49 protein-coding genes (2 of these 49 cut by a window edge) are annotated in these 57,671 nt (G+C 41.9%); 26 read left to right on the top strand and 23 right to left on the bottom strand.

The features are described 5' to 3' along the window. From rarD to pheA, 4 genes are all read right to left on the bottom strand, one after another. On the bottom strand, window positions 1-516 hold the 5' portion of the coding sequence (rarD, locus tag AC0J5Y_RS06145; RefSeq protein ID WP_475132014.1) for an EamA family transporter RarD. Its footprint begins 444 nt before the window's first position; the window shows 516 of its 960 coding nt (coding positions 1-516); its start codon is at window positions 514-516; the stop codon falls past the left edge of the window. Between the two features lie 240 nt (window positions 517-756). Continuing rightward, the gene (locus tag AC0J5Y_RS06140) at window positions 757-3,096 is read right to left on the bottom strand and encodes a bifunctional prephenate dehydrogenase/3-phosphoshikimate 1-carboxyvinyltransferase (RefSeq protein WP_475132013.1); all 2,340 of its coding nucleotides are present in this window, start codon (window positions 3,094-3,096) and stop codon (window positions 757-759) included. Between the two features lie 49 nt (window positions 3,097-3,145). Further along, the gene (hisC, locus tag AC0J5Y_RS06135) at window positions 3,146-4,288 is read right to left on the bottom strand and encodes a histidinol-phosphate transaminase (protein WP_475132012.1); all 1,143 of its coding nucleotides are present in this window, start codon (window positions 4,286-4,288) and stop codon (window positions 3,146-3,148) included. Window positions 4,289-4,428: 140 nt separating this feature from the next. Further along, window positions 4,429-5,610, bottom strand: a complete 1,182-nt coding sequence (gene pheA / locus AC0J5Y_RS06130) for a prephenate dehydratase (protein ID WP_475132011.1) — start codon at window positions 5,608-5,610, stop codon at window positions 4,429-4,431. A 454-nt stretch (window positions 5,611-6,064) separates the two neighbouring features. Here pheA and AC0J5Y_RS06125 point away from each other — a divergent pair, with 454 nt between their 5' ends. Together AC0J5Y_RS06125 and AC0J5Y_RS06120 are read left to right on the top strand one after the other, a co-directional pair. After that, on the top strand, window positions 6,065-7,006 hold the full coding sequence (locus AC0J5Y_RS06125; RefSeq protein WP_475132010.1) for a transaldolase: 942 nt from the start codon (window positions 6,065-6,067) through the stop codon (window positions 7,004-7,006). A 185-nt stretch (window positions 7,007-7,191) separates the two neighbouring features. Then, the gene (locus AC0J5Y_RS06120) at window positions 7,192-7,644 is read left to right on the top strand and encodes a hypothetical protein (RefSeq protein ID WP_475132009.1); all 453 of its coding nucleotides are present in this window, start codon (window positions 7,192-7,194) and stop codon (window positions 7,642-7,644) included. A gap of 274 nt (window positions 7,645-7,918) precedes the next feature. Here AC0J5Y_RS06120 and AC0J5Y_RS06115 read toward each other — a convergent pair whose 3' ends face one another. Beyond that, a complete protein-coding gene (locus AC0J5Y_RS06115; protein WP_475132008.1) occupies window positions 7,919-8,488 on the bottom strand; it encodes an adenine phosphoribosyltransferase in 570 nt (189 codons plus the stop codon). Between the two features lie 338 nt (window positions 8,489-8,826). On the opposite strand from AC0J5Y_RS06115, the gene AC0J5Y_RS06110 reads away from it, so the two are divergent. Beyond that, window positions 8,827-8,991 carry a rubredoxin gene (locus tag AC0J5Y_RS06110; RefSeq protein WP_413520566.1) on the top strand — a complete coding sequence of 55 codons (165 nt, stop codon included), beginning with the start codon at window positions 8,827-8,829 and terminating at the stop codon, window positions 8,989-8,991. A gap of 30 nt (window positions 8,992-9,021) precedes the next feature. After that, window positions 9,022-10,059 carry an alpha/beta fold hydrolase gene (locus AC0J5Y_RS06105; protein WP_475132007.1) on the top strand — a complete coding sequence of 346 codons (1,038 nt, stop codon included), beginning with the start codon at window positions 9,022-9,024 and terminating at the stop codon, window positions 10,057-10,059. A gap of 108 nt (window positions 10,060-10,167) precedes the next feature. Here AC0J5Y_RS06105 and AC0J5Y_RS06100 read toward each other — a convergent pair whose 3' ends face one another. Further along, window positions 10,168-11,310 (bottom strand): WG repeat-containing protein, encoded by a 1,143-nt coding sequence (locus AC0J5Y_RS06100; RefSeq protein ID WP_475132006.1) that lies wholly within the window; start codon window positions 11,308-11,310, stop codon window positions 10,168-10,170. Window positions 11,311-11,673: 363 nt separating this feature from the next. Between AC0J5Y_RS06100 and AC0J5Y_RS06095 the strand changes: the two genes are divergently transcribed. Then, on the top strand, window positions 11,674-12,606 hold the full coding sequence (locus tag AC0J5Y_RS06095; RefSeq protein WP_475132005.1) for a DMT family transporter: 933 nt from the start codon (window positions 11,674-11,676) through the stop codon (window positions 12,604-12,606). Window positions 12,607-12,861: 255 nt separating this feature from the next. On the opposite strand, the gene AC0J5Y_RS06090 is transcribed toward AC0J5Y_RS06095, so the two are convergent. After that, window positions 12,862-14,295, bottom strand: a complete 1,434-nt coding sequence (locus AC0J5Y_RS06090) for a solute carrier family 23 protein (RefSeq protein WP_475132004.1) — start codon at window positions 14,293-14,295, stop codon at window positions 12,862-12,864. A gap of 565 nt (window positions 14,296-14,860) precedes the next feature. Here AC0J5Y_RS06090 and AC0J5Y_RS06085 point away from each other — a divergent pair. Further along, window positions 14,861-16,294 carry an L-serine ammonia-lyase gene (locus tag AC0J5Y_RS06085; RefSeq protein WP_475132003.1) on the top strand — a complete coding sequence of 478 codons (1,434 nt, stop codon included), beginning with the start codon at window positions 14,861-14,863 and terminating at the stop codon, window positions 16,292-16,294. 119 nt (window positions 16,295-16,413) lie between these two features. Here the strand turns inward: AC0J5Y_RS06085 and AC0J5Y_RS06080 are convergent, their stop codons facing one another. The 3 genes from AC0J5Y_RS06080 to xthA all read right to left on the bottom strand — a co-directional run bounded on the left by AC0J5Y_RS06080 (window position 16,414) and on the right by xthA (window position 19,180). Then, window positions 16,414-16,812 carry a DUF4377 domain-containing protein gene (locus tag AC0J5Y_RS06080; RefSeq protein ID WP_475132002.1) on the bottom strand — a complete coding sequence of 133 codons (399 nt, stop codon included), beginning with the start codon at window positions 16,810-16,812 and terminating at the stop codon, window positions 16,414-16,416. Window positions 16,813-17,065: 253 nt separating this feature from the next. Next, the gene (gene argJ, locus AC0J5Y_RS06075; RefSeq protein ID WP_475132001.1) at window positions 17,066-18,289 is read right to left on the bottom strand and encodes a bifunctional glutamate N-acetyltransferase/amino-acid acetyltransferase ArgJ; all 1,224 of its coding nucleotides are present in this window, start codon (window positions 18,287-18,289) and stop codon (window positions 17,066-17,068) included. 66 nt (window positions 18,290-18,355) lie between these two features. Beyond that, window positions 18,356-19,180, bottom strand: coding sequence for an exodeoxyribonuclease III (gene xthA, locus AC0J5Y_RS06070; protein WP_475132000.1), 825 nt, complete (start codon window positions 19,178-19,180; stop codon window positions 18,356-18,358). Window positions 19,181-19,539: 359 nt separating this feature from the next. Between xthA and AC0J5Y_RS06065 the strand changes: the two genes are divergently transcribed. The 3 genes from AC0J5Y_RS06065 to AC0J5Y_RS06055 all read left to right on the top strand — a co-directional run bounded on the left by AC0J5Y_RS06065 (window position 19,540) and on the right by AC0J5Y_RS06055 (window position 24,518). Next, window positions 19,540-20,109, top strand: coding sequence for a thioesterase family protein (locus AC0J5Y_RS06065; RefSeq protein WP_475131999.1), 570 nt, complete (start codon window positions 19,540-19,542; stop codon window positions 20,107-20,109). A gap of 447 nt (window positions 20,110-20,556) precedes the next feature. Then, window positions 20,557-22,254, top strand: a complete 1,698-nt coding sequence (locus AC0J5Y_RS06060) for an AMP-binding protein (RefSeq protein ID WP_475131998.1) — start codon at window positions 20,557-20,559, stop codon at window positions 22,252-22,254. Between the two features lie 563 nt (window positions 22,255-22,817). Beyond that, window positions 22,818-24,518, top strand: a complete 1,701-nt coding sequence (locus AC0J5Y_RS06055; protein WP_475131997.1) for an AMP-binding protein — start codon at window positions 22,818-22,820, stop codon at window positions 24,516-24,518. 95 nt (window positions 24,519-24,613) lie between these two features. Here AC0J5Y_RS06055 and AC0J5Y_RS06050 read toward each other — a convergent pair whose 3' ends face one another. The 5 genes from AC0J5Y_RS06050 to sohB all read right to left on the bottom strand — a co-directional run bounded on the left by AC0J5Y_RS06050 (window position 24,614) and on the right by sohB (window position 30,482). Next, complete coding sequence (locus tag AC0J5Y_RS06050; RefSeq protein ID WP_475131996.1) at window positions 24,614-25,483, bottom strand: SDR family oxidoreductase; 870 nt, start codon at window positions 25,481-25,483, stop codon at window positions 24,614-24,616. Window positions 25,484-25,632: 149 nt separating this feature from the next. Continuing rightward, window positions 25,633-26,397, bottom strand: a complete 765-nt coding sequence (locus AC0J5Y_RS06045; RefSeq protein WP_475131995.1) for a histidine phosphatase family protein — start codon at window positions 26,395-26,397, stop codon at window positions 25,633-25,635. 72 nt (window positions 26,398-26,469) lie between these two features. Next, on the bottom strand, window positions 26,470-27,768 hold the full coding sequence (locus AC0J5Y_RS06040; protein WP_475131994.1) for a phosphotransferase family protein: 1,299 nt from the start codon (window positions 27,766-27,768) through the stop codon (window positions 26,470-26,472). Window positions 27,769-27,997: 229 nt separating this feature from the next. After that, entirely contained in the window at window positions 27,998-29,248 is a 1,251-nt protein-coding gene (locus AC0J5Y_RS06035) for an acyl-CoA dehydrogenase family protein (RefSeq protein ID WP_475132107.1), read from the bottom strand. Window positions 29,249-29,507: 259 nt separating this feature from the next. After that, complete coding sequence (gene sohB, locus AC0J5Y_RS06030) at window positions 29,508-30,482, bottom strand: protease SohB (protein WP_475131993.1); 975 nt, start codon at window positions 30,480-30,482, stop codon at window positions 29,508-29,510. A 363-nt stretch (window positions 30,483-30,845) separates the two neighbouring features. Between sohB and aspS the strand changes: the two genes are divergently transcribed. The 7 genes from aspS (at window position 30,846) to AC0J5Y_RS05995 (ending at window position 38,975) form a co-directional block, all read left to right on the top strand. Next, complete coding sequence (aspS, locus tag AC0J5Y_RS06025; RefSeq protein WP_475131992.1) at window positions 30,846-32,672, top strand: aspartate--tRNA ligase; 1,827 nt, start codon at window positions 30,846-30,848, stop codon at window positions 32,670-32,672. A 67-nt stretch (window positions 32,673-32,739) separates the two neighbouring features. Further along, a complete protein-coding gene (locus tag AC0J5Y_RS06020; protein WP_475131991.1) occupies window positions 32,740-33,666 on the top strand; it encodes a lysophospholipid acyltransferase family protein in 927 nt (308 codons plus the stop codon). 250 nt (window positions 33,667-33,916) lie between these two features. Next, window positions 33,917-34,717, top strand: coding sequence for a glycosyltransferase (locus tag AC0J5Y_RS06015; protein WP_475131990.1), 801 nt, complete (start codon window positions 33,917-33,919; stop codon window positions 34,715-34,717). Between the two features lie 41 nt (window positions 34,718-34,758). Then, complete coding sequence (locus AC0J5Y_RS06010) at window positions 34,759-36,333, top strand: glycosyltransferase family 2 protein (protein WP_475132106.1); 1,575 nt, start codon at window positions 34,759-34,761, stop codon at window positions 36,331-36,333. A gap of 4 nt (window positions 36,334-36,337) precedes the next feature. Then, complete coding sequence (locus AC0J5Y_RS06005; protein ID WP_475131989.1) at window positions 36,338-37,105, top strand: glycosyltransferase family 25 protein; 768 nt, start codon at window positions 36,338-36,340, stop codon at window positions 37,103-37,105. A 54-nt stretch (window positions 37,106-37,159) separates the two neighbouring features. Then, complete coding sequence (locus AC0J5Y_RS06000) at window positions 37,160-38,014, top strand: glycosyltransferase (protein ID WP_475131988.1); 855 nt, start codon at window positions 37,160-37,162, stop codon at window positions 38,012-38,014. Continuing rightward, window positions 37,950-38,975, top strand: coding sequence for a capsular polysaccharide synthesis protein (locus AC0J5Y_RS05995; protein ID WP_475131987.1), 1,026 nt, complete (start codon window positions 37,950-37,952; stop codon window positions 38,973-38,975). The genes AC0J5Y_RS06000 and AC0J5Y_RS05995 overlap by 65 nt, the downstream gene beginning before the upstream one ends. Before the next feature lie 35 nt (window positions 38,976-39,010). Here AC0J5Y_RS05995 and AC0J5Y_RS05990 read toward each other — a convergent pair whose 3' ends face one another. From AC0J5Y_RS05990 to glnE, 3 genes are all read right to left on the bottom strand, one after another. After that, the gene (locus AC0J5Y_RS05990; protein WP_475130150.1) at window positions 39,011-39,763 is read right to left on the bottom strand and encodes an IS5 family transposase; all 753 of its coding nucleotides are present in this window, start codon (window positions 39,761-39,763) and stop codon (window positions 39,011-39,013) included. Window positions 39,764-40,068: 305 nt separating this feature from the next. After that, on the bottom strand, window positions 40,069-40,998 hold the full coding sequence (locus AC0J5Y_RS05985) for a branched-chain amino acid transaminase (protein WP_475131986.1): 930 nt from the start codon (window positions 40,996-40,998) through the stop codon (window positions 40,069-40,071). A 282-nt stretch (window positions 40,999-41,280) separates the two neighbouring features. After that, entirely contained in the window at window positions 41,281-44,118 is a 2,838-nt protein-coding gene (gene glnE, locus AC0J5Y_RS05980; protein ID WP_475131985.1) for a bifunctional [glutamate--ammonia ligase]-adenylyl-L-tyrosine phosphorylase/[glutamate--ammonia-ligase] adenylyltransferase, read from the bottom strand. Between the two features lie 276 nt (window positions 44,119-44,394). Between glnE and tusD the strand changes: the two genes are divergently transcribed. The 4 genes from tusD to AC0J5Y_RS05960 all read left to right on the top strand — a co-directional run bounded on the left by tusD (window position 44,395) and on the right by AC0J5Y_RS05960 (window position 45,941). Continuing rightward, the gene (gene tusD / locus AC0J5Y_RS05975; protein ID WP_475131984.1) at window positions 44,395-44,826 is read left to right on the top strand and encodes a sulfurtransferase complex subunit TusD; all 432 of its coding nucleotides are present in this window, start codon (window positions 44,395-44,397) and stop codon (window positions 44,824-44,826) included. 20 nt (window positions 44,827-44,846) lie between these two features. Then, a complete protein-coding gene (locus AC0J5Y_RS05970; RefSeq protein WP_475131983.1) occupies window positions 44,847-45,170 on the top strand; it encodes a hypothetical protein in 324 nt (107 codons plus the stop codon). Window positions 45,171-45,249: 79 nt separating this feature from the next. After that, entirely contained in the window at window positions 45,250-45,588 is a 339-nt protein-coding gene (locus AC0J5Y_RS05965; RefSeq protein WP_475131982.1) for a hypothetical protein, read from the top strand. Continuing rightward, window positions 45,585-45,941 (top strand): TusE/DsrC/DsvC family sulfur relay protein, encoded by a 357-nt coding sequence (locus AC0J5Y_RS05960; RefSeq protein WP_475131981.1) that lies wholly within the window; start codon window positions 45,585-45,587, stop codon window positions 45,939-45,941. Before AC0J5Y_RS05965 ends, AC0J5Y_RS05960 begins: the two co-directional genes overlap by 4 nt. A gap of 66 nt (window positions 45,942-46,007) precedes the next feature. On the opposite strand, the gene AC0J5Y_RS05955 is transcribed toward AC0J5Y_RS05960, so the two are convergent. Then, window positions 46,008-46,571, bottom strand: coding sequence for a tRNA (cytidine(34)-2'-O)-methyltransferase (locus AC0J5Y_RS05955; RefSeq protein ID WP_475131980.1), 564 nt, complete (start codon window positions 46,569-46,571; stop codon window positions 46,008-46,010). Window positions 46,572-46,832: 261 nt separating this feature from the next. Here AC0J5Y_RS05955 and AC0J5Y_RS05950 point away from each other — a divergent pair, with 261 nt between their 5' ends. Further along, window positions 46,833-46,973: an entericidin A/B family lipoprotein gene (locus tag AC0J5Y_RS05950; protein ID WP_011280495.1), complete on the top strand. Its 141-nt coding sequence runs from the start codon at window positions 46,833-46,835 to the stop codon at window positions 46,971-46,973. 96 nt (window positions 46,974-47,069) lie between these two features. On the opposite strand, the gene hemW is transcribed toward AC0J5Y_RS05950, so the two are convergent. Next, a complete protein-coding gene (gene hemW, locus AC0J5Y_RS05945) occupies window positions 47,070-48,395 on the bottom strand; it encodes a radical SAM family heme chaperone HemW (protein WP_475131979.1) in 1,326 nt (441 codons plus the stop codon). A 228-nt stretch (window positions 48,396-48,623) separates the two neighbouring features. Between hemW and AC0J5Y_RS05940 the strand changes: the two genes are divergently transcribed. From AC0J5Y_RS05940 to accC, 4 genes are all read left to right on the top strand, one after another. Then, entirely contained in the window at window positions 48,624-49,121 is a 498-nt protein-coding gene (locus AC0J5Y_RS05940) for an EVE domain-containing protein (protein ID WP_475131978.1), read from the top strand. 380 nt (window positions 49,122-49,501) lie between these two features. Beyond that, window positions 49,502-50,869, top strand: coding sequence for an MATE family efflux transporter (locus AC0J5Y_RS05935; RefSeq protein ID WP_475132104.1), 1,368 nt, complete (start codon window positions 49,502-49,504; stop codon window positions 50,867-50,869). Between the two features lie 397 nt (window positions 50,870-51,266). Then, window positions 51,267-51,698: an acetyl-CoA carboxylase biotin carboxyl carrier protein gene (gene accB, locus AC0J5Y_RS05930; RefSeq protein ID WP_475131977.1), complete on the top strand. Its 432-nt coding sequence runs from the start codon at window positions 51,267-51,269 to the stop codon at window positions 51,696-51,698. Between the two features lie 204 nt (window positions 51,699-51,902). Continuing rightward, window positions 51,903-53,264 (top strand): acetyl-CoA carboxylase biotin carboxylase subunit, encoded by a 1,362-nt coding sequence (accC, locus tag AC0J5Y_RS05925; RefSeq protein WP_475131976.1) that lies wholly within the window; start codon window positions 51,903-51,905, stop codon window positions 53,262-53,264. A gap of 136 nt (window positions 53,265-53,400) precedes the next feature. On the opposite strand, the gene AC0J5Y_RS05920 is transcribed toward accC, so the two are convergent. Next, on the bottom strand, window positions 53,401-54,015 hold the full coding sequence (locus tag AC0J5Y_RS05920) for a hypothetical protein (protein ID WP_475131975.1): 615 nt from the start codon (window positions 54,013-54,015) through the stop codon (window positions 53,401-53,403). 279 nt (window positions 54,016-54,294) lie between these two features. Further along, entirely contained in the window at window positions 54,295-56,079 is a 1,785-nt protein-coding gene (gene leuA, locus AC0J5Y_RS05915; RefSeq protein WP_475131974.1) for a 2-isopropylmalate synthase, read from the bottom strand. A 217-nt stretch (window positions 56,080-56,296) separates the two neighbouring features. On the opposite strand from leuA, the gene AC0J5Y_RS05910 reads away from it, so the two are divergent. After that, the gene (locus tag AC0J5Y_RS05910) at window positions 56,297-56,785 is read left to right on the top strand and encodes an Lrp/AsnC family transcriptional regulator (RefSeq protein WP_475131973.1); all 489 of its coding nucleotides are present in this window, start codon (window positions 56,297-56,299) and stop codon (window positions 56,783-56,785) included. 19 nt (window positions 56,786-56,804) lie between these two features. On the opposite strand, the gene AC0J5Y_RS05905 is transcribed toward AC0J5Y_RS05910, so the two are convergent. Then, window positions 56,805-57,671, bottom strand: the 3' portion of a protein-coding gene (locus tag AC0J5Y_RS05905; protein WP_475131972.1) for a YbfB/YjiJ family MFS transporter. It continues 450 nt past the right edge of the window; the window shows 867 of its 1,317 coding nt (coding positions 451-1,317); its start codon lies off the right edge, out of view — the gene reads right to left on this strand; it ends in the stop codon at window positions 56,805-56,807.

The following is a 57,671-nucleotide window of genomic DNA, read 5'->3' as shown; positions in this document are numbered from 1 at the left end:
AAAGCTAAACGCCAATATTAACGATACCCACGGCAGGCTGCCTAGCATGACAACTTGAATAACGACTGATAACAATGCAAAGCCAATCGCCACCCATTGCAAAGTACGTAGGCGCTCTTTAAACAGCACCATCGACAACCCTACGCCAACCAGGGGTCCAATAAAGTACCCCAAACTGGCCTCTAAAATCTGGTTGTTATTGACCGCCCATACATAAGTGAGCCAGTTGATCGCGATGATAATACCTGACACAAAGGTATAGGCTATCCACCTCGGGTTTTTCTTTAGCGTGTCAATCCACTGCCAGCGCTTGGTCACTACTAGCACAACTAAAAGACAAGCAAAGGTCCAAACAATGCGGTGACCAATGATTTCGGTGGCATTATAGTCCGATAATTGCTTAAAGTATAAAGGAAAAGCACCCCAGATAAAGAAAGCTATCAGCGCGGTGACAATACCACGTCTGGTTGTTTTAATAGGAGCAGCAGGTTTTTTGATGACATTTTGGGTAGTCATAAGATAGGACAACTTTTTAGAGCAAAGCGCACCCTCACCCAACCCTCATCATTGATGACACTTTGGTGGCAAGAGCACAGGGTTACTACAGATAGAATAAAAGCTAAAAAAGCAATGAGTTGATACTAGAAAACGTATCAACTCATTGCTGCCGAAAGTAAGAATAAAAAATGGCAATAAAAATTAATAGCTCATTTTATTGCTAAGCTATTATCATTGGCTCAAATTAAAGTTACTGCGTTAAGCACTCACAACGTCAATAGACATGCCAATTTGGTTGGCAAGCTCTGCAAATCCTGGGAAACTGGTATTGACAGTCTCAACGCCTTCAATAGTTATCTGCTTGGATGCACGTAAGCTGGCAACCGCAAAACTCATAGCGATACGATGGTCATGATGCGAGACGATATGTCCACCACCAAATACCGCATGGCTATTATTCACGTCACGACTATCAGCCTTACCCTTACCTTCAATAATTAGACCATCTTCGGTAACCGTACAGTCAACGCCTAATGTCTGCAAGCCTTCTGCCATAACAGCAATGCGATCTGATTCTTTGACACGTAGCTCTTTTGCACCGGTCAAAACGGTACGGCCTTGGGCACAGCTGGCTGCGATAAATAATACGGGGAATTCGTCAATGGCAAGTGGTACTAGATACTCTGGTATTTCAATACCGACCAAGTTTGAGCTGCGAATGGTAATATCCGCTACTGGCTCACCGCCAACATGAGTCTCATTACTTAAGCGGATATCTGCTTGCATCAGCTTAAGAATATCAATAATACCGGTACGCGTAGGATTAATACCAACTTGCTTCAAAGTCAATACGCTACCTTGGCTAATAGCGGCAGCCACCATAAAAAATGCTGCCGATGAGATATCAGCAGGTACTGCGATATTACCACCTGTGAGCGTGCCGCCGCCTTCAACACTGATACGATTACCATCGACAGTGACTGGATAACCAAAAGCTGAAAGCATACGCTCGGTATGATCGCGACTAACTTCAGGTTGAGTAACAGTCGTGGTGCCTTCTGCCCAAAGTCCAGCCAGCAATAAGCAAGATTTAATCTGTGCAGAAGCAACTGGCATATCGTATTCAGCCCCTTGTAGAGGTTTGCCAGCACTATCTCGACCAGTAATACTCAGTGGCGCTGTCCCTTTTTGACCAGTGCTTTGAATCACTGCACCCATCTCACGTAATGGTGCCGCCACGCGCTCCATTGGACGCTTATTTAGGCTAGTGTCACCGGTCAATACACTATCAAAGGCTTGCGCTGCTAAGATGCCTGAAAGCAGACGCATACTGGTGCCAGAATTGCCCATATATAAAGGCGTTTTGCTTGGTTTTAAGCCATTCATACCAACGCCATGAATGACTAAATTGCCATTATCAGGACCTTCAATGGTCACGCCCATATCGCGAAACGCTTGCAAAGTGGCAAGCGCATCTTCCCCTTCCAAAAATCCAGTCACGTTAGTTACGCCAGTAGCAAGGCTACCGAGCATAATACTACGGTGAGAGATAGACTTATCTCCAGGAATGGCAATAGTGCCAGAGACGGTGTTGCTTGGGGTGATATTATAAGAAGCTGACATGGCAGAAGTATCCGTATAAGGGGTGCTGGCTAACATATGACCAAAATGTCGCCGTGCGGCTTGCGCGCGGCCCAAAAGTCCCATCAGGGCGGTTGAATCTTTATCAATGATAAGCTGACGAATATCATTTAAATAAACGCTGTATTCATCAAGGGCGCTTACAATCGCGCTTTGATTGGCAAAAAATATATCATGCCACATTTTAGGGTCGCTGGCAGCAATGCGGGTAAAATCACGAAAACCACCTGCGGCATAGCGAAAAATATCTAAATTATCATCATGGCTTGCCAGCTGTTCAACCAAATTAAAAGCGAGCAAATGCGGTAAATGACTGGTGTGTGCCAATATAGAATCATGATGAGCGGCCTCCATCGGCATAACGGTGGCGCCCACCGCTTCCCATAATTGGCTAAGCTTTGTTATTGCCAGATGGCTCGTCGTTGGAAGCTCACAGACAATAACGCTATGATTGACAAACAAGGTAGCACGCCTGGCATGATACCCTGAATTTTCGGCACCAGCAATTGGATGTGCAGGCACAAGCCCAACAGGCAATGTTTTGAACACAGTCTTGGCAGCCTCAATGATATTGACTTTGGTACTGCATACATCGGTAACAATACAATCAGTAGCAAGTAGACCACTATCCATTGCATTTTTGATATCTATAAATACCGCTTGCACCGCTTGTACTGGCACCGCAATCACTATCAAGTCACTACCGGATATCACGTCATTAAGTACTGAGCTACCAGCGTCTAGTAAACCGTGTTGAATAGCTTCCTCTAGACTTGGCTCATGTCTATCGACTGCAACGATACGCTCAGCTAAACCATTGTCTTTAATCGCTTGCGCAAGACTTGCACCAATTAAACCCAAACCTATCACACACACTTGCTGGAATAGCGGCTGCGTAGAGGATGGGATCAGTTTAGTTGCTGTTTGAAGATTTACGGCGTGATTTATTTTTTGCATATTGTTTTAATTATTAGGTTGCTTATTAAAGTACTTATTAGTTATTGATTTAATCATCGGTCAAAATAGAGCGCAAAGTATCAATCAGACGCATATTATCTTCTGCGACCCCTACACTAATACGCAGCCAATTATGCAAACCATAAACCTCTAGTTGTCGCACAATAACGCCTTGCTCAAGCAATGCCTGATAAATAACAGCAGCGTTTGTATCTTCCATTTCAACTTCGATTTCGACCATAATAAAGTTGGCATGTGACTTTATAAAGCCCAGTCCCAGTGCATCAAACTGTTTTTCTAACCAGCGCATCTGCTCGTTGTTCATCAGACGAGTTTTTTCAATAAAGTCTTGATCCGCAAGTGCCGCTGCCGCTGCCGCCAATCCAATGCGGCTCACATTAAATGGTTGACGAATGCGATTGAGTAAATCTGCCACAGCTACCGAGCTTAACGCATAGCCAACACGCAGACCTGCCAGCCCATAGGCTTTAGAAAAGGTGCGAACAATAACCACATTATCAAATTCATCTAACAACGCCCGATTATTACTCTCAGGGCTATATTCAATATAAGCTTCATCTAACACCACCAGTACTGAGCTTGGCACACTAGCGACAAACTCTCTCAGCTCAGCATGTTCAAGCTGCGTACCGGTTGGATTGTTCGGATTGGCAATAAAGACGATTTTGGTATTAGAGTTATCCTGAACCGCTTGGCTCATGGCTTTTAGGTTATGACCAAAGCGCTGAGCAGGCACTTCAACATCCATAGCACCCTGCATTTTAGCAAGCATCGAATAGACCACAAAGGCATACTGACTATAAACGATTGCATCATCTGCACCTACAAAACTACGCGCCAAGATATCGAGCAAATCATCAGAGCCATTGCCCAAAGTAATCTGATCAACATTGACATCATTAAAATCAGCCAATGCTTGCTTTAGATAATAACCATTGCCATCAGGATAACGTGACAGCTGACCTAGCTGTTCAGTAATCGCTAGCGTAACATGCGGCGAGCAGCCGATCGGATTCTCATTACTGGCAATTTTTACCACATCTGAGACGCCATACTCTCGCGTTAGCTCTTCAATAGGCTTACCGGTTTGATACGGTGTCAACGCCAAAATACTCTCGTAAGCAGGTACGAGCGGTAATAAGTTTGACTCTGTCGATTGCGCAGACTGCATGATTAATCCTTAGATGTGATAACGCACCTATCATTGGCTAAGCCCATTAATGTCACTGGTGACCGCTATTTATGACAAGGCAATTTATAAACGTTTGCGGCTAATACCAATAAAATAATGACTCATAGAAACCAGTAAGTTTATAGTACCGCTTTTGGATACGAGCCTAAGACACGTAAGTCTTTCACCAATGGTCGAATATCAGCGATAGCAGCGCTCACATTTGGGTCTTCAATGTGCCCATTCATATCAATAAAGAAGACGTAAGCCCATTTATTAGGACGCTCAGGGCGCGTTTCAATGCTGGTCATGGAAACCCCATGATATGACAAAGGTTTTAGGATTTCGATCAGAGCACCCGCTTTGTCATGCGCTGACACCATAATCGAGGTTTTATCTTGACCTGATGGTGCAATTGCTTCATGACCAATAATCAAGAAACGGGTCGTATTGCTTGGATTGTCTTCGATATTTGAATATAGCTTATGCAAATCATATTCTGCTGCTGCTACGTCACCCGCAATCGCTGCCGAGTGCCACTCGTTCTTCAAGCGACGTGCCGCTTCACCATTACTCGATACCGCAACACGCTCGACATTGGGATAATTCACATCAAGCCAATGACGACACTGCGCCAATGATTGCTGGTGCGAGTAAATACGGCTTAACCCATCAAGTTTGGTATGTTCAGCGACCAAAAAGTTTTGATGAATCGGCAGCTCGACTTCACCGATTATTTTTAATGTAGAAGATAAAAAGCCATCTAGCGTATGGTTGACTACGCCTTCAGATGAGTTTTCAACGGGGACGATGCCGTACATTGCAGTGCCCGCTTCGACTTCACGAAACACATCAGTAATAGTATTCAGCGGTACAGTATCCGCCGCTTTACCAAAATGCTTTAATGCAGCGGCGTGAGTGAAAGTACCCAGTGGACCCAAAAATGCAATGCGCTGCGGCGCTTCTAAATCAAGGCATACCGACATAATTTCTCGAAACAAGCGTGCCATTTTTTCATCAGCAATAGGTCCTTCATTACGCTCCATGACCGCTTTTAGCACTTGCGCCTCACGCTCTGGACGATAAAAAATAGGGTTGGCATTTTCAGCAGCAGAATCATTGACCATGTGGTTCTTTTTCACGGTCGCCACTTGCTGAGCCAATTTGGCACGATTGTTAATCAGTGTCTGAATTTCGCAGTCTACCGCATCGATACTGCCGCGCAATGTATTCAAAAACTCTTTATCCGTTGCGGTAGTACTAATGCTTGCGATGGTTTGGTTTAGATTATCATTGTTTTGTTCCGGTGACTGCTCACTCATTACCGCCCATCCTTTTTTATATTTTATGACTGTTAGGTATAACTACTTGCCAATGATGACCATAAACACTTCGTTAAAAGACATGAATACTTTTTTAAAGGACATAAATACTTTGCTATTTGTTGCTCTTATATCGCCAATTTATCATTATTGGTTTTTTAAAGCAGCGCTATGTTCTTGGTAAAATTCGTAGTATTCGTAAAGCTCAATCACTGACCGGCTCTACTATAACAAAAACTACGGACAGTGCCCATTCGTAAATGAACATAAAGTGGCAAATCGCTATAAATCTTAGCGTAGTTAAGCGCTATACGGGCTTAGCCGGCTAAAACTATCAGGTAACATGTGCCCAAATCTATGTTACAGTTTAAACGGACACAGGATTTTATCCATAATAGACCACAACCATCCATAAGAAAATAACACCATTAATGAATAATACCAAGGATATCTGATGAGCGCATTACAACAGCTTCGCACTATGACCACCATTGTCGCTGATACAGGCGATCTTGCCGCCATTGAGCGTCTAAAACCTATCGATGCGACCACCAATCCAAGTCTAATTACCAAAGCGCTGATCCATCCTGATAATGAAGCGGTATTATCAGAAACCATGAGCCGCCATCGAGATGATATTGATGCGGTAATTGATGAGCTAACCATACAAATCGGCTGTAATATTTTATCTTTGATTGAAGGACGTGTCTCAACCGAAGTCGATGCCCGCTTGTCCTATGACACACAAGCTACCATTGATAAAGCATTGGCATTCATGGAAGCCTATCAAAAAGCGGGTATCGACTCAGAGCGTGTGTTGATTAAGATGGCAGCGACTTGGCAAGGTATTGAGGCGGCACGCTACCTTGAAACTCAAGGTATACACTGCAATCTCACCTTGCTCTTTGGGCAACATCAAGCTATCGCTTGTGCAGATGCTGGTGTGACCTTGATATCCCCTTTTGTTGGACGTATTTTGGATTGGCAAAAACGCCAGCAAAACCGTCAAAACATATCTGTCTCTGATGACATGGGCGTACAATCGGTTAAGCTCATTTACCAATACTACAAGCAGCATGGCTACAAAACGCAGGTAATGGGCGCAAGCTTTCGCTCAACTGAGCAAATATTAGCGCTGGCAGGCTGTGATTTATTGACCATTGCACCTGACCTCATTGATGAGCTCGCAGCAATGGATATCGAGGTTACACGTCAATTATCAGAAAGTATGTCGATGGACATGACAGATATGACACGAGTGAGCTTGAGCGCTGAAGAATTCAGTAGCGCCTATCAACAAGATACCATTACTCAAGACCTGTTACCAAAAGGCATTGACGGCTTTATTGGTGCGCGTGATGAGCTTGCCCATATGCTAGCGAGTATGCGCAGCTAAGCTATATATCTGAGCAATATAAACATAGACCCAAGCTTATCTGGCTTAAAAATGACGCACTAAATCACTATAAAACAGTGGTGATATTACATCAGTCTACGCCGCAGGTAATAAAAGAGATTTGCCTGCTCATGGTAAGTTGGCTATTATAAGCGACCTAAAATGACTACAAGCAAGGCTCAATTATGAAACGGCTAGCAGTGATATTAGCAAGCAGTACGCTTGCGATTGGTGCTCATGCAGTAAACTGGTCAAAAGTAACAGAAAGTCAGACCGGTTCCATTTTTAGCTTAGATTTGGATTCTATCGAACGCTCCGACATCAATATCCTTGATGAAAAGCGGGTCGAAAATATGACTGTCTCTATTCGCAGAAACTATCCTGCAGTTAAAAGCACAACCAGTGATAGTAAAGAAAGTGGCATTCATCATAGCGACCAGCAATGGCTTATATCTTGTAAGGACGACAGCTATTACAGACGGGCATACGTTCATTATGCCGCTGACGACAAAGTAATAAATTCTTGGCAATCAGAAAAACCCCTCTTGACCACCCAGGATTTTAAAATTACGGCTCCAAGAACGGTCAGTCGTATGCTGGTCGAGCAAGCTTGTAAAAACTACGAGCAAGCCAAATAGCACAAATAAAATAGGCAAAAGCATCATTAAAAAAAGCGCGCTGAATACGTTCAGCGCGCTTTTTTTAATGATGCTTTAGTTGTATCATCTCAAAGCCATAGAAAACTGACTTTTATCGCATTCTGCTTATAGTTAAGATACCCTAAAAACGCTACGATGCTGCTGGGATAACCTTTTTACAGCCTCTGGCAGCAAGCAAAATTAATACCAGCAGTACATAATATATCGATATTACTTTTTATTTTTACCGACTATAAGTAAAACTGCCAGTCATTTATACCTTCAATACCGTATAAACAGGCACTGGGAAATCGCCATGTAAATCCACCAAATCCAATAATACTAATGCACCAACGACCGTATGCTCCGCTGATTGGCATAGCTCATAAGCAGTGGTCAGTGTGCCACCCGTTGCCAAGATATCATCAACCAATAGCACGCGCTCTGGTGGCAGATTGTTTTGCATCTCAAGAGTATCTTTACCGTACTCTAACGCATAGGCTTTATTGGCAACAGGCGGTGGTAACTTGCCGGGTTTACGCAGTAAAATCATACCTTTACCCAGATGTCCTGCCAGCAAACTTGCAAACACGAATCCACGCGCTTCAACAGCACCGAGACAATCCACCTCATCCATTATGCCTTCAGGTAGGACAGCCAGCAGTGCATCAATGACTTCATTAATATGACTGCGTAGTAACGGTGTAATATCATAAAAATAAATGCCGACTTTAGGGAAGTCTGGTACTGTGCGAATGATGTTCCAAAATGGATGATCGGTATTGAGCGTATTTGATGACTCGATTGCGGTATCAACTGCTGTAACAGCGGTGTTTGCGCTCATAATAATCCTTAACGTCTATAACTTAGATAATGATGTGGCAATAGCAAATACTCTATGCATCGGAAAATTAACGGCGGTTATTATAGCATAATTGCCTTTAATATTGCGCGGCAATGGGGAAAACACAACTTATTAAGTCAATAAAATCAGGCATAGTGACTTGATAAACGTTTATTAATCTCAATATACAAGTGTAAACTTAACTATGAAAACAATGGTTATATGCTAAACTAGCTGCGTTTTTGCAGTCTATATATTGACGGTAATCATTCTTGATATGCCACCAATATCACCTTAAAAACGTATGGTAACACTGGCAATAATCGATAGGACTCTTTATGAAACGTTATGAATGTATTGTCTGCGGCTGGATATATGACGAAGCACTGGGCTGCCCTGAAGAAGGTATCGCACCGGGCACTAAATGGGATGATATCCCTGATGATTGGACCTGCCCAGAATGCGGCGTTGGCAAGCTTGATTTTGAGATGCTAGAATTTTAAGCCAATGACCCCTTTTAGATAGGACCGTTCATGACAGAAAAAAACAACATTGATAATGCTGCTAATTCGCCTGATTCATCGGATAGCAGCTGGAGTTACCCGACGCCTGAATGGCAAAGATTCGGTGAGCACCTGTGGGGCACATCGGACCTCAGTGAGCATCTTTATCAAGCTATGATAGATATCGGAGACGGCATCGAGCTGTGTGTTGAGGCTGGTGGTAATCCTAATCATCCGCCACTGCTTATGATTATGGGACTTGGCTCGCAAATGATATTTTGGCCAAATCATTTTATTAAGCGCCTTATTGATGCCGGTTTTTTTGTGATTCGTTTTGACAATCGTGATATCGGTTTGTCCTCTAAAGTACAAATCGATGGTCTACCGCGTATTAGTCAGCTTAAAATGATGATGCGCCTGCAAACAGGACTGTCTAATAAAGGTGCACAGGTTGCCTACAATTTAACCGACATGGCAGAAGATACGGCGCGTTTAATTAAGGCTTTGCAGCTTGGCAAAACACATTTGCTAGGTGCTTCTATGGGTGGCATGATTGCCCAAATTGTAGCGGCACGTTATCCAAGCCTAGTACAGCGGATGGCATTGATGTTTACCACCACCAACCGTGCCTTTTTAAAACCACCAAAGCCTAGACAGCTATATACGCTGATTAATCGCCCTGAGAGCCACTCTGAGCGTGATATCGTGCGCCACAGTGTTTGGTTTATGAAGACTGTTGGCACGCCAGGGCATGTGAATGTGCGCATGGTACGTGATATTGCCAAGATACGGTATCAGCGTAACTTTCATCCCCTCGGTACGGTGCAGCAGCTCAATGCTATCTTGGCATCAGGTTCTATCAGTCGATTTAGCAAACAAGTCAAAGCACCTACTATCGTATTACATGGCAGCGCTGATGGCTTAATTCCTGCCTCACAAGGTCGCGTGGTTGCCAAGACCATTCCTAACGCCAAATTTCATTTGATTGAAGGCATGGCGCACGATATTCCTGAGTACTATCAGCCGTATATGGTTGATTTAATTAGCAATCACTTATTAGAAAAGTAATTTTAATGAGTTAGCTTGTGAAATTTTCCGGCTAAAAAAAAGAGCCTATAGCAATCATGAATTGTTATAGGCTCTTTTTTTGGTCAAAATAAAATATGCTACTAGGATTTAATCACAAGCGACAGCCGCGCTTTCTTTGTCAATGCACATCTTAGTGCCGTTTTCCAAGCTGCCAATCCAAGCCTTATCCGCTACAAACACAAAAGAAGGTTTGTCCTTATATCGGCTATCAAGACTGAGGCTCTTATTATTGGAATCGTTAAAGTTATTAGAGCCATCAAAATCCTTATAGCTAAAAGGAATCACAAGCTCGCCGCCAAGATTGATAAAGCCCCACTCTCCATCAATGCGCACACCCGCTAGGCCTTCCGAGAATGGACGTACTTCGTCGAAAGAATACGTAATCATAGTGACATTATTATCATCAACAAAGCCCCATCTACCATCTTGTTGACGCGGCTGTAGCGTGGTAAAGCGATTAATTGGCATGGAGGCTGAATTTTTCTGTGTGCTATTTTCGCGAGCACGAGGTTTAACTTCTGATTTACTGGCAGCGGGTCGGTCAGTTACATGGCTGTTTTTGGCACTCTTACCGTCATTACTTTTACTATTATCTTTTTTGACACCGGTATTTTGAGTATTGGTGTTCTTAATATTGCCCTCTTTATCAAGCCAGCTTATCGCTTTGTTTTTACGTACACGAGCCATGCCGCCTCGGTAATCATCAATATCACTAATCGCTGCTGAAAATGGAACGACAGTCCTATTTGCCGTATCGATGACGCCATAGTGACCACCCTGCTTGACCACGATACGCCCTTCAGAAACCGGACGCGCCCAACCTTGACCATCATTTAGCACATCGTACATCACAGGAATCACTTCACGACCTTGCATATTCAGATAACCGACGTGACTATTACGCATGACAGGCAATAGACCTGCTGATATTTTATCTGCATCCACTTTTTGATAGCGCGATAAATCAACAAGGCTTTTACCTTGCTTATCGATAAGGGCGACCGGTGCGCCAAAGTCTTTCACCGCTAAGAAATAACCACTACTCGCCGTACAAGAGACGTTTTTATAATAACTCTTAGGGATTTTACAACTGGCAGCTTGCGCGCTTGGTATGACAAATAACGTGGTTGTTAACATACCAATTGTCAGAGCACAGCGCTTTATTAGGGATGACTGATCTTCAGATGTCGTTAATGACAGTGATCGTTTTGATAAGGTACGTTGGAGCATAAGCAAACCTAAGCTAAAGTAATGATGGCGGTTGAGGCAATTTAAATGAGATATTTTAAGGGTATTAGTTTTTTAAGCTGATGATATTGCAATATAAAAGTAGAAATGAGGGTAACAAATCGCAGTAAAAACGCCAATGATATTCCTGTAAGGATATTAATTGGCAATAGCTTGTCCTTATACTTTAGATGAAACTTTAAAAAGTTCATATTCTCTAAAGTCATAAAATACCACTATAAAATAAAAATAATATCAAACCATTTCAATTTTAGTTCAAAACATCGACAATACGGCTTGTGGTAAAGATGATGTCTTTAGTACGCAATAATTGAAATAAAAGTTGTCATGATATAAGGATAATATATGGCTATTGCCTCTTCACGCTCTGCTGCTACTGGCTTGCTCATTGGCTGTGTGATCTTTGGTTTGGGCAGTTTAATCGTCGCTCATGTTGACATCGGTGGCTGGGCCATGGCGTTTTGGCGCTTGGCTATTTCAGGCGTGGTGTTTGCGGTATTGGCAAAAATGACAGGGCAACGGCTACCGCGCTCAAAGCGTGCGGTTTTTTATGGCTTATTATCGGGCGCATTTTTAGGTTTGGATTTGGCGCTGTGGCACGAAAGTATCTATGCGGTGGGGCCCGGCATTTCAACCTTACTAAACAGCTTACAGATTTTCTTTTTGGCAGCCATTGGCTTTTTATACTTCAACGAGCGCCAATCTATATTACAGCTTGTCAGCTTGGTCTTGGCAATGTTGGGTGTGGCAATGATCGGTAGCCCAGAATTTGCCCAAAATAAGGCTGCTACTTGGGGATTTATTACTGGTATCGTGTCAGGGGCTATGCTCGCAGCTTCAATGACCTTTATCCGTAAAACCCATGATACGGAGCCGACGCCGATATTTATGCTGATGCAACTGGTGAGTATTGGTGGCGGATTGGCAATGATTGTGCCGATGTTTGTCTTTGATATGGGTAATATATTGCCCAATACTTGGTCTGACATTGGCTGGATATTGATTTACGGTACAGTCATGCAGTGCCTAGCATGGGGGCTTATCGCCTACTCTATCCCCAAACTGTCTTTGGCGCTAACTGGATTATTATTATTAACCGAGCCAGTTGCAGCATTGCTCATTGACTATACATGGCTTGATAAGCCCATCAATACCTTACAATGGAGCGGTGCGTTACTCACGATGTTTGCCATTTATTTGGGTTCGCTAAAGCCTAAACCACGCGCCCTACGCCGTTATCGGTTTTTTGCACGGTTTTATAAGCGTGATTATAAGTAAAGCTCATGTAAAATAGCAACGGTTATAAACAAGCGCCATAATCGATAAAAGCCACAATATAATTGTGGCTTTTGCTTATCAATATAGTGAGTTATTTGAAGCTTAAGATATAGTCGGTGAAAAGTAATATCGATACAACACGTACTGCTGGTGCAAATTTTTCTTGCTTGCTGTGCCGTTGCTACCAGAGGCTGAAAAAAATTTACACCAGCAATACTGTAGCGACTTTAAAGTATTTCAACTATAGTTAAAAAGTTAGTCTTTTTGGCGATTAAATAGAGCGTTAAGCACAATTGCTGTTAAGGTAGCCGTACCGATGCCACCCAAATCAAAGCCGCCTAGATGCAAGCTAAAGTTACCAGTTCCCATGATAACAGTGACTGCTGCGATGATAAGATTGCTGTTTTTGCTAAAATCGATATGGCTGTCTATCCAAATTTTCGCACCAGCGATGGCAATCAAACCAAAAACCACGATAGAAGCACCGCCCAATAATGCTGACGGAATGGTTTGAATAATCGCACCAAATTTCGGTGACAAGCCCAGCATGATAGCAACCAAACCTGCTACGACAAAAATAGTCGTACTATATACTTTGGTGACCGCCATCACGCCGATATTTTCTGCATAAGTCGTCACACCTGTACCACCAAAACCTGCCGAAAAAGTCGTTGCTAAGCCATCAGCTAAGAAGGCGCGCCCCATATAAGGCGTTACTCGCGCTTTAGTCATACCTTCTACCGCTTTAAAATGTCCCAAATTTTCAGCAACTAAAATAAAGGCGACAGGGGCAATTAATATAATGGCGCTCATCTCAAAACGCGGCGCATGAATACTTGGCATACCAAACCATGAAGCCGCCGACACACTACTAAAATCAATCGGCACGCCATAGCCCAATACATTGGTCATCACAAAATAAGCAATATAAGACAATATCAAGCCAACTAATAACAGCAAACGACGTAGCATGCCGCGGGTAAATACCGCGACCCCACTGATAAGCAATACCGTTAACGTGGCCATCCATGCATCAAATTGGTTGGCAGATACTCCTTGAATGGTGACGGGCGCTAAATTAAGACCAATGATCATGACGATTGCACCGGTAACAATCGGTGGCATTAAGCGCTCAATCCAGCCTGTACCCGTCTTCATGACCAGCAGACCTATCAGTGCATAAATAATACCGCAGGCCATAATGCCGCCGAGTGCAACATTCAGATTGGCATTAAACCCAACGCCAGCATATGCCGTCACGGCAATCACAGGACCAATAAAAGCAAAACTCGATCCCAAATAACTTGGCATACGTCCACCGGTAATCACAAAAAACATCACCGTACAAATACCAGACATCAAAATAGCTAAGTTTGGATCAAAGCCCATTAATAATGGCGCAAGCACTGTCGCCCCAAACATTGCAAAGGTATGTTGTATACCCAACAGCATGCTTTTTGAGGGCGGTAAATACTCATTGATACCGACCGGATCCCGATCCAAATCACCGCCATATGGACGCCATGTTGGAAACCAGCGACCATTATCAAAGTCTGGATTGTGCGGTAAGTTCATTGTCGCAGAACTAGTTGCAACATCAATACCTGCTGCTTCTAGTACATTTGGCGTTAGTGTTTCTTTCTGACTATGCAGCGTCGATTGAGACGAGTTTTCTGGAGGGGTTATCATGCGCGATTGTCCTATAGGCTTAAGCTAATAATAACTCACTAACGATATAGGTTAATGATAGCTCGAATAAATAAAGCGATAATAAATAACGGTATTCACTATAAGCGCGGTTAAAAATAGTGGCTATTATATGAGACAGCTGTCTATATAATAAAAAGTTAATGGGAAAATAATGAAATCTAGCTCTTATTAACTACGGATTCTTGTATGAATACAGAGCTATTTTTGATATTTTTAACACATTTTACTAGCTGTATTGACTAAGATATGCTTTACTAAATTCAACGCTTTGACTGCTCATACTGTGTATTCTATAGCGATAGCTAAATTACAGGATGTTACATAAGTGTTGATGCCGAGCATCATAACGGAATTTAATAATAAACAACAGCTATTATTCACCCGTCACTCGAACGAACCCGTTTAAACATTTTCATAGACAATGCATTAAATTTATCGATGATCGATACTTATTATCTATTGTTGCCCATTATAATTTTATATGGGCGCAGTAGTCTTTGCTATGTGGTTTTTCTGAATCTCTTTTATTTTTTGGTAACTTATTATGATTAGTGTCTTTGATTTATTCAAAATCGGTGTTGGCCCATCAAGCTCTCATACGGTTGGTCCTATGATAGCGGCTAACTTATTTGTACAGTCACTCCTAAAGCAAACCAATCTGAGCAACATTCAGTCTTTAGAGATTGAGTTATATGGCTCGCTTGCAGCAACTGGTAAAGGACATGCTACAGATACTGCCATATTACTGGGCTTACTTGGTCATGCACCTAGCACCATCGATACGCGTTTGACCAGTGAATATCTGGCACCGATCTTTTCAGACAATCAACTCAACATCGCAGGCGAGCACGTTATTGTTTTTGATACAGAGCGTGATATTCACTGGTATGATGAGACGGTTCTACCTTATCATCCGAACGCTATGACTATTCGCGTGTCTTTGGCGAATGGCAGCCATTATCAGCAGACTTATTATTCCGTAGGAGGTGGATTTGTTATCAATGAAGAAGATGCGACCAATCCTGATGAAGATAATGCAACTCCGACTATCGATGTTATTCCTTATCCTTTTAATAGCGCCGCAGAGCTATTAGAACAATGCCGTAAACATCACTTGAGCGTGAGCGAGCTGGTATTAGCAAATGAATGCCATTACCGTGAGCAGGCAGACGTATTTGCGTATTTAGATTCTATTTGGGAGTCGATGCAAGATTGTGTGACCCGTGGCTGCCAAAACAGCGGTATTTTACCGGGTGGCTTAGATGTAAGACGCCGCGCTCAAGCATTATATGTGCAACTATGTGCTGAAAAAGACCAGCCGATTGCGCAAAATGACAAATTGGTTGCGATGGATTGGATTGATTTATATGCTTTAGCAGTCAATGAAGAAAACGCCAATGGCGGTAATGTGGTCACTGCTCCTACTAACGGCGCCGCAGGTATTATCCCTGCGGTAATGCACTATTATCGTGATTTTTTATCAAACTATAGCCTTGATGGCGCGCGCAAATTTTTGTTAAATGCTACAGCAATTGGCAGCTTAATCAAACAGAACGCTTCAATATCAGGCGCCGAAGTGGGCTGTCAAGGTGAAGTCGGTTCAGCTTGTGCAATGGCGGCGTCTGCATTGGCAGAAATCCTCGGTGGAGACCCTGCTAAATGTCTCAATGCTGCTGAGATTGGTATCGAGCATAACTTGGGTCTGACCTGTGATCCTGTTGGTGGCTTAGTCCAAGTACCTTGTATCGAGCGCAATGCGATGGGCGCAGTCAAAGCAGTCAATGCTGCACGACTTGCCTGTCGTGGTAATGGTCAACATTTTGTCTCTTTAGACAAAGTCATTGAAACTATGAAAGTTACTGGCGCTGACATGTTAGATAAATACAAAGAAACTTCTCGCGGTGGATTGGCAGTATATGCTGACAACCGCATACCGACTGCCACTCATGGCGTCAGCGTAAAATACAGCCAATGCTAATGATTGGGCAGCTTATGACTGAATAGAACATATAAATCCTATTATAAAAAAGACCTCTAATGATTAGAGGTCTTTTTTGAGCTAACTGCTATTTATTCCAAAAGCTACTTAATGAGCAATTATTCTGCTTTTTTTGATACTACTTGGTTCAGTATCCAAACTGGCTTAACCGCATTCGTTACTTCATCCATCATCGCTTCTTGGCGAACGTCCAAAACATAACGATAATTTGGCTCATACGTAAAGCCTTGAATATTGCCATTTAAAGGGGTGTAGTTCTTCTGATATGTTTGGCGATACTGCAAGCACTCTGACTCAATCATGGCACCATTAGAAGCTTGTAGCTCACAAACTGCTTTCAGCGGAGCTATCTCTATTTTGAAACTTGGAATGTTAATGACTTTAACCACTGCCGGTTCACCTTCAACGATCATGGTACGCGTATCGTCAGTTGCCATGGTTGAACAACCTGATAAAACAAACGTTGCCATCACTGCTGCTAATGCTAAATTTTTCATTATAAAATCCTCAATATATTCATAGTTTTATGTGTTTGGATTCGATTTATTCATTTTAGAATAAACGGTTTTTCGATGTCACTTAATCACTTATTATCAACTCGACCAGTATAGGGTGCAAAGTAACTGCGCCTCTACAACTGCTTTGTAACGTAACGTCAGCTTTTGCAACAGTTGTTAATTAACAGTAAATGAAAGACGCTCAGAATCATCATGATTCTGAGCGTCTTTTATAAGTAAGTATTAAGAGTTTTTAGCTACGATAGTCCGCATTTATTTTGACATAGTCGTAAGATAAATCGCAGGTATAAACCGTGTCATGGGCATCACCACGTGCAAGATCGATATGAATGGTAATCTCAGAGCGACTCATGACCGTCTTGCCCGCCTCTTCCGTGTAGCTTAGCGCGACACCACCATTTTGACAAATCATAACTTCGTCCAAGTAAACATCGACTTGCTCGGTATCAAGGTTTTCAATCCCTGCATAACCGACGGCTGCTAATATACGCCCCCAGTTAGCATCACTGGCAAAAAATGCCGTTTTGACCAAAGGTGAATGCGCAACCGCATATGCCACATCGCAGCATTCTTGCGTGGTTTTGCCACCTGTGACTTTTACCGTCATAAACTTAGTAGCGCCTTCACCATCACGTACGATCAGTTGTGCCAAACGTATAAAGACTTCAGCTAACGCATCAAACATTGGCTGATAATGCGGGTGCTCAGGGCTATCAATGATATCTGAGCTCGCAGCACCTGTCGCTATCAATACGCAGCAGTCATTGGTCGAGGTATCACCATCGACCGTAATACGGTTAAAAGACTGCTCATTGATAGCACTTAACATCTCTTGCAATAAGTCAGCAGCAATATTGGCATCGGTTGCAACATAGCCAAGCATAGTTGCCATATTGGGACGTATCATACCTGAGCCTTTTGACATCCCCGTGATATGATAACTACTACCATCAACATCAATTTTTTTACTCGCGAGCTTTGGAATGGTATCCGTTGTACGGATACCATTTGCAGCAGCAAGCCAATTATCAGGCGCTAGATTGGCTAATGCGTTGTCTAGTCCAGCGATAATTGCCTCACTATTTAATGGCTCACCAATAACACCCGTCGAAAATGGCAATACCGTATCGCTATCCACGCCAGCTTTAGCAGCCAGCGCCGCACAGATATCTGTGGCGCGGCGTTTGCCATCAGCACCGGTTCCAGCATTAGCGTTACCAGTATTGGTCACCAAATATCGCGGTGTCGCTTTATCAAAGTGTTCACGTAATACGCGCACAGGCGCAGCGCAAAATGCATTTTTGGTCGTTACCACTGCAGTGGCAGCATCAGCTGCAATCTCAATAACTACCAAATCATCACGATCTTTATAACGTACGCCTGCGGCGGTAGTGCTCAACTTGATGCCTTCAATAGGATAAATCATCTCAGGTACTGCAACATTACCAACTGCCATAACTCACTCCTTAATTATTGATATATTTTTATTGCTTATAAAGCCCTAGTCATAATAGTAAAAACATCATACTTTGTTTAAATCAAATGCTGTCCAAATAGGCGCATGGTCAGAGGGTTTTTCCATAGCGCGCAGCTCATAGCTGATACCCGCATCAACACAACATTCAACCAGATTAGGCGTACATAAAATATGATCAATACGCAATCCACGCTTAGGATCATCATCAAAACCGCGACTGCGATAATCAAACCAGCTGTATAACTCTGTACTCTCTGGATAATGCAAACGGTAGGTATCGGTCAACTCACGTGACATAAGATTGCTATACCACTCACGCTCCTCAGGTAGGAAGGAAGTTTTTCTATTTTTCAACCAACGCTTAGCATTTACTTCACCGATTCCAATATCGATATCTTCTGGGGCGATATTCATATCACCCATAATCACCAGCGAGCGCCCTTCTGCTTTTAGCGTATCAATATATGCTATTAAATCAGCATAATAAGCACGCTTCATCGGAAATTTGGTCGGATGATCTTGGCTCTCTCCTTGTGGAAAATAGCCATTGAGCACATCAATCTCACGCCCATCAAACTCATAACGCGCATGAATAAAACGTTTTTGCGCCTCTTCATTTTCTCCCGGAAAACCCTTTTGCACAAAAATAGGCGCAACTTTCGATAATAATGCCACACCGTAATGCGCTTTCTGTCCAAAATACTCTACGTGATAGCCCAAGCCTTCTACATTTTCAAGGGGAAACTGCTCATCATGCACCTTGGTTTCTTGCAGACCCATGACATCAGGATCGATAATATCTCGCACCGCCTCTAGCTGATGTTGACGAGCTCGGATACCATTGATATTAAAACAAACAAAACGGGTCATAAATTATCCTAATCTAATAAATGAGAGCATAGTAATTCTACAAACAGTCATACTCTGAATAAGTGCTTTGATGAATAAACGCGGTTGTAAAATACGCTTATAAATATCGTCACTCTAAAATAAAACAAATACGGTTATGATAACAGACATAGACAACGCTAGCTGTTGCACCCTTTTACATCTTGAGTTAGAGTGTTTGTTTGGTCTAATTACTTGGCTGTTTGCCATGTCATTTTATCAAAACATGCTATCAAGCCGTTCTTATTGACTTTCCTACTTTTTATTAACTCATGCTTATCAAGCAGCGGCATTTAAACAACTTATAACACTTTATTATTAAAAATCTATTGAGCATTATTATGACAAAAGCAACTGATAAGAACCCAACTTCCGCATCCCAATCTCTTACAACCACACCATTGTTTTCGACTAACTATAAGGTATACATCAATCATACTGACGCTGGCGGTATAGTCTATCATGCCAATCACTTGGTGTTCTTCGAAAACTGCCGCCGAGATTGGTTTACTCAGCTTGGTTTAAATGGTTATTTTTTGGAGACCAATGACGGTCAAATTCAGCATTTCGTCGTCACGCAAGCGGACTTACAATATAAGCGCGCTATTTTGTTAGATGAAACCATTAACGTACGCATTGATAACGTTGAGATAAAACCTGCCAGCATTGTATTTTATCAAAGCATTTATCGTCAGCACTCTCAAGATCACACTGCTGACAATGTAGAAGTGGTTTTGCTAAGCAGTACTAAAATCGTTGTTGCCTGTGTACAAAATCAAATCACACCGGATGCTATAGAGAATGATGCGTCAAATAAAACCCTCTCAAATACCGCGCCAATGCGACCTATTCGTGTGCCAAAAAAATTACGGGTTGCTATTGAGCAAGCCATTTCCTCAGCTAATAAATAACTTTTATAACAATTGATTTCTTAAATACCTTTAGAAAAAGCTATTTTTTCTATGACAATCTTGCGCAGAATCATTCTATATTCATGTAAAAGAATACTGCCTGTACTGAGCAGTACTCTTATCCTCGTAGTTCCTTAAACAATATTCATGCTAACGTATTGCTTAAATGTATCATTATATATTTGATATATTATTTTTTTGTGGCAGGTAATCAGTAAAAATCATTCCGTTGTTTTATAAGATTCATTACCTAGCTTTTTAATGAAATACTTATTTTTTACCATTTGCTAATGCCAAATAACCCAATAACACCAGCAGTCTGTCAATAGATAAGGATATTATCAAATTCAGCGATCGCTTTCATGTCAGCGCTGTTTTTTTATTGACACGGATCTGACTGCTTAGCCAGCAACATTTAACCTCTCTCATATTTCAAGGACGCTGACTATGACGCCAAATAAACCTTGGCTTGCAAATTACCCTATTGGTGTGCCAAAGACGATTGATCCAGACAAATATAGCAGTATTATGGAGCTATATGAAGAGTGCTTTGATCGCTTTCGCATGCATCCGATGACCATCTGTATGGGTGTTACTCATACCTACGACGATGTTGATAGAGCCTCTATCGCGGTTGCTGCATGGTTACAGGCAAAAGGTCTGCCTCAAGGTAGCGTAGTCGCGCTTATGATGCCAAACGTGCCCCAATACTTACCAACGATGATTGGTATTTTGCGCGCCGGTTATATCTGTACCCCCGTAAATCCTCTGTATACTGGCCGCGAGCTACGCCATCAATTAAACGACTCTGGCGCTCAGGTTATTTTTGTCGTCGATAACTTTGCTCAAGCACTTGAGCAGGTCATTGAAGAAACCCATATCAAACACATCATCCTGTCAAAAATGGGCGATATGATGGGTCTAAAAGGTATTTTGGTCAACACTATTATCCGTCAGGTCAAACGCTTGGTACCCAAGTATAATCTGAATGACCCAAAATATGATGTCACCAAGTTCCCTGATGTGCTTAAAAAAGGCAAAAACCTGCCGTTCCAAAAGCCAAAACTTTCTTTGAGTCAAACCGCCTTTTTGCAATACACAGGTGGTACAACAGGGCTTTCTAAAGGCGCTATTTTATCTCAGCGTAATATTGTCGCAGGCGCGATGCAGTCAGAAGCTTGGACTCGCCCTATTACCTCAGAGATTAATGAGGTATATATCAATATGGTGATGGCACTGCCGTTGTATCATATTTTTGCTTTTATGCTGAGCTCACTGGGTATGCGTGCAGGCTACACCTTTATATTGGTTCCTAACCCGCGTGATATACCAGGCTTTATTAAGACGTTATCAAAACAGCCCTTCCATATTTTCCCTGCGGTCAATACCTTATTTAAAGGTTTACTCGACAATCCGAACTTTAAAAACCTAGATTTTAGCTCACTACGCATCTCACAAGCAGGCGGCATGGCGGCGACTGAGCAAACAGCAAGACGCTGGCTTGAGACGACAGGCTGCGCTATGATTGAGGGTTGGGGTATGACAGAAGGGGTTGCTGTTGGTACTGCCAACGTCATCACTGATCGCAAGTTTAATGGTACGATTGGCGTCCCTGTCCCTAGTGTTGATGTCATTATTATCGATGACGAGGGCAACCCTGTCGGTGCCAATCAAGCAGGCGAGATGTGTGTTAAAGGACCTAACGTCACCTCAGGTTATCTAAATCGAGACAGTAGTGATGACTTTACCAAAGATGGCTACTTTCGCACTGGCGATATCGTCAGCATGGACGAAAAAGGCTACTTTAGACTATTAGACCGTAAAAAAGACATGATTTTGGTGTCAGGATTTAATGTATTCCCAAATGAGATCGAGTCGATCATGCTTGATTGTGACGGCATTATTGATTGTGCTGTCATCGGCATCCCTGATGAGAATCAAGGGGAAGCGGTCAAAATCTATGTTGTCCCTGCTGACAACAATGTCACCAAAAGCTCTATTAAAGAGTTTGCTTTAGACAATATGACTGGTTATAAATGTCCACGTCATATCGAGTTTGTTACTGAGCTACCAAAAAGTAACGTCGGTAAAGTATTACGTCAAAAACTTCGCGAGAAGCATATGATAGACAATCCTCAACTATAATTAAAGCAGCCTTTTAATTGTCAAGAGCGCCTTGCATTAGATGCAAGGCGCTTTTTTATTAACCATACCGTTGATCAATTTTGAGCTCTATTAGCATCTTTAGTGTGTTATCTTGTCTCTGCAATCACTTAACTATTCTTAGTTGCAACATATATTTTTCAATATATCAAGTATAACGACAAACTCTCAAGTTCTTTTATAGCAATAACTTGCTCAATTACACTTATGTTAATGTATTGCCAAAATATGTTACGCTATTGTTTATAATATTGAGTCAGTAATATATTTAACTGAGGTTAATTAATTGACCTTAAACAGCAGTACGTTTTTCAAAAATAATTACAAACCAGCCATTTAATCTATTCAGATGAGTTTTCTGCGTGGTTAAATGGATTTTTAGTTCAATCACCTTGTATAAAGGCCGCCGTATTTTAGCAGTTTGTGAATAAATGGGATAGCACTCGACAATCCACCGCTTAACTGGCGATGACTCATATTGTTGACATGGATGTGACTACTTTTGTATAGAGCCTTAACTGATCGCAAATTTAAGGACGCTTAGTATGACAACAGATAAACCTTGGCTTGCTCAATATCCAGCAAACGTACCCAAGACTATTAATCCTGATCAGTATGAAAGTCTCATCGAGTTATACGAAGAGTGTTTTGACCGCTTCCGTATGCATCCTATGACCATCTGTATGGGCGTTTCTCATACTTATGGAGATGTGGACAAAGCGTCTCTTGCTGTCGCTGCTTGGTTGCAAGCACAAGATATCCCCAAAGGTAGCGTAGTGGCAGTCATGATGCCAAACGTACCGCAATACTTACCGACGATGATCGGTATATTGCGCGCCGGCTATGTTTGCACCCCTATCAACCCACTGTACACTGGTCGTGAGCTACGTCATCAACTCAATGATTCAGGCGCTCAGGTTATTTTTGTCGTCGATAACTTTGCTCAAGCACTTGAACAAGTCATTGAAGAGACGAACATCAAACGTATTGTCCTATCGAAAATGGGTGACATGATGGGACTAAAGGGTATTTTGGTCAATACCGTTATTCGTCAGGTCAAACGCTTAGTGCCTAAGTACAACCTGAATGACCCTAAGTATAATGTTACCAAATTCCCTGATGTGCTTAAAAAAGGCAAAAACCTGCCTTTTCAAACACCAAAAACCTCACTGCAACAAAAAGCTATTTTACAATATACTGGTGGTACAACGGGGCTGTCTAAAGGTGCTATTTTAACTCAGCGTAACGTTGTCGCTGCTGCCATGCAGTCAGAAGCATGGTATCGCCCTGTTACCTCTGATATCAATGAGGTGTACATCAATATGGTCATGGCATTGCCGCTATATCATATATTTGCTTTTATGCTGAGCTTGCTAGGTATGCGTTCGGGTTATACTTTTATATTAATACCTAATCCACGAGACATGCCGGGATTTGTTAAAACCTTATCAAAACAGCCTTTCCATATTTTTCCTGCCGTTAATACCTTATTTAAAGGACTACTTGATCAACCAACCTTTAAAAACCTAGATTTTAGCGCATTACGTATCTCACAAGCAGGCGGTATGGCGGCGACTGAGCAGACGGCAGCGCGCTGGTTAGAAGTCACTGGCTGCCCGATGGTTGAGGGTTGGGGTATGACTGAAGGGGTTGCAGCAGGTACTGCTAACGTCATTACTGATCGCAAGTTCAATGGCACTATTGGCATTCCTGTACCTAGTGTCGATGTCATTGTGGTCGATGATAATGGCGAGACCGTAGGTTTTAATCAGTCTGGTGAAATGTGCATTAAAGGACCAAATATCACCTCAGGCTATTTTAATAAAGACAACACCAATGACTTTACTCAAGAGGGTTATTTCCGTACTGGTGATATCATTAGTATGGACGAAAAAGGCTATATCACTTTACTTGATCGTAAAAAAGACATGATTTTGGTATCAGGATTTAACGTCTTTCCAAATGAGATTGAGTCAGTTATGCTAGATTGCAAAGGTATTATTGATTGCGCAGTGATTGGCATTTCTGATGAGCATCAAGGCGAAGCAGTCAAAATTTATATCGTCCCTGCTGATAACAATGTTACCAAAAGTGATATTAAAGAATTTGCCTTGGACAATTTGACTGGCTACAAATGCCCACGTCATATTGAATTTGTGAGTGAGTTGCCAAAGAGTAATGTGGGTAAAATATTGCGTCAAAAACTGCGTGAAAAACACATGTCAGATAACCCTCAAACCTTGTAGTACTTGAGCTTTAGAATTAAGATAATAAAAAGCCCTCAATATTAATATTGAGGGCTTTTTATTATCTTTTCTTAATATCATCAACATGGTTTGTGCTAACTGACTTTATTGACCACCTGCAATGGCAAATGCTTCATTGCTTGACCGACAATAGACCAGGGTAAGCTTGGGACACAAGCTTCTTCCACGCCAGCCTCAATCGCTGCCACAATTGCCTTGGTACCAGTCTCAGCATCGACTTCAAACGGTAAAGGCTTAGCATTTTCATTGATTTCAGTACGGATATAGCCTGGATAAATAGTAGAGACTTGAATCGGCAGTTTGGTTAATAGCATATCAGCACGGATACCCTCTGCCAAATGTGCCAGACCTGCTTTACTCGCACCATAGGCAGTCAAGTGCTTAGGCAATCCACGCATCGCTGACATACTTGATATCACGACCAGGTGGCCGCTATTTTGTGTGCGAAAGATACTCATCGCTGCTTCACACTGCGCGAGCGCTGAGATAAAGTTAATCTCAACCGTACGGCGGTTGGTATCAAAGCGTCCTTTGCCAATACGGCGGCTCTCGCCAATACCTGCATTGACCACGACACGATCAATATGACCAAAGTCAGCCGTGAAGTCATCAAACACCTCAAAAATTGCATCATAATCACTAACGTCTAGCACGCGATACTCAATTCGAATATCAGGATATTGTGCCATCAGCTCTGTTTGTAGACTCTCCAAACGATCAGTACGACGCGCACAAATTGCCAAATTATAGCCAAGCTTAGCAAACAATCTCGCCATGCCCTCGCCCAATCCTGAGCTGGCACCCGTGATTAAAACTGTCTTGCCACGACCGATCTGCTGTTTATTTAAACCTTTTAAATAACATTCTGGTTGGACCGCGCCAAATAATTGATTTTTACGTTTAATAGCTTTTTTTGCCACTAGGTTCAGTAATTTATTTTGCATGGACATTCTCTTATGTATCAATGATAACTTCAAGATAACGTAAACACTTCCAACTGTCTATCTGGCTTTGGTGTTATCTGTGCTAACCACCCGCTTCTATAGACTGTCTATAGCCTTTTTATAACAAAGTTTTAGCAACTCATCTTGAATTATCGCCATGTGACAAAACGCTTACCATCAGCGAATAAATGACTATATTCATTTAATGACAGTAAATGCGAATGCTGCTCTTTTAAAGTAATAGAGGTCACGCCCGTATTAACCAAGCTTTTATTGATTTGATACGCAGTCTGACTGCCTTGTTGTAATAACTGCGCGGTAATAGCCGCAATCACACCGCCAGAAGTAAATACCAATACCGTACTATCACGAGTTAAATTTAGCGTTGCCACTTGTATGCGTATTTGCTCAAGCGCTTGCTTAGCGCGCTCATTAAACTGTGACCAGCTTTCTATATAATCTTGATCATAATCACCGCCATGCCAGCGCTGCATCGCCTTATCAAATAGCTCAGCCAAACGTGTCATCGGTACATCCGCTTTAGCAATCTCAGCTGTAATTGATGCTCGAGTGCTGAATGCTGGATCTGATTTAACAAAAACATCCTTATGATTAAATTCATCAAACTGCGGCAAAATATAACTATCAGGATCGTCTATATTAATAGCAGGTAATATAGGCGTTTCACTCTCATTATTAACAGTAATAGAAGACTGATAGCTATCCCAAAAGTGCCGTGCAGAATCTTGTTGTCTGACTAAGCTACCGGTAAAAATAGCATCAATGCGGCGCTGGGTGATGGCATAATGCTGACCGAGCATTTGTGCTTGAATGCCGCCTAACTCTGACAGCTGGTCATAATTTTCTTGACCAAATGATGCTTGACCATGACGCGCTAAAAGCAGAGTTGTCATAACGTATCGCCTTATTTTTGACACTTTTTAAATGCATTGTTTGATACATTTTCAGTTAATTATTCTTCAGTTTTACTCTTCCACTTTATTAGAGCTTTGCACAAAATAACTCTTTGGCAAAATCCCTTTGATAACCGCTTTTATGGGACTGGGTAGCTTCTCGATAGCAGCAGCATCGACGCCCATATCTTGCAAATGCGGCTGCATATGAGTGGTAAATAGCGCTTCGCCTTCATACTGAGCAATCAGCTTTAGACATTTAGCATGTAGTACATGGACGATAATCCAGAAGTTCTTAAACGCAGGATTTGTGGTTTGTTTGTGATAATAGCGGTAGTAAATTTGTTGAACGATACTGGCTAAACGGAATAGACCAAACACCTCGTAAAACGTCCAGTTATCTATCTCTAACCCCGTCTTTTCAAGATAATAAGCAACCACTTCATCACGGGTCATCATACCTTTTAAATGTGTCGGCTGACGGCGTGACTGCTGCATGATGATATTGTCATCTTCCTCAATCCAGTATGCCAAGGCGCTACCCAAATCCATCAAAGGATCACCAAGTGTCGCCATTTCCCAATCAAGCACGCCGATAACTTTAGTTGGATCTGCGGCATCTAAAATGACGTTGTCAAAACGCCAATCATTGTGAATCAAGCAAGTCTTACTATCAGCAGGCGTATGCTTGCCAAGCCATTGACGTACTAATGCAAAACTTGGGACGTTAGGTGTTTTAGCTTTGACATAACGCTTATCCCAACCTGTTACTTGGCGCTCGCAATAACCTTCGCCACGCCCAAGATTCACTAAATCAGGATGCGCTTTATAATCTACTTGGTGCAGCTCAACTAAAGCGTCAATAACATTGGTACATAATGCACGCGTTTGCTCTTCGTTTAAATCAATCCCTTTTGGCAAATTGGCACGAGGAATGATACCTTCCATACGCTCCATGACATAGAAATCGGCACCGATGACGGACTCATCCGTACATAGCGCGATCATTTTAGGTACGTAAGGATAAGCATCCTTTAAGGATTTTTGGACAGTGTATTCGCGCACCATGTCATGTGCTGATTTGGCTTTAGTGCCTTTTGGCGGACGGCGTAAGATTAAATCTTGGCTTTTACTTTCAGCGTTATCTTCGCCTTCATATTGCAAACGGTAAGTCCAGTTTGATGCTCCGCCTGAGAATTGGGTAACCGTTGGCTCACCTGCTACATCGATTCCTTGGGCGCGTAGCCAGTTACTGACCGCTTTGGCGTCAAGCGCTTCACCATCACGGACATCACCACCTTTATCCAATATTTGATTATTAATTTCCATATTTTTGTCGTCGCTATGGTTGGCAGGATTGTCAGTTGCCATAAGATGTTCCTTATCATGTGGTCATTTATTGTATAAAATATATTCGATTCCAAATAAAACAGATACATTATATTCCAACGCGGAACTGGTATAAATTTTTCTTGCTTGCTGTGCCTTCGCAGACAGAGGCTGCAAAAAATTTATTTCAGTTCCGCTGACTCGTTTTTATACAGCCTCTAAGCAAATAGACATTGCAACCAATGGTTATATGGTTTGTTAGCAATCAAAACTACGCCTTTGCCGCTTTAGATGGACGACCAAAACCTTGACGCTTTAGCTCAAGTTTCGCAATCATGGTTTTATGCACTTCATCAGGACCATCGGCTAAACGCAGCGCGCGTGCTTGAGCAAAAAAACTCGGTAGCATCGTATCTTGGCAAACGCCCATGCCACCATGGATTTGAATCGCCATATCAACCACTTCTTGTAAGACTGTCGGTGCGACGACTTTAATGGCAGAGATTTCTGTGAGTGCCGCTTTTGTGCCTTGCGCGTCCATTTTTTGTGCGGCGTATAGAGTCAGCAAACGGGCTTGATCAATCTTAATACGGGCATCGCTGATACGCTCAAAGTTACCACCCAGTTGTAGCAACGGCTTACCAAAAGCCGTACGCTCCATGCCGCGCTTTACGGCCAGCTCGAGCGACTTTTCAGCGGCGCCAATACAACGCATGCAATGATGAATGCGACCTGGTCCTAGACGACCTTGCGCAATCTCAAAGCCCATACCAGGGCCACCGATAAAGTGGCTAACGGGTACACGTACATCATTAAAGCTGACCTCACCATGACCATGCGGCGCATCATAATCGCCAAATACTTTTAGCATGCGCTCGATATTGACGCCTGCAGTTTTTGCTGGAACCAATACCATCGAATGCTGATGATGACGGTCTTTACTGTCATCAGGGGTATAGGCCATGACAATCAATATATCAACTGCAGGGTCACCAAGACCGGACGACCACCATTTACTACCATTGATAATAATCTCATCGCCATCGACAACCGCAGTCGCCTGCATATTGGTGGCATCACTTGACGCCACATCAGGCTCAGTCATACAAAACACCGAGCGCGTTCTACCTTCTAAGATTGGCGTAAGCCATTTGTCTTGCTGCTCTTTAGAACCATAACGCCATAGTAATTCCATATTACCGCTATCAGGAGCATTACAGTTAAACACGTAAGGTGCTAGTAAACTGCGACCTGTCAGCTCAGCAATCGGTGCATAATCGGTAACCGACAGCCCTGCCCCTAGCGTATCATCCGGAAGGAACAGATTCCATAAACCAGCTTCACGTGCCTGCTTACGTAAGCTTTCATACGGCTCTGGCCACTGCCAATTTTTCCAATTACCATCAGGATTTTGCTGATGACAGTCTGCCCAAAACTGTGCTTCAATGGGCTCGATATAGGTTTCGATAAAGGCTTTTACTTGGGCATGCATGGCTTGACCATGTTCTGTTGCTGTAAACATTAAGGCATTGCTAGACATAATGATTTCCCTATCCTTATTAATTATTTCAATCACGTTTTTATAACAAGTTTAATGACAATATTCATAGTGTACGTACGTAAACTCTGTATCGCGTGCACCATTTATAACACAGCGATTATTTTTAAACAGCAAAAAGGCGCGACCCGTTAGGACACGCCTTTTACAAAATACAAACAATGTATGAATTTAAGTTAAAACGCTAAAGATTAGTTATGCATTTAGCCTTCATCTCTGAATCTTATTTAAGGATATTTAAACGACTATTAAAGTCAAATCGTGCTAATGCCTCTGGCAGCTTATCAACCGCCATGCTGATGGTCGCTTCTGCTGCTTGCGACAGACCCAACTTTTCTGCCAGTGTTGGCTTTTGACGCGATTGCAGCGCGTACACTTCGTTGTTTTCCATGCGCTCTAATAGATAACTGTCTGATGTCTGTAGCTTATCTACCAAGTTCAAATGCAGCGCATCTTCACCGTACCAATGCTCACCTGTTGCAACTTTATCTACATCAAGCATACCGCGATAACGATTGACAAAGTGCTTAAACAACTCATGTGTTTGCTCTAGTTCTTCTTGGTATTTGGCACGATCTTCATCATCATTTTCACCAAATACGGTCACAGTACGCTTATAATCACCAGCCGTAAACATCTCATAATCGACATCATGATTTTTGAGCCATTTATGGAAGTTGGGCAGTTGTGATACCACACCGATAGAGCCAATAATAGCAAATGGTGCCGCTACAATGTTGTCCGCTACGCAGGCCATCATATAGCCACCACTGGCTGCGACCTTATCGACGCAGACCGTGAGTTTCAAACCAGCATCTTTTAGGCGAGCCAGTTGTGCTGCTGCCAAACCATAGCCATGAACCAAACCGCCGCCCGACTCTAGGCGCACCACCACTTCATCGCCCTTATTCGCCGTGCTGATAAGCGTGCTAATCTCTTCACGTAGATGCTTAACCGCAGTAGCTTTGATATCACCATCAAAGTCGAGTACAAAAACCTGCTGCTTGCTATCGCTATTTTTTTTCTTGTTTTTCGTCTTTAATGCTTGTTTTCCTTTTTTAGCCAGTGTTTTTTTGAATTGTTTGAGGGCAGCTTTACCTTGAGTCGCTTCCATCAAATCTTCACGGCGCTGCTCTTGGTTTTTATTCAGATGGATAACTCTTAGCTCAACAGGGTTTTTAGAAGGATTAAAAAGCATGAGTACGATTCCTTAAATGATTAAGACGGTCTTAGTGTAATTTTATAGGTTAGGCTGATATGCGCACGCGCGCTTATCTTTTCAAGCGAAGGAGCAATATTTAACCTAATGCAATTGTTACGGCACAAATACGGCTTACAGCCATCTTTACTAAGCTTTGATTGGGCTGATTCGGTTGTATAACAAAGGCAGATTAGGCATAATATACGTTTACACCAAATTTTCTGTAGCCAACGTGATGACTATTTGTCTTAATCGCGTTGTTTGCGCTTCTTTTAGCTAACAACTTATTTAGCTAAAAGAAGCGTAACGATGGCTGCATTATTGTATTTCGAATTGGGCTGACAACTGGATAATTATATTATGACGCATAGCGAATACCGAGACGAATATTGCGGAGCCGTAACCGAAAGCTTAATTGAGCAAACCATTAGTGTCGTAGGCTGGGTACATCGTCGTCGCGATCACGGTGGCGTGATTTTCTTAGACATGCGTGACCGCGCTGGTATCTTGCAGGTCGTTGTCGATCCTGATACCCCAGAAGCGTTCGCTACTGCTGATGCGGTACGTCCTGAATATGTACTAAAAATCACAGGTCGTGTCCGTCAACGCTACGCGGGCACTGAAAACGCTAATATGACCAGTGGTCATATTGAGCTGTTGGCCAAAGAAATCGAAGTGCTTGCAAAGTCTGAAACTCCGCCATTCCCATTGAATGATGAGAAAAGCACGGTATCAGAAGATTTGCGTCTTAAATATCGCTATCTTGATATGCGCCGTCCACAAATGCAAGATCGTATGGTATTCCGTGCTAAAGCCACCTCAGCGATTCGTCGTTACCTAGACGATCATGGCTTTTTGGACGTAGAAACCCCTATCTTGACTCGTGCAACGCCAGAAGGCGCGCGTGATTATCTTGTGCCTTCTCGCACACGTCCGGGTAGCTTCTTTGCCTTACCACAGTCGCCACAGCTGTTTAAGCAATTATTGATGGTAGCCGGTTTTGACCGCTATTACCAAATTGCTAAGTGCTTCCGTGATGAGGATTTACGTGCGGATCGTCAGCCTGAATTTACCCAAGTTGATATTGAGACTTCTTTCTTAAATGAAGAAGAAATCATGAATATCAACGAAGGTCTGATTAAGCATGTCTTCAAAACGATGATGGATATTGAGTTTGAACAGTTCCCACGTATGACTTATGCTGAAGCCATGCGTGATTATGCCTCAGACAAGCCTGACTTGCGTATTCCGCTTAAATTGATTGACGTTGCAGACTTGATGAAAGACGTTGATTTTAAAGTGTTTGCCGGTCCTGCTAACGATCCTAAAGGTCGTGTTGCTGCCCTACGTATACCAGGTGGTGCTTCATTAAGCCGCAAGCAAATCGATGCCTATACCAAGTTCGTTGGTATCTATGGTGCACGCGGTCTGGCTTATATTAAAGTCAATGACGCCAGCAACATCAATAACGGTGTGGATAAAGAATCTGGTCTACAGTCTCCTATCATTAAGAATATGACTGATGAAGTACTAGCAAGCCTGATTGAGCGTACTGGCGCACAAAGCAATGATATTATCTTCTTTGGTGCGGATAAAGCCAGTGTGGTGAATGATGCCATCGGCGCACTACGTCAAAAGATTGGTCTAGATTTAGAAATGACCACTTGTGAGTGGGCACCACTTTGGGTAACTGACTTCCCGATGTTTGAAGAAACTGAAGATGGTCGCTGGACATCAATGCACCATCCATTTACTAAGCCAAAAGGCTCGGTTGAAGAATTAAAAACCAATCCTGAATCTGCTCTTTCTATCGCTTATGATATGGTATTGAACGGTACTGAAGTGGGCGGTGGTAGTTTACGTATCAATACGCTTGAGATGCAAACAGCCGTATTTGAAGCATTAGGTATTGATGATCAAGAAGCAGAAGACAAGTTTGGCTTCTTACTTGATGCATTAAAATTCGGTGCGCCGCCACATGGTGGTTTGGCCTTTGGTCTAGATCGCTTAATCATGCTAATGGTAGGTGCAACCTCTATCCGTGACGTGATTGCTTTCCCAAAAACCAAAACTGCTGAATGTCCGCTAACGCAAGCACCGGCTGAGGTGAATACCAAGCAGCTACGTGAGCTTGGTATTCGTGTCCGTGAAAAAGTACAAGCTGACACCAGTAAGTCTGCTGAATAAATAGTCTGATCATGCGAAGCTATTTTTTACAGTGCTTATTACGTGATTCATCACTGTGTGACTGGTCATGAATCCGTATTATATTTTCAAAATCGTGCCACTGTCTGTATTGCAGATGCTGGCACGTTTTGTTGCGTGGATAATCTTAAGGATGCCAAGCGCTAGTATCATGCGCACGGTTAAAATCAACATAGCACTGATTGCACCTAAGTTATCTGATTTACAGAAACAAGCGTTAATCAAAGATATTATCTATCATCAATGTTTAACCAGCATTGAATCAATCAAAAGTTGGGCGATGCCACCTGATTGGAGTATCGCTCAAGTTTGTGATGTCCATAATAAAGACATCTTGCTTGAGGGACTTGCTAATCCTAACGGCATGCTCGCGATCGTACCGCATTTGGGGACGTGGGAGATGATGAATGCTTGGCTCAATCAATTTGGCTCGCCAACCATCATGTATAAGCCCGTAAAAGATGACATTACCAACAATTTTATATTGCAAGGTCGTGCACGCCTCAATGCGACATTGGTACCGACGGATGGTAGCGGTGTAAAGGCAATATTTAAGACCCTTAAACAAGGCGGTTTTAGTATCGTCTTACCTGACCATGTTCCTGACCCCTCAGGCGGTGTTATCGTGCCATTTTTTGGCATTGAAACGTTGACCAGTACCCTCGCCTCCAAACTTGCTAGTAAAACCAAATGCTCACTGGTCGGATTGGCATGTATTCGCCGCGACGACGGGCATGGCTTTGATATTTATTGCTATAAACTCGATGACCCAGCATTATATGATCGCAATACTGAAACGGCAGCTTATGCACTCAATCTAGCAATGCAACGTATGATTGAAGACAATTACAGTCATTACATGTGGGGGTATCGACGCTTTAAGCATATCCCTATGATAGACAACCCTTATAACACCGATGAAGCTCATCTAGCCGCATTTATTCGCAAATATCATGCTAGTGCCGATGACCAATAAAGTCACTAAAATCAATACAGTGAAATGTGTACACTACTAATACCCTCTTAATTCTATAGTCAGGGAAAAGTAGTATCGATACATCAAGTACTGCTGATATTAATTTTTCTTGCTTGCTGTGCCTACGCAGACAGAGGCTGCAAAAAATTTATACCAGCAGCACTGTAGCGTTTTTGAGATATTCTAACTATATTATTCTTTATCAATTTCCTAAGAGTTAGTCCCTTATTTATACAAATATGAGTGCACTATGGCAACTGACATGAATCAAAATTTACCAACCAATCAAACGCAAACATACAGTAAAAACTCTGAGCAGCGTTATATCATTTGTATGAAATGGGGTGATAAATATGGTGCTGAATATGTCAACCGCCTATATAACATGGTACATCGTAACCTAACTTTAGATTTTCAGATGGTTTGCTTAACCGATGACAGTACTGGTATCGATCCTGCTGTTATCTGCCACCCTATCCCTGAGCTCAATCTGCCTGCAGGACCTGAGCGTGGCTGGAAAAAACTGACAACTTTTAAGCCAGAGCTGTATAACCTCAAAGGCGTTGCATTATTTTTAGATATCGATATCGTTATCGTTGATAATATCGATGGATTTTTTACTTATGAAGCTGAGCATGAAGATAGCGTCGTCATCATTCGTGACTGGAAAAAACCGTGGCGTATGATTGGCAATAGCTCGGTATATCGCTTCAATATCGGTATGAATACGTATCCTGATTTACTGGCAAATTTTGAGCGTAATTTTGATACTATTCGCACGCAAGTTCGTCATGAGCAAGCTTACTTATCTAACTATTTGCGTGAGCATCATCATTTAGAATACTGGGATAAAGACTGGTGTGTCAGCTTCAAATATCAGTGTATTGCACCTATTCCTTTTAATTTAGTGCAGGCACCTACTCTGCCAAATGATGCTAAAATCGTTATCTTCCATGGTGAGATCAATCCACCAGATGCCATCAATGGCGGCGGCGGAAAATGGTATCGTCATGTGAAGCCGAGCCCTTGGTTAAAGGAGTATTGGGTATGAAACACGCAAAAACTACCAAGTCATGCCGCTTATCAGTAGTCATGATTATTAAGAACGAAGCCAAAAACCTTGCCATTACTTTGCCTTCATTACAAGGATTGGCTGATGAAATTATAGTATTAGACTCAGGCAGCACCGATAATAGCCGTCAGCTTGTAGAGCAATATGGCGGAACATGGTACGTCAATACAGACTGGCAAGGATTTGGCAAACAACGTCAATTAGCACAGTCATATGCGACTGGTGATTGGATTTTTGCATTAGATGCTGATGAAGAAGTTACTCCTCAGCTTAAGGAAAGTATAATAAAGGTCATCACACAAAAACCTGATAATACAATCTACGGAATCAAACGTATTGATTGTATCTTTGGGCACGAAATTGACCCTAGCTACTGGGCAATAAAGGCGCATTGGCGCTTATATCCCAGTCATTTTTCATATAATGATAATCTCGTTCATGAATCTGTAGTACTTAATAATGCCAAGACTGAAACGTTAGATGGCTTTATGCGCCATCATACAGCCGAAACGCCATTATTTTGGCTGCAAAAACGCTTAGACTATGCCAAAGCTTGGGCTGAAGATCATCATGCAAAAGGTAAGAAAGTCGGCTTTCATAAAGTTATCTTAAATCCACTTTGGGCATTTATTAAGCAGTATCTAATAGATGGGCGCTTCTTAAAAGGCAAATATGGACTTATATATTCGCTGCTATTTATGCAGTATACCTTTAATAAGTACGCTATTTTATATGACCTAACATACAACAAAGCAGAGCAAGCATTTATAAAATCGTTGGAAATAGCTGAAAACTTACAGCCAGTAGACGTATCGAAAAAGCAAAGCAGCTTGTCTTTAGTAATGATTGTAAAAAACGAAGGCAAGCATTTAGAAGCGTGTTTAAAAACGGTACAAGATATTGTAGATGAAATTATTATTTTGGATTCTGGTAGTACAGATAACACTGAGGCTATTGCTCAGCAGTATGGAACAAAGTGGTATGTCAATGAAGAGTGGCAAGGCTTTGGGAAACAGCGACAGTTAGCGCAATCTTATGCTACTTGTGATTATATCTTAGTACTAGATGCAGATGAACGCTTAGAAAACGATTTACGTCACTCTATTGTTGACTTATTAAATGAGCCACTACAGACTGATAAAGTATTTAGCGTGGCTCGAGTCAATCAGTTTTGCGGCGTCGAAGTACAAAAACGTATGTGGTATACAGACAAACTGGCACGCTTATATGCAAATCGCTTATTCAAATACTCTGATTTAGATGTACATGAATCGTTAGATCAAAAAGGCATTCCAAGTGAGGTATTGCAAGGTTATCTATTGCATATTACCAACGATAATTTACACCATTTTTTGATGAAAAATGTGCGCTACAGTCATGACTGGGCAAGAGAAAAACATCATAAAGGTAAAAAGATAACACTTTTAGGCATGTTGTTACGTTCTTGGTTTTCTTTCTTTCGCGAATACATCATGCGTGCTGAGATATTAGGCGGGGCTTATGGCTATATTTTGGCTTTTGCCTCATTAGGCTACACTATGGATAAATATATAATGCTTTGGCAACTCAACCAAGAACGTAGATCAGGAAAATAATCAAATGCAAAACATAGTTATCAGCCTAATATCTGCCACAGACCGCAGATCCCATATTATCCAAGAGTTCCAAAAAAATCATGTGCATTTTGAATTCTTTAATGCGCTGACTCCAGATTTAGCTCATACTTATGCCCAAACCCTGTCCATTGATTTAGAAAACATCGCTATGACTGGTGGCGAATTGGCATGTTTTATGAGCCATGCTTGCGTCTGGCAACAAATGATTGACCAAAACATACCTTATTTAGCCATTTTTGAAGACGATATATATTTAGGTGAAGATGCAGAAGCGTTATTAACCACTACGAATTGGATAAAACCTGAATGGCATATTATTAAAATAGAAGCCTTTTCTGAAAAAGTCTTTTTGTCCTCTAATTCCTCTGAGATTATCTCAAATAGGCGGGGCCTTGCCCAATTAAAAGGTAGGAATTTAGGTACCGCAGGCTATATTTTATCGTTGCGCGGTGCGCAAATATATTTGGACTATATCTCAAAAAACAAACTGCGACCGCTTGATGAATTAATATTTGACGATTTTATCAAACATGGCGCTGAACCCGTATATCAAATGACCCCTGCCCTATGTATTCAAGAAATGCTTTTAAATAAAAACAATCCCTCGCTCCCAAGCGCCCTAATTAAAGATCGCCAAGGTCGCATGAAGTCAGAGAAAAAACCTACTATGTTTAAAGCGAAGCGCGAAATTAACAGGATTGGGATGAAGATTAAGAAATCCATATTTGCGGCAGAAGTAGCTTTTAAATAGAATATTTTATCGTAAAATAATTTATTATGACAATAATTTTGGAATTGGAACGTAATGACGGAAGATAACAAACCATCTGTAGCCATATTATATATTGCCACAGGGCGATATACCGTTTTTTGGGAGTACTTCTATCACTCTGCTGAAAAACACTTACTTCCCAATAGTAACAAACACTATGTTTTATTTACTGATAACCTAGCATTAATCAGCAGTCAGACTGACTATTCGAATGTCACAATGATAAAACAGGAGGCTTTAGGATGGCCTTATAGCACATTGATGCGCTTTAAATTCTTTTTAGGGGTAAAGTCTATTATTGAAAAATATGACTTCATATTCTACTTTAATGCCAATACAGAGTTCCTTTCTGATATCACTGAAGATGAGTTATTGCCCCTCGATCAGCATGAGGAGCTGAGTCTCGGCGTCCAGCCTCATATGTTTCATCTCAATAAACGTGCCTACACTTATGATCGTAACCCTCAATCACAAGCATATATTCCCTATCATAAAGGAAAGTATTATTTCACAGGTGCGTTGAATGGTGGGAAATCTCATGCATATTTACAGATGTGTGAAACTCTCAACCAAAACACAGAATTAGATTTAAAAAATAACGTTATTGCACTATGGCATGATGAAAGTCAATTGAACAAATTTGCATTAGATCGTACAGACATTAAAGTTCTACCACCCTATTTCACACGTGGAGAGCACGAATACTGGAAAAAAAGCTCAAAAATAATGTTTTCGGATAAAACACATTATCGATTTGGCGGACATGCTTATCTAAGAGCCGAAACAAATGACAAAATTACAAAATCTGACTGGGAGCAGAAGAATGGCAAACGTCAAAGAAAGCTCAATACTCGATTCAAGCAATATATCGCCTCACTTTTTTTCTGATAGTGAGAGTCATAAACAGCTCAAAAAGAAAAAGAAAAAGCCTTATCGTTATCTATATAACTTAACCACACCTCACAGCAAACGCAAAGCGTTTGAAAAAGAGGCCGATCTTGAGCAACAAAACCAAGTGGCAACGTGTTGGGCATCTTTTATTGAACTATATTACAACGATAAACTAGAATATTTTTCATTGCAGCCAAAAAAAGAATTTTATGATGAAAAAATAATTTGGCAGTATTGGGGTCAAGGCATTAATGAAAATCAGTTGCCTGAAGCGGTTAAATTATATTTCAAATCGATAGACAAACACTGTCCAAACTATAAAATAATCCGTCTAGATGACAGTAATATCCATGAATATCTACATCTACCTAAATTTGTTTGGGATAAAAAAACATTTTCAGGATTCAAACCGGCATTTTTTGCAGATTTATTACGGCTAGCATTACTTGATGTTTATGGCGGTGTTTGGTTAGATGCGACTATCTATCTCACTGAACCTTTGCCTAATATGCTACAAGATAATGGTTTTTTTATGTATCAGCGTGCTGTAGATGCACATAATAAACAACAATGGCATAAATTTAATAGCTACTATTTTAACTGGGATAGTAAGCACAAGGTAAACTTGCTGAACAGTGTTATCTTTGCTCATAAAAATAATCCTGTCATTCATACGTGTTTGGATTTAATATTAAATTTTTGGAAAACTCAGGAATATATCCCTCATTACTTCTTCTTCCAAATCTTGTTTGATACGCTCATTAAAGGGAGACTTGCACAGTATCAATGTCCTGTCATTGATGATACTCAACCTCATTTATTGGTTGCTGCTTTGCATAACCCTTATAATGAAGTCGACTATCAAAAAATACTCTCATGTGCTGGCATACATAAAATGTCTTATGTTAAAGAAGTTAGACCTGATTCATACTATGAGCATTTATTAAAAAATACTTGATTTTACACGGTAGAAATATAGGGCGTGTTGAACATTCATAATTTGAGCCAAATATAAGCACAAGCGAGCGCCACCGTATTCTCATAACTCTGCTTGAGCTTATCAAATCTAGTGGCAACCGCCCTATACTGCTTTAGCTTAGCAAAGGCATTTTCTACTAAGTGGCGTACTTTATACAAGTCCCAGTCCATATGATCATTAGAGGACTTCGTGTTTGATCTTCTAGGGATGTTATCATGCGTCCCTGCTTGTTCAATATGGGCTCGTAGTGCATCAGAATCATAGCCTTTATCGGCACATAAAACCTCTGTATCGCTTAAATCTATCTTGTCTATTAAATCAGGTGCGACCTTAACATCATGGGTGGTACCATCTGATAAAATAAAGGTCAGTGGATTGCCATGAGCATCAACGGCTAAGTGAATCTTGGTCGCGCGTCCTGCCACACTTTTACTAATGGCTTGGGTGTTCTCATTACCACCACTACTGTGCTGATGCGCTTTGATATGAGTACCATCAATAAATACCCATTCACAGTCAGCGTCTTTGATTAATAAAGCAAACAGCGCAATCAGCTTATTACTCTTAAACCAGCGCTGGTAAGCTTTGTATATTGTATTAGGCTTGCCAAAGTAAGCTGGCAGATCCCGCCAAGGACAGCCAACACGCATACGATAAAGCACGCCTTCAACTGTATTTCTAAGATTTTCTTTGTCATAGATCTTAAGTTCTAGTAAGATAGGTTTCAGTCTTGTCCAGTGTTCATCTTTGAGCATAGTGCGAGGCATAGCGAACGATATCTTTTTTGTGTCAGAACTTAAAGATTAACCGTTCGCTATTTTTTTTGCCATCAATTTCTATCCAATGTTCAACACGCCCTAACCGTTCGCTATTTTTTTTGCCATCAATTTCTATCCAATGTTCAACACGCCCTAATACCAAGCCCAAAATATACAGTACAATCCAATGATGAACCGCCCCGGGATTGTCGGATGCTTACGTTAAACCCATCAAATACTATGCTTACTGACACAAAAAAGCCAAAACATTTAATGCTTTAGCTTTTTTTCAAATCCGTTTTAATATCTATATATCAGTCAATAAAGCTTAACCAATCCATATACTGCTCATTGCGCCCATGTACCACATCAAAGTACAAGGTTTGCAGCTTTTCAGTCAACGGACCACGACCACCATTACCGATGGTACGATCATCGTATTCACGAATAGGCGTGACTTCAGCAGCCGTTCCTGTCATAAATATTTCATCCGCCAAGTAGAACTCATCACGAGTAATACGGCGCTCAACAACTTTAATGCCCAAATCTTCAGCGAATTGGATAATAGTTCGACGCGTGATACCGTCAAGTGCCCCGCCTGCTAAATCAGGAGTATGTAGCACACCATCTTTAACTAAAAATAGGTTCTCGCCAGCGCCTTGGCAGACATAGCCTTGTGGATCCATCAAAATAGCTTCATCGTAACCATTACGGGTCACTTCTTGGTTTGCCATGATAGATACTGGGTAGTTGCTTGAAGCTTTTGCTTTACACATAGTCACATTGGTCATGTGATGTGTAAATGAAGATGTTTTTACGCGGATACCATTTTTGATACCTTCTTCACCAAGATAAGCGCCCCAATGCCAAGCGGCAACCATGGCATTGATACTGTTATCACGCGAAGATATGCCAAGTTTCTCTGCGCCAACCCAAATTAGAGGACGAATATAGGCTTCTGCCAAGTTATTTTGTTTGACCACATCTTTGTGTGCTTGCTCAAGTGTTGCTGCATCAAAAGGCACATCCATTTGGAAAATCTTCGCCGAGCCTAGCAAACGCTCAGTATGCTCTTTTAGGCGGAAAATCGCGGTACGGTTATCAGCAGTTTGATAGGCACGGACGCCTTCAAAGACCGCCATGCCATAATGCAGGCTATGTGTCAGTATGTGTACCTTGGCATCTGGCTGTTCAATCATCGTGCCATTCATCCAAAGCTTGCCTTCCTTTGTTGCCATATTCATCGAATCATCCTTATGCTAGCGCTAACGTCTAACTTTTTTTGTTGAGTATTAAGTAACTGTTTTAATTAAAATTTTATATTGACACTGAGTGTCTGTTTTAATGCACGAATATCATGTACAAATTTAATGCGCAAATGATTATATCACCAGCACACCAATCAAATGAAATATTTTAGTTCATTACTGCAGTGCCTTTATTTATATGGCATTAAATATCAGCACCAAGGCTGTCTTAACACTGTCCTTTCATTCAGCACAGCTGTTTTAGTACCGCTATTCTGTCTATTCTACACCCATCAAATGATGCCACTGCGCCTGTACGAGTGCACGGGTTTCAGTCCAAAGCGACTCATCGACCAGTAATGACTGCTCGGATAGTGCCAATTGATGCGTTGCAGCCCTTATGCGCAAATAAGCATCCGTCAGATCTTGACAGATCTCACTCTCCCAAATACCGAGTGTCGCCATCTCTTCAAAGATACGGACGTTATCACTCCATTTGGTCAAGGTTGGATGCTCATGCGAATAGGCCAATACGGCAAATTGTGCCAAAAACTCGATATCAATGACACCGCCTGCATCTTGCTTAAGATGAAACTTACCCGCTTGCTGTTGCCATTGGCTCGTACCCAGATGCTTTTGCATTTTGATACGCATACTTGTTACCTCGATACGTACTTCCTCAATTGTGCGCGGTAATGCTAAGACCGTACGGCGAATATCACAAAAACGGGCTGTAACGCGTTTATCACCGCAGATCGCCCTTGCCCGTACCAGCGCTTGATGCTCCCATGACCAAGCTTTCTCAAGCTGATAAGTTTCAAACGCATGACAGGACACCACCATCATGCCAGCATTACCGGAGGGACGCAGGCGCATATCCACCTCATAAGCACGGCCATCACGGGTTTGGGTATTAAGATAGGTCATGAGCTTTTGTGCCAAGCGTGCGGCAAACTTCATGCCACTGACCGAATTTTCACCCGTGGTCATACCTTGCTCTTTTATTTTATGCAAAAACACCAAATCTAAATCTGATGAATAAGACAACTCAAGACCACCAAGCTTACCGTAGCCTATAATCGCAAAGCCGCAATCCGCTTCGGTGACCGGATCGCCATCTTGACCAATAGGATAACCATAACGTTTCACAATTTCAGCAAAAGCACGCTCAAGCGCTGCTTCTAATACCACCTCGGCAATGTATGTTAAAGAATCTGACACCTTCATGATTGGACGTTCAGCGAGCACATCACTGGCGGCAACCGCTAATACTTGATTCTTTTTAAATAATCGTAATACGCTAAGCAGCTTTTCTTCGTCATTAGGCTCTACTCTCAATAACTGCTGACGCAAGATATCACGCAGCTCAAGCTTGTCTGGTAAGTGCCGATAGCGTTGCTGTAAAAATGTATCTAATAACACTGGATACTGTGCCAGCTCTTTGGCAATCCAAGGGCTAGCAGACAGCATCGGAATCAACTCAACCGTGGCGTTTGGGTTCTCTGCAATCATGACTAAATAAATAGAACGACGACAAATCGCTTCAACCAAGGCGATCAAGCGCGGCAATGCGGTATTCGCCAGTTGCTGCTGATCTTGATGAGCAAGTAGCGCATGTACAATGACTGGATACGCTCCGTCCAAGCGTTCACGCGCCTCATCGCTTAAATTGGCAACCATTTTTGACTGCCAAAAATTTTGCAATTGGCTATGATTCTCCTCCGTCAACACGTCATTTAAACGAGCCACTTGCTCATCCAAGTTAGCAGGCTCTAACTCATCATCATGATCCGGCACTTGCCTTTCAGTAACCATACGCTCAAACGGCACATTGACATGATAGCGGTGATGATTCAGGGTAGCTAATAATCCCTCCCACTCCTCAAACCCAAGCGTGAGCGCAAGATTGTACTGCCAATACGCATCGTGAGGGAGGCGCTGGGTTTGCTGGTCATTAATCGCCTGAATACCGTGCTCAAGCCGACGTAAAAACCGATAAGCGCTCTGTAGATTTTGATAAGTGGTTGTTTCTAAATACTTAAGCTCATACAGCGCCTGCATTGCCTTCAAACAAGACTTAACCTGTAGCTGCGGATGCCGTCCGCCATAAATCAACTGGAAAGCTTGAACGATAAACTCGATATCTCGAATACCACCAGCACCGAGTTTGATATTGTCCAAATCCTCACGCTGGGCGACTTGATTTTGAATCAGAGACTTCATTTCTCGTAATGCCGAAAAAGCACTATAATCGACATAATATCGAAAGACAAACGGCTTAATAAGTGCTTGAATGTCATCATAGAACGGTCGCTCTATATGACCAACCACGCGGGCTTTTAACCAAGCAAACCGCTCCCATGCTCGTCCATGCTGAGAAAAATACTTTTGCAACGCTGATAGATGGATTGCCAAATCGCTACCATCGCCCCATGGACGCAGGCGCATATCTACCCGAAACACAAAACCATCCGCAGTATTATTATCGAGTAGCTTAATAATACCTTGACCAAGGCGCGTCATAAAGCGCTTGTTATCGATACTGCGTGTGCCTTTGGTTTTATCACCGTCAGTTTCACCGCGTGCCTGATGAATAAAAATCAGGTCGATATCACTCGATAAATTCAGCTCATGAGCGCCAAGCTTGCCCATTGCCATAATCGCCATATCATCGACTTGCACATTGCCCATCTTATTAACAAAGGTAGGCTGACCATATTGAGTCACCAACTGCTGATAGGTATAGTCTTTGGCAAATAAAATACAACCATCAGCGAATTCGGACAATTCATCGGTCAGCTGCTCAAGCTCAATCACTGCCAACGCATCTTGCCATACCCAGCGCATCATCAGTAACATACGCAAATTGCGTAAGCCACTCATTACTTTGGTTTCATGGCCAAGCTGATAATTTTCGTCCAAGGTATAATCTTGTATCAAATCATCAATTTGTTGGCGCGTTAAGGTCGTATCCAAAGGATAACTGCGTAAAAACGTCTGGCAAGCTCCCGTGCGACTGTGCCAAACCTGATAGGCAAACTCACTGGCAGTTTGCAGTACTTGTAGCTGTTCTGATGTGGGCTGATAGCCGTTACCATTGGGGGTGGTAGATAGCATAATAATGTTACCTCATTGCAGCATAGAGCCATAAGCCTACGTGAACTGGGCGAATAAGTTTATTGTTTTTTCTTACGGAACGGTCATAACTGCTATGGATCAGTGAAACACCATGCTTTTATAGTAACATAAATAAAGTAATGCGCTGCCAAGAGCAAGCATACTTGCAAAAAATGAAAAAGCGCTGAATGATGCTACAATGTACGTCAATAAGGTCTCAGTCCTTTTAAACATTCATTTATTCAATGCTTATTCATACTATGTGATACCGCCATTATGACAACCTCAACGACTCTACTTTTGATCACCGCTGACCCAAGCCATCCACTTGCCCATTTGGCATTACGTTATGCGCGCGCTTATTTACAAAACGCCTCTTTATCCGATAATGCGCCCAATAGCACCACTCATGAAAATCCCACATTAAACCTATTTTTTTATGCAGATGCAGCCCATACTGCCAATCGTTTAAGGTGGCAGTCCGCCGATCAGGCAAATATCACCCAAGAGTGGCAGGCACTTGCAGGACAGTATAATCTTGTACTACCAGTATGCGTCAGTACGGCACTCAGCCGCGGTGTCAGTGATACAGATAACAGCACACGCCATCAGTTAGAGACAGAAAATCTAGCGACAGGTTTTAAGCTGGTAGGTCTGAGTGAGCTTGCGATGATGATGCAAGGCGACTGTCGCTTACTACAATTCTAATAAAAAATTAGGAACATCCCATGAAACTTCTCATTCGACTGCATACGCCCACTGAGATGGCAAGCTATGAAGGCTGTGCGCTGGCTTTAACTTTGGCAACCTTTGGACACGAAGTGCAGCTGTATTTGGATGCACCCGTCTTTGGATTTTTAATGCAGCCAGATGCACGCTTGCAAGGTATGATTCAAGCGCTTGAGCTCTATGATATGCCGCCAGCGTGGCTACCTGATGATGTCTTTAGCGGCTGGATAGCGGGCATGCTACCAACGGACTTGGCAGCGCAGTTGGTTTTGATTCCAGAAGAAGTAAATTTACAAGCATTTGAGCAAATTCTGACTTTTTAATATCAAAACCATCCCTAGCAAAGCTGATGTACCATTTTATTGTTTCAAACCTATAGATAGCAATCAATCGGACACAAGTATGGCAACTTTATATCAATTACATAGCAGTATGGATACGCTCAGACGTAGTACAGAACAAATGTCTCTGTCATGGCAGGCAGGTGATAGCATTCTTTTATTGGGTACGACCGTCGCGTATATAGATTGGTTCAATGCGTATTTGGGCGATATCGAAAATATGGAGATAGACACCATTGCTGGTATTTATGCGCTTGCTGATGACGTGGCACAGTTGCATGAAAATACCGCAGCAAAGCTTAATCTAGCAGCAAAGCTCACTGGTATTTTAAGCGATGCAGAATGGGTAGTAATGACCCAAGACAGCCGCTTTGATAAAGTAGTGACGATTGCCTTATGAGTATGTCTACTAACTCATCTACATCTTCTCTGAGCTCAATCAATATGGCATTAGACCAAGATGGTCATTTATGTGACCACACTATCTGGACGCCCGTTATTGCACAGCAATTAGCCAATACCTTGGACATAAATTTAAACGCTGAACACTTGGCCATATTGGAGCAAGTACGAGCTTTTTTTGTAAAATTTAATCACGCACCTGCCACGCGCCCACTAATAAAATGGCTACAGCAGACTTTACCTGATGATGACATCAGCAATCAAAAGTTGCAGCAGCTGTTCAATACCGGCTTGGTCGCCCGCCATGTCAATCGCCTTGCTGGACTGCCTAAACCTCCTAATTGCTTATAAATACCCATAAAAAAGGCAAATAAATTATTTTATTTATCTGCCTTTTTTAATTTTTAATAATAAAAATCACTCTTTAGGGTCGTAGACAGTCAGCGTCTCATAGCCAATACTACGACCTTCATCACCGCCAAATCCTTGTTGTCGCCATACCTCATATAAACATATTGCCACGCTGTTCGACAGATTCAAACTGCGCGAATCTGCTAGCATCGGCAGTCGTAGCCAGTTATCAGCGCCAATATCTTCACGTATATCATCTGTCAGTCCCGCTGTTTCTGAGCCAAAAACCATGGCCACATTATTTCCAGAAAACTCATTACCTGACTCTGCAGTTGCTTGTTCACCAAAATCATAATCATAAAAAGGCTTACTTAACTTGGTGGTCAATGCCGTAATGGTATGACAACCAGCATCTTGCAGTGCTTGCTTTGCTATTGACCAATTGTCATGCACTTGCAGATGGGCATACTCATGATAATCCAATCCTGCACGGCGCAATTTTTTGTCATCCAGCTCATACCCTAATGGTTTAACTAAATGCAGCTGCGCCCCACTATTGGCACACAGGCGAATGATATTGCCCGTATTGCTGGGCATTTTTGGCGCTACCAGCACGATATGAATGGTCATACTCTCTCCGTCATTAGCATTAGGGTTATTTTTCTGACTTATATGGCAAGGGTAATTAAAAGTTACAGTTTACTGCCAATAATTACATTTTGATACTGTGCAGGTATTTTAACTTTGATTATGATGGCTGTAACGGACAAGGGGATAATATAAAAACATTGTCATCGTCTGTTATCATCTTGCAGTGCAACTTAGGATAAACATTAGGTTTCACTGTTATTAAACTACTTATCTGTATCTGTCTTTTTTGAGGAATATACCATGAAAAAATTAGTTATCGCATCTTTGGCTGCTATGTTTGTATTAACTGGTTGTAACACTTTTAAAGGTCTAGGCCAAGACGTATCAAGCGCTGGTAGTGCTGTAAGTGGTACTGCACAAGAAGTACAAAACAAAATCTAAGCTTTAAATATTTAGATTGTTTAAAGGGCTTATCATCTATGTGGTAAGCCCTTTTTTCTAAAGCGTAAGTTCTGGAAACTGGGTTCGCCTACCAGTCTATAAAAATGCTCTTAATATTTGATTGAGATACCTTTTACCAAGTTCTGTCGGTTGCAGCTGTTCCGAATGATCTATCAATAGACCTTGCTCGATTAATGTAGCAACTTGTATTGCAATGCTGTCATAACTTAGCCCCGTACGTGCTTCGAATAACGGCCATGCTACGCCGCCATGCAAACGTAAGGCATTAAGCATAAACTCACTAACCAGCTCCTCTTCATCAATCGCTTGCCAGCCAACCATTTTTGGCGCTGATATTGATGCCTCATCTTGGCCATGAACTTCTTGATACTCCATATAACTTTTTGGCATACGGGATTTACTAAAGCGATAGATACCTGCTTGAGTATTTTCGCTATCCATACTCCATACATCGGTAGGTATATGATTGCTTATGTTTTGCCCGACAATATCTTGTCCGACAGTCACTTTGCCATGCGCACCTGCCCCGATTGCCAAATAGTCACCAAACTGCCAATAATTGACGTTATGACGACATGGCTTATCTGCTGACCCAGACCACGCGGATACTTCATAATTGTCATAGCCAAAATTCTGTAATAACGTCTGACCCGCTTGTTCGATATCTGCCAAACGATCTTCATTGGGTAAAATTGGCTGACTGCGATAGAATACAGTATTTGGCTCAATGGTCAGCTGATACCATGAGATATGGGTCGCACCAGCATCGTGTGCCATTTGAATATCGTCTAACGCTTCGCTCGTGGTTTGGTCTGGCAGTCCATGCATCAAATCCACGTTTACGCGCTCAAATCCAGCTTCTCGAGCTGCTTTAATTGCAGATAACGCTTGGGTAGGATTATGAATACGTCCAAGCGTGGTTAATTGTTCCGCAGAAAAGCTCTGCACACCTATCGATAAGCGATTAATACCCACCTCTAAATACTCAGCAAATGGCGCATGCTCAAGGGTGCCTGGGTTTGCCTCCATCGTCACCTCAATATCTTGGGCAAACCTAAAAATCTCACGCAACTGGGTAAACAAGCGCTGATACTGCACAATCGGCAACAATGATGGCGTACCACCGCCGATAAATATGGAGCTAATCTCACGTCCTTGGGTCAATATCTGCTGCATAGCAGCATCTTGCAATAATGCATCTACGTATTCGTCATACATGGACAGCTGACTATCAACTGGTAGCTCATGGGAATTAAAATCACAGTAAGGGCATTTTTTGACACACCACGGGATATGGATGTATAGCGCCAATGGAATGTCTGTCACTTCTACTGTATTCGAATGACCGTCATCAAAAGGCTTTGCTTGCTGAGACAGTTGATTGGGTTTGATATTTGACATAAGCGGACTTATCTATAAATAGGTAACTGCCATCAGTAGCAGAAAATACCGCTAGGATAACGGCTAAGCTCAGTAAAAAAAAGCCTAACTTCAAGAAAATTCTATCGATAACAAAACCCATGGCAAAGGCTGATGGTAAGAAGTCTTAGTTATAGGCAAAATAACTTAGGATCACCATTGTTATATACAATAATTATAAATGACCAGCTATATAAAAAGGACAAAACCATGTCATATTGGCTTATAAAATCTAATCCGAGCTGTTTTAGTATAAAAGAATTAGAAGGTGCAGGCACCGAGATGTGGGATGGCGTGCGCAATTACCGAGCCCGCAATTTTATGCGTGATGACATGCAAGTAGGTGACAAGGCGTTTTTTTACCACTCTAGCGCTAGACCGTCTGGCATTGCTGGTATCGTGACTATTAGTCAAGCTGGCTATCCTGATATTACTCAATTTCATCCTGAACACAGGCACTATGACCCGAAAGCCACCGCAGATACTCCGCGATGGTATATGGTGGATGTGACCTTTGAGCAAACTTTTAATGATATTTTGCCACTGTCAGAGCTAAAGTTTTTGCCTGCGCTCGAGGACTCATTATTACTCAGAAAAGGCTGTGAGCAATTGACCATCATACCACTTGAGCCTAAACACTGGTATGCGATTATGGATATGGCAAGAAATCTCAATTTACTGTCAGAAGATACTGACTCTATTGAATGAATAACTCTGACTTACAAGCACCAAAATTGATGTTTGATTCTTCTATTGGGGGCTTAGTACACCTATAAATACGAGACTTATCAAACCTTGCCAAAATATTTATATTATAGGCTAACTTCTTTACCATTCTATTAACTTACGACCTGTCACTTCATTACTTGAATTGACGGGTTATTTTTATTCTAGCATCAGTGATTCTTTTTTCACTCTGCATGCCTAATGTTATTAAAAATGGACTTGCTCATATTATTTATCGGAGTATTATCGTCGCACACCTCCTATTTTACTGCCTTGCTATTGATTTATTGATGGCTGTGTTTGTTCATTAGTAAAATTTGTTTATCAAAAAAAATTATTGTAAAGAATAAAAGTTGCTCATTATGGTTTTCCCGTTGTCTTTTGTAGATTTTAAAAGTTACAGTTTACGATTAGGTATACTCGCGCTGCCCATCTTAATCACCCAATTTTGTCAAGCAGCGCTTGGTGTTGTCGATGCCATTATGGCAGGTCAAGTTTCGGCACTTGATTTGGCTGCTGTCGCTGTCGGCTCAGGTATTTGGCTACCATTATTTTTATTAGCAACAGGTATTTTAATTGCGACTACGCCTCTGATCGGTGAAGCCATTGGTCAAAACCAACTCGATAAAGTACCACATATCACGCAGCAGTCATTATGGACGGCTGGTGTCATTGGTATCCTTGGTTTTATCATTGTCAACCTAGCACCCAATGTACTTGCCCTCATGGGTGTTCCTGAGAATATACAACCGATAGCAACTCAGTATTTGCATGGCGTATCATTTGGCTTCCCTGCAATCACCGTTTATGCGGTGCTGCGTAGTTACTGTGAAGCGCTTGGTCGACCTGAGCCAGTGACAGTTATTAGTATCATAGGGCTGCTTGCAGATATCCCGCTTAACTATATTTTTATCCATGGCTTGTTTGGCATGCCTGAGATGGGTGGCGCTGGTTGCGGGGTAGCAACTGCTATCGTTTTGTGGATTAACGTCTTGTTATTAGCCGCTTATACCAGCTTTACTAAGCGTCAGCAATTTGCCAGTACGCGCTTTTTTTATGCCTTTGCCAGTCCAAATCGGGCACAGATAAAAAAACTTCTCAAACTTGGTATTCCAATTGGCGTCTCTATCTTTTTTGAAGCCAGTCTATTTAGCTTAGGCGCACTGGTGATTAGTCCATTGGGTGAGTTGGCAACCGCATCGCACCAAGTCGCCCTATCAGTGACCTCGCAGTTGTTTATGATCCCAATTTCGGTCGCGATGGCACTGACTATTATGGTATCCAACCGCTTTGGTGAAAAAAACCTAATGGCATTGCGTCAAGTACAAGCAACTGGTCTTATATGGACGGTGCTTATTGCATTTGCTTGTATGATTGGTGTTTGGCTATTTAGACCACAATTGGCAGCGGCATTCACTGACGATCCTGAAGTACGAGCTCAAGCCATGCATTTGCTCATCTTTGCGCTTGCTTATCAGCTATTTGATGGCTGGCAAGTCAATGTCGCGGGCATATTACGGGGCATGCAAGATACTACAATACCGATGTGGGTTACCCTATTTTGCTACTGGATAGTGGCTCTGCCGCTTGGTATTTATCTGGTACGCTTCACTGATATTGGGGCACAAGGTTTTTGGATGGCTTTAATTACAGGGTTATTCTTATCGTCTATTTTACTTACCATACGTTTGCGCTACCAACAAAAGAGATTGCTAGCAATGTGGGGATAATAATAAGACTAGGTTTACACAAGTTTATCTAAATGTTATCTGCAATAATCATCACTGGCGCTCGCAAGTCACATAGACTATAGTTAAAATACCTTAAAAACGCTACGGTACTGCTGGTATAAATTTTTTGCAGCCTCTGTCTGCGTAGGCACAGCAAGCAAGAAAAATTAATATCAGCAGTACTTGATGTATCGATATTGCTTTTCCCTGACTATATGATAAATTCTTGAGCATTTCTTACTCAAACGAGCGCTTACGTCATAATATGTAAAAAAACTCAGTTAACAACTGTACATCGATTGCTCATTGCTGTGAATATAGGTATCATTAGCGATTATCTACACAATATTTAGTTACACTATTTTTCTCGAATTTGTTAAAAGGCAAAAATAAAATTATGGATATTGAAAAAATACGCACCCTCATTGCACTCATGGAAGAAAGCGAACTGGTTAATTTGGAAATCAGCTCAGATGACGAGCATATCAGTTTGACTCGTCACTATGATGCACCGGCGCCAACGATGATGGCTGCACCTACTGCTAGTGCTGCTACACCTCATGCTATCGAATCACAGCCTGCGATGAAAGCAGGTAGTATTGAGACATCGCCTATGGTTGGCGTTTATTACTCAGCCCCTAGTCCTAATGATCCACCATTTATAAAGGTTGGACAAAAAGTGCAAGCTGGTGATACGCTCGGTATCATTGAAGCGATGAAAATTATGAACCCTCTTGAGGCGACTCAAAGTGGTGTTATTGATGAGATCTTGGTCACTAATTCTGAAGTGGTACAGTTTGGTCAGCCTATCGTACGCTATAAAGCGTAATCAGATTTGCCAACCTTTACTTCGTTCTGATGGAGAGTGTGCTACTTATTAGGCAATATCAAATTATGCTTAGGCTATTTTAGCTTAATCATATCTAAGCTTAAAGATTTTAAAGTTAGATAATCATTAGGTTTAATAATAAATTTCGATATTGCTGTATATAGCGACTCCATTAAAAAACGCCGCTTCAATGAGGATGACCCCATGATAAAAAAACTGCTCATCGCCAATAGAGGTGAGATTGCTCTACGTATCGTTCGCGCTTGTAAAGCCCTTGGTATTCAAACCGTTGGTGTTTACTCTACGGCTGATGCCAATTTGATGCACTTGCGCTTTGTTGATGAAGCCATTTGTATCGGCAACCCTAATGCCAATCAAAGCTATCTAAATATCAATACTATCTTGACTGCTGCTGAGATTACTGGTGCTGATGCCATTCACCCTGGTTATGGTTTTTTGGCTGAAAATGCTGAATTTGCTGAACGTATTGAAGAAGCTGGATTAACCTTTGTAGGTCCTACTGCAGATCATATTCGTCTGATGGGCAACAAGGTTTCCGCGATCAATGCCATGAAAAAAGCGGGTGTGCCGACAGTACCTGGTTCAGTAGGTGCTGTGACGCTACACAATGCTGAAGAGCAAGCACGCAATATTGGTTTTCCCTTGTTGATTAAAGCAGCAGCGGGTGGCGGTGGTCGTGGTATGCGTGTGGTTGAGCGCTTCGAAGAAATTATCGGTCAAGTGCAAGCGGCTAAGCAAGAAGCTGAGCTATGGTTTGGTGATGATACGGTTTATATGGAACGTTATCTCCAAAACCCGCGACATGTAGAGATACAAGTACTTGGCGATGGTTTTGGTAATGCCATTCATTTATATGATAGAGATTGCTCATTACAGCGCCGTCATCAAAAAGTTTTAGAAGAAGCCCCTGCCCCTGATATTCCTGATGATGTACGTCAGCCTATCTTAGATGCTTGTGTAAAAGCATGTAAGCTGGTTAAATACCGCGGTGCTGGTACTTTTGAATTTTTATTTGAAAATAACGAATATTTCTTCATTGAAATGAATACTCGCGTACAAGTTGAGCATACTATTACTGAGATGATTACAGGCATTGATGTGGTCGTTGAACAGTTAAAAATCGCAGCCGGCTACGGTTTATCGTATCGCCAAAGTGAGATTGAAATTCAAGGTCATGCGATTGAATGTCGCATCAATGCTGAAGATCCAGTGACCTTTATGCCATCACCTGGTACGGTCACTCAGCTGTATTCACCTAGTGGGGCTGGTATCCGCTTTGACTCACATCTATATCCTGGCTATGAGATTCCAAGTTACTATGACTCTTTGATTGGTAAGCTTATCTGTCATGGTCAAACCCGTCAGCAAGCGATTTCTAAAACGCTACAGGCACTTGATGAGTTGGTTATTGAAGGTATCAAAACAAATATCCCGATGCATCGTGATGTAATTTTATCAGATGATAATTTTGTTCATGAAGCACAGAATATTCATTATCTTGAAAGAGAATTGTTAACTAATAATAAAGAAAAAGCCACCTTGTAAACTGATTAAATATTGATATAAAATATCTTTATTATCAAAGCTTGTCATTATTAAAAAAACCGCTATCCATGCAGATAGCGGTTTTTTTAATAATGACTGTAATTAAAGCTAAAGCAAAGTCACTGAAAAACCATTGCTATGGCAGAATTCTATTAAAATTCATAAAGCACTCTTTGCCATCAGGATCAGCACACCACTGCATTTGATTGCCATCATGATTTAAAAATGCAATCAACGCCTCATTGCTCTGATCTATCTGGCTGCCGGAGCAATCTACTTCATTGTTATCGTAAACAGTTTTAATAGCAATGATAGGTAGTCCCTCTTCACGGTGCGTAATCAAATAACGTCCATAAGTCCACTCTTTGCCACTGACTGACCACATTTCATTATCAGCAGCAAAATTATAAAGCTCACGGCACTGATCAGATTTCTTCGCTGATGCAGTGAGTTTTTTGCTGGTATCTGCTTGAATATTAATAAGGCGTTTTTCGTTTTGTGTTAATATTCCTGCACCGACGTTGACTTTAGGTTCTTTACTTTTAATCTGACTCTTATCTTTTAACGCTGCTTGCCGCGCCGCAGCTTCTTTGGTCATCGTGATACTGCTGTTTAAATCAATCTCCCACTGTCCAGCAATCGCAGGGCTAATATGTGTAGTAATGGTCGGCTTACTAACTGCTTCGCCATTTACTGGTAATGATGCCAAAATAGCGGCTAATGAAAATGAAGCAAATGAGAGAGGTTCCATAATTAACCTTGTTATTTATACTATTATAATAATGAATGCTATTTACATTAGCGTAAGTCTTAGTCACCGAAAACACAAGTAACATTATGCTATTAGGCTTTAACCTCTCAGTGATAAGCACTTAAATAAGATCTCTAATTACTGAGGTTCAAATATAAAAAATAACGCCATGGCTCTGATTTGCTTATCGCAATGAGCCATGACGTTGTATTCATATAAACGTAAACTTATATACCTAAATAATTAAAATTCTTAAGTACTTAGTTCTTGGATTCAACATTAAACAGCAGCGATACCAACTGCTTGAGCAAAGGCTGACAATGCGCCTTTTAGCATGGCTGATACCGTGCTGCTACAAGTACCGATACCTGAATAAACTTCACCATCTACATTTAGCTGTATATAAGCAGCAGCATTGGCATTTGTCTTATTGTCTCTATTGTTATCATCATTGATACCATCACCACTATTATGCTGCGGATTGATTGCATGCTCAGCATAGTTAATGACATGGATTGATTTGCCTGTGTGTTGCGCCAATCCATCGATAAACGAAGACAACGGCCCATTACCATTACCGTCTATAATGATGGTATCACCATTCATTTGAACTTGACCGTTAAAGTAGACTTCGCCGCCTTTGTTATTGACCGTGTAATCTAACAGCTCAAAACTGCCTTGCTGTAAATAAGTGTCTTCAAAGGTTTGTAAAATTTCATCATTCTGCAATTCACGAGCCGTAGTTTCGGCTTGTTTTTGTACCACACCACTAAAGTCAATTTGCATCCAACGTGGCAAGTTAAAGCCATAGTTGCGCTGCAAGATATAAGCCACCCCACCTTTACCAGATTGGCTATTAATACGAACCACATCCTGATAGCTGCGACCAATATGGGCAGGATCAATTGGTAAATATGCCACATCCCAGACGTTTTCCGTCTCCTCCATATGCTTCTCATTATAGTCGAGGCATTTTTTGATCGCGTCTTGGTGCGAGCCGCTAAAGGCAGTAAATACAAGCTCACCCACATAAGGATGACGTGGATGCAGAGGCAAGTTATTGCATTCGCTAACGACTTGTACAATCTCACTCATGTTACTAAAGTCAAGCTCAGGATCGATACCTTGGCTAAATAAATTCATCGCCATCACCATGATATCCATATTACCGGTACGTTCGCCATTACCAAGTAAAGTACCTTCAATACGATCGGCACCAGCAAGCACACCAAGCTCAGCCGCTGCCACCGCACAGCCTCGGTCATTATGCGTATGCAAGCTAATAGTCACATGCTCACGCTTGGCAAGATTCCGACAAAAATACTCGACTTGATCAGCGAATACATTGGGCATTGACGCCTCAACCGTCGCAGGTAAGTTTAAGATTACCTCTTGACCGTTCTCGGGCTGCCAAACATCACAAACGGCATCACAGACTTCAACTGCATATTCAGTTTCAGTTTGGCTAAAGCTCTCAGGTGAATACTGGAATACCCATTCTGTTTCTGGATATTTAGCAGCATATTCAACCAATAGTTTTGCGCCAGTAATAGCAATTTCTTTAATTTCAGCTTTATCTTTGCCATATACTTTTTCGCGCTGAATACGGCAAGTTGAGTTATAAACATGAACGATGGCACGCTTTGCGCCTTTTAAGGATTCAAAAGTACGAGCAATCAAATGCTCACGTGCTTGTACCAATACCTGCAAAGTCACGTCATCAGGCACATGATTTTCTTCAATCAATTTACGAGCAAAATCAAACTCGACTTGTGCCGCTGAGGGAAAACCTATTTCAATCTCTTTAAAACCCACATCTACCAAGGTTTCAAAAAAACGCATTTTTTGTTCAATAGTCATCGGATCAATCAATGCCTGATTGCCATCACGCAGATCCACACTTGCCCATATCGGTGATTTCTCGAGCGTTTTGCTCGGCCATGTGCGATCTGGCAACAGTGGCGCAAATGCAAAAGGGCGATATTTACGGAAATCGAAAGCGGCTTTTTTTGGTGTGCTCTTTGCAGCGGCAGGCGCTACAGGGCGTGTTGCTTGGTCAGACATAATCAATCCTTAGACGGCATTAGGTTGGTATTTTTGATGAGGCAATCAATGCCAAAATCCTGCTTTATCATACGAGATAATACGAATTTATGCCATTATAATAACAAAGTTTATAAGGTGAATATCGGCTTTATAATAAGTATATTTAACTTATATTAGTGAAATGTGATAAATAAATCGCTATAATTGGCATAATTCACTAACAAAGACAATTATCATGCAACATACTCATTCTAATCAGCTGTTAATTGCAGATATTGATGATACAGATAAACGCTTATTGCGCTTATTGCAGACCGATGCACGTATGAGCATTACTGAGCTTGCCGAGCGCGTTAATCTCTCGGCAACCCCTTGCGCGCGCCGTATTAAGCGCTTAGAGGATAGCGGCGTTATCACCGGTTATCATACTCAAACCGATGCTCAAAAACTTGGCTATCCCTTGGCAGTTTTCATTGCTATCAGTATGGACCGTCACACGGCTGACCGTTTTGAGCAGTTTGAGCGCAAGGTTAAAAGCTTCGATGAAGTCATCAGCTGTAGTATCGTCACTGGTCGCTCCGAGGACTACCTGATTAAAGTACGCGTACGAGACATGGCTCACTATGAGGAATTTTTATTGCATCGGTTAAATCGTATCGAAGGCGTGGCACAAGTCCATACCAGCTTTGAGCTACGAGAAGTATTCAGCCGCAGTATGATTTAATCCTACTAAAGTGATTCGCTTAAATGATTGTTTTTTGCAGTCGGTTCGTTTGACGCCAGAAAAAGAATACCAAAACCAGTCCTATCAGCAGTCCTGTAGCCGCTACCAACAATCCTGCATTAAAGTTATCATTCTCTCCCGCCAGCGCTACCGTTACCAATGGTCCGATGAACTGCCCTATTGCATAGGCTAATGTTGCTAGTCCTATCAGCAGATTTGTATAGATGGGATTTATGTTTTTAATAATCGTTAAGGTCATAGAGACCATACCCACAAAGGTTAACCCTAAAATCATGGCATTAGCATATAAACCAATAGCGCCATCAAACCCTATGGGCAAGTACATGCCAAACGCTTGCAATAACGTCAAGCCCATTAAGGTTTTGACTTCACCAATACGTTTGGCAAGAGCACCCCAAATCGGGTTTGAGAGCATGGCAAATATACCCACTACCAGCCAAATAGACAGTCCAGCAGAATTTTGAGTGGTCAAGCGCTGAGCTGCCATTACCGGCAAAAAAGTTGCCGATGTAATATAACCAAAGCCTGCCAGCACATAACTGGTCAACAATAACGTAATGGGCTTACTATGACCTGATAGCGCCTCGTATAAAGAACGCTTAAAATTAATATAGGTTTGATATGGCGAGGAATAATGATTACTCTGGGGTATTTCTGAGCTTACTGATGTTGAACCAAATAAAGTAACCATAGCAGACGGACGTATGCCATACAGCAACCATAAAACAGGTAAGCTAATCATTCCAGCGATCAGCCAAATCACGTCGAAATGGTAGCCAAGCGTCAGTAACCACCACGTCAGTATTGCGGAGGCACTGATACCGACGCCGATACCTGCATAGTGTACTGCCGATAGCACCGAACG

It is taken from the genome of Psychrobacter sp. TS_SC_6 (assembly GCF_056156305.1).
Note: the sequence above shows the minus strand (reverse complement) of the source record. Positions and strands in the feature narration are given on the sequence as shown.

Coding starts and splice junctions, on each gene's coding strand:
- AC0J5Y_RS06040 (WP_475131994.1), bottom strand. CDS start 27,768: ATGGCAACTGACAATCCTGCCAACCATAGCGACGACAAAAATATGGAA.
- AC0J5Y_RS06085 (WP_475132003.1), top strand. CDS start 14,861: ATGATTAGTGTCTTTGATTTATTCAAAATCGGTGTTGGCCCATCAAGC.
- accB (WP_475131977.1), top strand. CDS start 51,267: ATGGATATTGAAAAAATACGCACCCTCATTGCACTCATGGAAGAAAGC.
- pheA (WP_475132011.1), bottom strand. CDS start 5,610: ATGAGTGAGCAGTCACCGGAACAAAACAATGATAATCTAAACCAAACC.
- AC0J5Y_RS06005 (WP_475131989.1), top strand. CDS start 36,338: ATGCAAAACATAGTTATCAGCCTAATATCTGCCACAGACCGCAGATCC.
- AC0J5Y_RS05910 (WP_475131973.1), top strand. CDS start 56,297: ATGCAACATACTCATTCTAATCAGCTGTTAATTGCAGATATTGATGAT.
- AC0J5Y_RS06095 (WP_475132005.1), top strand. CDS start 11,674: ATGGCTATTGCCTCTTCACGCTCTGCTGCTACTGGCTTGCTCATTGGC.
- AC0J5Y_RS05960 (WP_475131981.1), top strand. CDS start 45,585: ATGAGTATGTCTACTAACTCATCTACATCTTCTCTGAGCTCAATCAAT.
- AC0J5Y_RS06110 (WP_413520566.1), top strand. CDS start 8,827: ATGAAACGTTATGAATGTATTGTCTGCGGCTGGATATATGACGAAGCA.
- AC0J5Y_RS06065 (WP_475131999.1), top strand. CDS start 19,540: ATGACAAAAGCAACTGATAAGAACCCAACTTCCGCATCCCAATCTCTT.
- AC0J5Y_RS05950 (WP_011280495.1), top strand. CDS start 46,833: ATGAAAAAATTAGTTATCGCATCTTTGGCTGCTATGTTTGTATTAACT.
- tusD (WP_475131984.1), top strand. CDS start 44,395: ATGACAACCTCAACGACTCTACTTTTGATCACCGCTGACCCAAGCCAT.
- leuA (WP_475131974.1), bottom strand. CDS start 56,079: ATGTCTGACCAAGCAACACGCCCTGTAGCGCCTGCCGCTGCAAAGAGC.
- AC0J5Y_RS05955 (WP_475131980.1), bottom strand. CDS start 46,571: ATGACCATTCATATCGTGCTGGTAGCGCCAAAAATGCCCAGCAATACG.
- AC0J5Y_RS06105 (WP_475132007.1), top strand. CDS start 9,022: ATGACAGAAAAAAACAACATTGATAATGCTGCTAATTCGCCTGATTCA.
- AC0J5Y_RS05970 (WP_475131983.1), top strand. CDS start 44,847: ATGAAACTTCTCATTCGACTGCATACGCCCACTGAGATGGCAAGCTAT.
- sohB (WP_475131993.1), bottom strand. CDS start 30,482: ATGCTTTTTAATCCTTCTAAAAACCCTGTTGAGCTAAGAGTTATCCAT.
- hemW (WP_475131979.1), bottom strand. CDS start 48,395: ATGTCAAATATCAAACCCAATCAACTGTCTCAGCAAGCAAAGCCTTTT.
- AC0J5Y_RS06100 (WP_475132006.1), bottom strand. CDS start 11,310: ATGCTCCAACGTACCTTATCAAAACGATCACTGTCATTAACGACATCT.
- AC0J5Y_RS06080 (WP_475132002.1), bottom strand. CDS start 16,812: ATGAAAAATTTAGCATTAGCAGCAGTGATGGCAACGTTTGTTTTATCA.
- AC0J5Y_RS06115 (WP_475132008.1), bottom strand. CDS start 8,488: ATGAGCGCAAACACCGCTGTTACAGCAGTTGATACCGCAATCGAGTCA.
- AC0J5Y_RS05985 (WP_475131986.1), bottom strand. CDS start 40,998: ATGAATATGGCAACAAAGGAAGGCAAGCTTTGGATGAATGGCACGATG.
- AC0J5Y_RS06120 (WP_475132009.1), top strand. CDS start 7,192: ATGAAACGGCTAGCAGTGATATTAGCAAGCAGTACGCTTGCGATTGGT.
- AC0J5Y_RS05965 (WP_475131982.1), top strand. CDS start 45,250: ATGGCAACTTTATATCAATTACATAGCAGTATGGATACGCTCAGACGT.
- argJ (WP_475132001.1), bottom strand. CDS start 18,289: ATGGCAGTTGGTAATGTTGCAGTACCTGAGATGATTTATCCTATTGAA.
- hisC (WP_475132012.1), bottom strand. CDS start 4,288: ATGCAGTCTGCGCAATCGACAGAGTCAAACTTATTACCGCTCGTACCT.
- glnE (WP_475131985.1), bottom strand. CDS start 44,118: ATGCTATCTACCACCCCCAATGGTAACGGCTATCAGCCCACATCAGAA.
- AC0J5Y_RS06090 (WP_475132004.1), bottom strand. CDS start 14,295: ATGATAACCCCTCCAGAAAACTCGTCTCAATCGACGCTGCATAGTCAG.
- AC0J5Y_RS06015 (WP_475131990.1), top strand. CDS start 33,917: ATGGCAACTGACATGAATCAAAATTTACCAACCAATCAAACGCAAACA.
- AC0J5Y_RS06020 (WP_475131991.1), top strand. CDS start 32,740: ATGAATCCGTATTATATTTTCAAAATCGTGCCACTGTCTGTATTGCAG.
- AC0J5Y_RS05920 (WP_475131975.1), bottom strand. CDS start 54,015: ATGGAACCTCTCTCATTTGCTTCATTTTCATTAGCCGCTATTTTGGCA.
- AC0J5Y_RS06125 (WP_475132010.1), top strand. CDS start 6,065: ATGAGCGCATTACAACAGCTTCGCACTATGACCACCATTGTCGCTGAT.
- AC0J5Y_RS05935 (WP_475132104.1), top strand. CDS start 49,502: ATGGTTTTCCCGTTGTCTTTTGTAGATTTTAAAAGTTACAGTTTACGA.
- aspS (WP_475131992.1), top strand. CDS start 30,846: ATGACGCATAGCGAATACCGAGACGAATATTGCGGAGCCGTAACCGAA.
- AC0J5Y_RS06050 (WP_475131996.1), bottom strand. CDS start 25,483: ATGCAAAATAAATTACTGAACCTAGTGGCAAAAAAAGCTATTAAACGT.
- AC0J5Y_RS06055 (WP_475131997.1), top strand. CDS start 22,818: ATGACAACAGATAAACCTTGGCTTGCTCAATATCCAGCAAACGTACCC.
- AC0J5Y_RS05995 (WP_475131987.1), top strand. CDS start 37,950: ATGGCAAACGTCAAAGAAAGCTCAATACTCGATTCAAGCAATATATCG.
- accC (WP_475131976.1), top strand. CDS start 51,903: ATGATAAAAAAACTGCTCATCGCCAATAGAGGTGAGATTGCTCTACGT.
- AC0J5Y_RS06000 (WP_475131988.1), top strand. CDS start 37,160: ATGACGGAAGATAACAAACCATCTGTAGCCATATTATATATTGCCACA.
- xthA (WP_475132000.1), bottom strand. CDS start 19,180: ATGACCCGTTTTGTTTGTTTTAATATCAATGGTATCCGAGCTCGTCAA.
- AC0J5Y_RS06010 (WP_475132106.1), top strand. CDS start 34,759: ATGATTATTAAGAACGAAGCCAAAAACCTTGCCATTACTTTGCCTTCA.
- AC0J5Y_RS05990 (WP_475130150.1), bottom strand. CDS start 39,763: ATGCCTCGCACTATGCTCAAAGATGAACACTGGACAAGACTGAAACCT.
- AC0J5Y_RS05940 (WP_475131978.1), top strand. CDS start 48,624: ATGTCATATTGGCTTATAAAATCTAATCCGAGCTGTTTTAGTATAAAA.
- AC0J5Y_RS06035 (WP_475132107.1), bottom strand. CDS start 29,248: ATGTTTACAGCAACAGAACATGGTCAAGCCATGCATGCCCAAGTAAAA.
- AC0J5Y_RS06060 (WP_475131998.1), top strand. CDS start 20,557: ATGACGCCAAATAAACCTTGGCTTGCAAATTACCCTATTGGTGTGCCA.
- AC0J5Y_RS06140 (WP_475132013.1), bottom strand. CDS start 3,096: ATGCAAAAAATAAATCACGCCGTAAATCTTCAAACAGCAACTAAACTG.
- AC0J5Y_RS06045 (WP_475131995.1), bottom strand. CDS start 26,397: ATGACAACTCTGCTTTTAGCGCGTCATGGTCAAGCATCATTTGGTCAA.